Origin of the sequence: Bradyrhizobium jicamae (assembly GCF_018130695.1) — a bacterium.
Lineage (GTDB): Bacteria > Pseudomonadota > Alphaproteobacteria > Rhizobiales > Xanthobacteraceae > Bradyrhizobium > Bradyrhizobium jicamae_B.
The window spans coordinates 456,512-513,455 of the sequence record NZ_JAFCJX010000001.1 but is presented as its reverse complement, the minus strand read 5'-3'; the positions used below and the strand labels follow the sequence as shown (position 1 = coordinate 513,455).

The following is a 56,944-nucleotide window of genomic DNA, read 5'->3' as shown; positions in this document are numbered from 1 at the left end:
TGAACACCAACAGCGTCTACGGCGCACAGACCAGCCTGCCGGCCAGCGGTCAAAATGCCTACGACAACTACTACACCGCTCGTTCCCGCGAAGACTTCAACATCGATACGCGCACCGCGACCGAATACGGCGTGGTCCGCACCTTCTTCGATGCGACCTTCTCGTGGACCACCGGCGGCTATGCCGGCACCGGCTCCGCCACCGGCGGCACGCTGTACTCCGGCGCAGTCGGCCCTGCCGGCGGTTCGGTCAACGGTACCGACGGCAATCCGAACGCCGGTTCGCTTGGCGTGTACTACGCCTTCATCCAGTTCGCCGGCTTCACGATGGGTAAGGCCGTGTCGCAGTTCGACGCGCCCTGGAACAACTACCCGGCCAACAACTTCGACAGCCTCGTCGGCGGCGGCGGCACGGTCACTGGTGTCAACCAGTTCACCTACACCGCGCAGTTCGGCAACGGCGTGTCGCTGGCTCTGTCGGCCCAGGACCAGGTTGCCTACTATCAGTCGGGTCTGATCAACGTGTCCGGCATTACCGCGGCCGGCATCGCCGGCGGCGCGTACGGCACCAACGACATCGGTGGCACGCGTGCTCCGGACCTCGTTGCTTCGCTCCGCGTCGACCAGGCCTGGGGCCTGTTCCAGGCATCGTTCGCCGCGCATGACAACCACGCTGGCTACTACGGCGCCACCGAGTTGACCGGCCGTCCGGACGACAAGTGGGGCTGGGCTGCTCAGCTGGCCTTGTCGATCAAGAACATCCCGACTGGCGCGGGTGACACGATCAACGTGCAGGGCGTCTACACCGACGGCGCGACCCGGTACAACATCCAGGTTCTCGCACCGAACTCGTTCAGCATGTTCGGCGGCACGGGCCTCGCCGGTGCCTACCAGAGCATCGGCTTCGGCAGCGCTCCTGACACCGTCTACACGACCGGCGGTTCGCAGCAGAGCATCACGACCTGGGGCTTCCGCGGTGGCTACACCCACAACTGGGATCCCTACTGGAACACGGGCATCTACGGCGCGTATGCCGGCGTTCGCTTCAACGACGCCAGCAAGGCCATGATCTGCGGCAGCGCAGCCATGGGCGCTCTGCTGACCGCCGGTTCGACCTGTAACCCGGACTTCAACGTCGCGCAGGCGGGTGTCATCACCCGTTGGACTCCTGTGAAGAACCTGACCTTCTCGGGTGACTTCAGCTGGACCCGGCTCGATCAGAAGTACTCCGGCTCGGTTGCATTCCCGGGCGCTGCCGCTGGCGCCAAGCCGGCTGCGGTGTACGAGATCAAGGATCAGGACAGCTTCCAGCTGCTGCTCCGCGCTCAGCGCAACTGGTAATACCGGTTGATCTGATCCATATCTGACAGAGCCCCCGGCGGGAAACCGCCGGGGGTTTTGCTTTGCGGGTGACGCCCGGCGTGACCCATGCGCAGGCGGCCGCGATCTGCGCCCTGGTGTGACAAGGTTGCCGTTCCGGCGCCAGCGCAAGTGATTGCGCGCGACGGATCCGCAACACGCCGGACCGCGAACAGCGGCATCAGCACCGCGTAACCTTCCGAAAATTCACGTGACGTCATCGGCCGGGCTCGCGGCCAGCATCGATCTTTGCCGCGGCTGATTCCGCGGCAGTTCCGTTGGACATCTCGAACTTTTGTCGCATCGGTGCGGGTTCCCATGCTCCGCATGACCCCTTTCATCCTCCCGACACATATGTCATTGTAGAATTACAAATGATCAGAGGCGCCTTTCCGAGGGGGAGGGGCTGCCGCAGGGAGGGATCGCCATGAGGCAGAACACCGCGTTGCTCGCGCTTGTCGTCGCGATGCTGGCATTTGTGGCACCGGCACAGGCCGCGCGAATCGAGGTGCAGTGGTGGCACGCGATGAGCGGCGTGCTGGGCGACCGCCTCAACGAGGTCGTCGAGAAGTTCAACAAGTCGCAAGACAAATACACCGTCGTTGCCGTCGCAAAAGGCAATTACGACGAGGTGACCAACGGCGTGATCGCGGCCTACCGCGCCAAGCGGCCGCCGGAGATGGTGCAGATCGCCGAGCGCGGCTACATGACCATGCTGCTGTCGGAGGCCGTGGTTCCCGTGCAGGATCTCCTGGAGAAGCAGGGCTACAAGGTCGACTTCGCCGATTTCATCAAGCCGGTGGCGAGCTTCTGGAGCTACAAGGGGCGGATGTCGGCGCTGCCGTTCAACTCCTCGACGCCGATCTTCTGGTACAACAAGGATCACTTCCAGAAAGCCGGTTTCGATAAACCGGCCGACACCTGGCAGGAGCTGGAGAAGCAGCTCTACGCCATCAAGGCCAAGGGAATCAGCGAGTGCGGCACCGTGCTGCCCGGCGATTTCTACTGGAGCCTCCTGGAGAACTACAGCGCCATCAACAACCAGCCCTATGGCACGCTCGCCAACGGCTTTGACGGGCTCGGCACCGAGTTCGTCTACAACAAGACCAAGGTGGTCTCGCAGGTGGCGCGCCTGAAGAAATGGCTCGACGACGGCATCATGCAGATCGCCGGCCAGGGGCTCAGCCCGGAGCAGCTGTTCACCTCCGGCCGCTGCTCGACCTTTGTCAATTCGACTGCCTCGCACGGCAATATCGAGCGCAACGCCACGATCAACTGGAGCGCCACGTTCCTGCCGCATGAGAGCGACATCAATCCGCCGCTCAACAGCACGATCGGGGGCGGCGCGATCTGGGTGATGAAGGGCCACACGCCGGAGCGTTACGAGGCGGTGGCGGCGTTCCTCAATTTCGTCGCCCAACCGGAGACGCAGGTGTGGTGGCATGGCGCAACCGGCTATGTTCCCGCGACCAACCGCGCCTACGAGCTGGCGCGCGAGCGCGGCTACTACAAGGATCATCCGACGCGGGAGATCGCCGTGCTGCAGCTGTCGCGCGGAGTGCCCAACGAGAACTCGCGCGGCTTCCGCTTCGGCAATTTCGTGCAGACCATGCTGGCGCAGCGCCAGGAGGTCGAGGCGGTGTTCGCCGGCCAGAAGTCGCCGCAACAGGCGATGGATGATGCGGTCAAGCGCGGCAACGAGATCCTCCGGCAGTTCGAGAAGCTCAATGCCGGGAAGAACCTCGACGGCGATCGCTGACGGAGATGGCCGTGCGTTCGTCTGCGATCGGGCGTGACGTGGCTGTGCCGAGCGCTCAGCCACGTTCCGCTGCTGCATCGGTCTCGCATCGCGCGGCCGCGCGAAAGAAGGCGCGGCCCGCGCAGGAGGCCGGGCTGAAGCGGGCGAATTTCGGCGAAGGGCCGGGCCTGCCGACCTTGCTGCTGCTGCCGCAGCTTCTGATCCTGCTCTTCTTCTTCTTCATTCCCTCGCTGCGGGCGCTGACGCAGTCGGTGCTGCTGTCCGACCCGTTCGGCACCACCGTGCAGTTCGTCTGGTTCGACAATTTCAAGGCCCTGTTCGCCAATGGCGAGTATCGCCAGTCGATGTGGGTGACGCTCCTGTTCACCGTCGGGCAGAACGCGCTGACGCTCTCCGTCGCGCTGGTGCTGGCCTTTGCGACCGATCACATCATCAAGGGGCGCTCGGTCTACCGCACCATCATTCTGTTGCCTTACGCGATCGCGCCGGCGATTGCCGGCATCCTCTGGGCGTTCCTGTTCAATCCGGCGGTCGGCCCGCTCGCACATGTGCTGCACGGGCTCGGCATCGCCTGGGATCCGAACCTCAACCCGAACCACGCGCTGATCCTGGTGACGCTGGCGGCGTCATGGAAGCACATCTGCTACGACTACATCTTCCTGGTCGTCGGCCTGCTCGCGGTGCCGGTATCGCTGATGGAGGCGGCGGCGGTGGATGGCGCGGGGCCGATCCGGCGCTTCGTCTCGATCGGGCTGCCGATGCTGGGGCCGACCGTGTTCTTCCTCGCCGTGATGAATTTCATCTACGGCTTCTTCGAGACCTTCGCGATCATCGACGCCGTCACCAAGGGCGGGCCGGCCGGCGCCACCAACATCCTCGTCTACAAGGTCTATGTCGACGGCTTCGTCAATCTCGACCTCGGCTCGTCGGCCGCGCAATCGGTGCTGCTGATGAGTTTTGCGCTGCTCTGCACGCTGCTGCAGTTCCGCTATTTCGACCGCAAGGTCAATTACGGGGTCTGAGATGGTCGAGCGGGCACCGGTCCTCAATTTCGTCTGCCACGCGATCCTGATCGCCGGCGCGCTGGCCGTGTGCGTGCCGCTCTATTTTGCCTTCGTCGCGGGCTCGCTGACCATCGGCGAGGTGCAGAAGGTGCCGCTGCCGTGGCTGCCGGGCGATCAGTTCATCGCCAACCTGCAGGCGGCCTGGGTCAAGGCGAATTTCAGCCGCACCTTCCTCAATTCGGTCGTGGTGGCGCTCGGCATCACCGCCGGCAAGATCGCGGTGTCGCTATTGTCGGCGTTCGCGATCACTTACTTTCGCTTCCGCTACCGGATGCTGGCGTTCTGGCTGATCTTCGTCTCGCTGATGCTGCCGATCGAGGTGCGGATCGTGCCGACCTTCGAGGCGGTGGCCAATGCCGCGCTGCCGCTGCAATGGCTCGCCGATACGCTGCATCTGGCCGATCTCTTCGGCTGGATCAGCGGCCACCGCGTCGACATCGCGCTGGAATGGAACATGGTCAACACCTATCCCGGCCTGATCCTGCCGCTGATGGCCTCGGCCACCGCGACCTTCCTGTTTCGCCAGTTCTTCCTGACCGTGCCTGACGAGCTCTGCGAGGCGGCGCGGCTCGATGGCGCTTCGCCGCTGCGCTTCTTCTGGAGCATCCTGCTGCCGCTGTCGGTCCCGAACATGGTGGCGCTCGCGATCATCCTGTTCTTGTTCGGCTGGAACCAGTATCTTTGGCCGCTGCTGTTCACGACGGACAAGGACATGGCAACGGCCGTGATTGCCCTGAAGAACCTGATCCCGCGCTCGGACAGCGAGCCGGCCTGGAACGTCGCCATGAGCGGCGCGCTCCTGACCATGCTGCCGCCGACGCTCGTGATCCTGCTGCTGCAGCGCTGGTTCCTGAAGGGGCTCGTCGACAGCAGCAAGTGAGGAGAAACCATGGTTTTCATCGCCGGACATCGCGGCGCGCGCGACCTTTGGGCCGAGAACAGCATTCTCGGCTTCCGCAATCTGTGCGGCCTCGGCGTCGACGCGGTCGAGTTCGACGTACATCAGAGCGCGGACGGCGGCATCGTCGTGATCCACGATCCCTTGCTCGACCGCACCACGCATGACACCGGCCCGGTCGGCGAGCGCAGCCTGAACCGGCTGACCTCGACGCGGCTGCGCGAGGCCGGCGACGAGTGCATTCCGACGCTGTCACAGGTGCTCGACGTGTTCGCCGACACCGCGCTGGAGCTGCATATCGAGATCAAGACCGACGCCTTGGGCAACGCGTATCAGGGGCTGGAGGCGAAGCTGATCGAGGAGATCAAGCGGCGCGGGCTGGAGCGGCGGGCGATCATCACCTGCTTCGTGCCCGAGGTGATCGAGACGGTGCGGCGGCTGGCGCCGGATGCGCGGGTGCTGACCTCGCTCGATCGCCGCTCGGCCGAGATGATGGGCGGCATCGCGCCTGCGCTGGAGCGGCTGGCGAAAATCCGCGACTGCATCGTGGCGATCGAGAAGACGCTGCTGACGCCTGCGTTGCCGCTGGCGCTCGGCATCCTCGGTACCGCGCGGCTCGGTGCCTGGGTCACCAATACGCCGGAGGATATCAGCTACTGGCTGGCCCAGCCGGTGCGGCAGATCACGACGGACCGGCCGGATCTCGCCGTCGACATCCGCCGCAAGCGCGCGGCCGTGCCGGCATGACGGGAATTCCGCGCCGGCATTTTCTGGTTGCGTCGCTGGCGAGCGCCGCGCTCGCCGCGCCCTTCGGCATCGTGCGCGGTGCGCCTGTCGGCTTCAGCGCCGATCCCTATACGCTCGGCATCGCCTCCGGCTGTCCGCGTGCCGACAGCGTGATCCTGTGGACGCGGCTGGCGCCGCGGCCGCTCGAAGACGGCGGCATGACCGATGCGCCGGTCGAGGTCGAATGGCAGGTCGCCGAGGACGACAAATTTGCACGCATCGTGGCGCATGGCACCGAACGCGCGACCGCCGAGCTTGCGCATTCCGTGCACGCCGAGGCGAGGGGGCTGCAGCCCGATCGCGTCTACTGGTACCGCTTCCGTGCCGGGACGGCGGTGAGCCCGATCGGGCGCACGCGCACTGCGCCGGCCGGGCACAAGGCGCGGGTTCGGTTCGCCTTCGCCTCCTGCCAGCAATATGAGCAGGGCTGGTTCAGCGCCTATCGCGACATGGCCGCGCGCGACCTCGATCTGGTCGTGCATCTCGGCGACTACATCTACGAGCGATCCTGGGGCTCGCATCACGTGCGCGAGCACGGCGTCGGGATCCCGACCACGCTGCCCGAGTACCGCAACCGCTACGCGCTCTACAAGGGCGATGCCGATCTGCAGGCCGCGCACGCGGCGTTTCCGTGGTTGTCGATCTGGGACGACCACGAGGTCATGGACGACTACGCCAATGACCGCTCCTACACGGTGCGCGATCCCCAGTTATTCCTGAAGATCCGCGCCGCCGCCTATCAGGCTTATTACGAGCACATGCCGTTGCCATCATCGATGCGGCCGCGCGGGCCGGACGCGACGATCTACGAGCATTACCGGTTCGGCGACGTGATGGACGTGCTGCTGCTCGACGACCGGCAATTTCGCTCGGCCTCGGCCTGCGTCAATGGCGGGCGGCCGACCTGGATCGTGCCCTGCGCGGAGCGGCTCGACGAGGCGCGCACCATGCTGGGGGGCGCGCAGGAAAAATGGTTCGACGATCGCCTCGGCAACTGCCGCGCCCGCTGGACTGTCGTCGCGCAGCAGACCCTGATGGCGCAGGACCGCCGCGGCGCCGAGGACGGCGACCGTTACTGGATGGACGGCTGGGACGGCTATCCCAATGCCCGCCGCAGGCTGCTCGATGCACTTGCCGCGCACAAGACCCGAAATCCGATCGTGATCGGCGGCGATCGCCATGCCTTCCATGCCGCCAGCCTGAAACGCGATTTCACCAGGCACGACGAGCCGACCATTGCCACCGAGTTCGTCGGCACCTCCATCACTTCGGAGGGACCGGGCGAGACCACGACGCGAAAGGCGACGGCGGACAATCCGAATCTGGCTTTTGTGCGCGGCGACCGACGCGGCTATGCCACCGTCGAGCTCGATGCCAAAACCTGCACGGTCGGCTTCGAGGCCGTCGACGACGTCAAGGACATCAAGAGCGGCGTGAAGCGGCTGGCGACCTTCGTGGTCGAGGACGGCACGCGAGGACCGAAGGCGGCGTGAGATGGCGGGCGGTTTGACGATTCGCATCAGATCGCCTCAAATGGACGCCTTGCTCAATGCATTTGCGCCGATGCCGCGGGAGATTGCGTTTTGACCGACCAGACCATCCTGCGGGTCGCCTGGCTCTATTACATGGAGAATCTGACCCAGGCCGAGATCGGCGAGCGGCTCGGCCTGACCCGGGCGCGCGTCAACCGCATGCTGTCGGATGCGCGGCAGAGCGGGGTGGTCTCGATCCGCCTCAACTCGTCCTTTGCGAGCTGCACCGAGCTGGAGCACCGGCTGCGCGAGCAATGCGGGCTGCAGGACGCCGTGGTGATCCCGAGCCCGGAAAATCCCGAGCTGACCGCGAGCCTGATCGGCATGGCGGCGGGCGCTTATCTTACGAAATACCTGGAGCAGAAGCGCCCGCGCATCATCGGCATCGGCTGGGGCGCCACCTTGCGCGAGACCATCCGCTACGTGACACCGGCCGAATATCCCGACATCTCGATCGTCTCGATGATGGGCGGGCTGTCGCGCGGGCTCGAGCTCAACACCTTCGAGATCGCCGGCGAGCTGGCGCACCGGCTGCACGCCGAGTGCAGCTATCTCGCCGCGCCGATCTATGCCTCCAGCCGCCGCTCGCGCGACACCTTCATGGCGCAGGAGGTCTATCAGGACGTGCTCGACAGCGTCGCGCGGATCGATCTCGCGCTGCTCAGCATGGGCGACCTGACGCCGCGTTCGCTGCTGGTCCGGCACGGCCTGCCGCCCGACGTGAAGATCGACGACCTTCGCGCTGCCGGCGCCGTCGGCGACGTGCTCGGCCAGTTCCTCGACAGGAACGGCCGGCAGATCGACCACGGCATCAACGCGCGCGCGATCGCGATGCAGCTGGATAAACTGGCGCAGGTGCCGACCTCGATGCTGATCGCCGGCGGCACCAACAAGGCGCCGATCATCGCCGCGGTGCTGCAGAGCCGGCTCGGCAAGGTGCTGGTGACCGACGAGAAGGCCGCCCAGGGCGCGCTGAAGCTGATCGGGAAGCTGAAGTAAAGTTTCGCTTCACGGGCAATTCTATCCCCTCATCCTGAAGCCTGACCCCTCATCCTGAGGAGCGCGTAGCGCGTCTCGAAGGACGAGGTCCGAGACGGGCCCATGGTTCGAGACGCCCGCTGCGCGGGCTCCTCACCATGAGGGGAGGCAGCATCTGTGCCAAAAATCATTTGTAATCATAAAATGACAAATGTACGATCACGTCCAGCTCGCAGCAAATAAAGGAACAAGCGCCCATGCGCGCGGCGGTACTGCAGGACATCAGGAACATCCGCGTCACAGAGATCCCGACGCCGACGCCCAAGGCCGATGACGACGTGATCGTGCGGGTGAAGGCGGTCGGGGTCTGCGGCAGCGACCTGCATTCCTATCTCGAAGGCGGCACCACCGGGCCGACGCGGATCAATGATCCCTTCGTGCTCGGTCATGAATTCTCCGGCAACCTGATTCCCGAGTCCGCGCGCAAGCTCGGTTTGTCGGCGGATGCGCTGGTCGCAGTCGATCCCGCAATCCCCTGCGGCCATTGCGAGTGGTGCCATCGCGGCCACACCAATCTCTGCCCGAACGTGCGCTTCCTCGGCTACGCCCCGCACAACGGCGCGATGGCCGAGTTCGTCTGCGTGCCGCAATCGGCGGTGCATGTCGTGCCCGAGACGATCGATCCCGCGGGCGCCGCGATCCTGGAAACGCTCGGTGTTGCGATCCACGCCACCGATCTCGCGCGTCCGCGCTTGCTGGAGTCCGTTGCCGTGCTTGGATGCGGGCCGGTCGGCCTGCTGCTGGTGCAACTGGCGCGGCTGTGCGGCGTCGGCAACATCATCGCGATCGATCCGGTGGTGGCGCGCGGGCAGCTCGCCTGCGACCTCGGCGCCGACATCGCGTGCCGCAGTTTTGCGGAGGTCCCTGAGGTTACGGACGGACGGGGCGTCGATCTCGTGATCGAAGCCACGGATTCCTCGCACGGCTTCGAGCACGCGGCGCGCTGTGCCCGGATCGGCGGCCGCGCGGTGATCGTCGGCATCCCCGAGAACAACGAATACGTCCTGAGCGGCGCGGAATCGCGTCGCAAAGGGCTGTCGGTGAAATTCTCGCGGCGGATGCCCGAGGTCTATCCGCGCGCGATCGCGCTGGCGCAGAGCGGGCGGGTGAAGCTGTCGCCGCTGGCAACGCACAGCTTCTCGCTCGATCAGGCGCCTGCCGCCTTCGCGCAGCAGGTGGCGCGCGAGAACGGGATCATCAAGGCGATTATCTATCCCTAGCGGCTTGCCGTGAGTTGCTGGCGATAGCGCTCGGCGTCCCAGTTCAGGAGGCGCTGCTCGTTCTCGGCCGAGAGGTAGACGATCTCGGCATTGAGCGGCAGGCGGCTGGTGACGAGCGCAAGACAGCTCAGCATCGGCTCGGCGCCGGCGCTGGCATCCTTGCGAATGAGGCTACCGATGCCGTGAACCAGCAGCGCGACAGGCGGCGGCAGTCCTTCGCTCTTTGTGCGCGCGATCATGTCCTGCAGGCGTTCGTCTTGGTCGAGGATCGGCAGGCCCGGGCCGAGGAAGACGACGTGGTCGGGATAGAGCGAGCCGCTGGTCGCAATAGCCCGGCAATAGCGGTCGGTGGCGATGCCGTGACAGCGCGGGTCGCCCGGCAGGCGATAGTCGGTGTTTTCGCAGATCCCAGCGAGCGCCTTTTCGTTGCCCGGCGGCGCGGTCCGCAAGGGAAGGGCAAGTCGTTCCTCGACCTCGGACACCAGCGCTTCCGCCTCCGCACAGGTCTCCGCGCCCACGACAAGGCCGTGATTGCCGAGGATCAGCACATCGACGGGCGATTGCGCGATCGCAGCGCTCACCGCCTGCGCCAGCGGCAGGCCGGGATGGTGATAGCCAAGCCGGTGCCACGACAAGCCTTGTAAACGGCGTGCGAAGTCTTCGCCGGCATCGGTGCGTGCCGCCCAGGCGATGGTGTTGACGGAGTGGACGTGCAGCACGACCCGGTGCGGCATCAGCGCATGCAGCGCGGTTTCGATCGAGCCACGCAATGTCGTGGTGGCGCCAGGTGCGAGCGGGACGCGCTCGTCGCCCCGGGCAAGCGCAGCGCGCGCGGCCGACAATGCGACGGGCACAAAAATGTCCTTGTGCTCGGCGTCGGCGAGCCAGGTGCCCGATGCCTTGACCCAGAGCACGTCGCCGTCCTTGAGCGAGGAATTGCCGCCGGCGCCTTGCACCAGCAGGATGTTCTTGCCGACGCGCGCCGACATGGCGCGCAGCTCGTCGAGGATCTTGGGCTGTTGCATCACGCGCGTTCCTCACCAGCTGAGATGCTGCATGGTCCAGTGCGGCATTCGCGCCTCCGCACCGGCCACGCTCCGGATTGCCTGCGCGACATCGGCCGTGTCGGCCAGCGTTTGCCGATGCGCGCCGGCACCGATCAGCAGGGTCAGCATGCCCGCGGCGCGGCCGCCGGCGATGTCGTGATCCAGCGAATCGCCGATCACCAGGATGCGCTCCGGCGAAGGATGGCCGAGCCGTTCGAGCGCGGCGGAAAACATCGGCGTATGCGGCTTGCCAACAAAACTCACGGTGCCGCCCAGCGACTGATAGAAGGCCGCCAACGCGCCCGGCGCCGGGATCAGGCCGGTGACGCCGAACATCACGAGATCGGGGTTGGCGCACAGCATCGGCAGGCCGCTCAGCGCGGCTTCGCGCAGACGTTCGCGCCATTGCTCCGGCTCGGCGGCGGCATCGTCGAGGCCGGCAAGCAGGATGAAATCGGCGTCGCTGATGTCGGAGGCGACGGTGAGCTTCAATCCGTCGATGATCGAGCGGTCGCCGTCGCGCGAGATCAGGAAGCAGGCGCTGCCGAGATCGGCAAAGGGCGGCTGGGTTGCCGCGTGCAGGCCGCGCCAGGTGACTTCGCCCGACGACAGCACGCCGTCATAGATATCGGCGGGCAGGCCGAGCGCGGTGAGACGGCGCTGGTTGCTGCTGGCGCGTTTTCCCGAATTGGACAGGATCAGGATGTGCTTGCCGGCCTCGCGCAGCCGCGTCACGCAATCGAGGGCGGCAGGAAACACCGCCATGCCCTCGTGCAGCGTGCCCCATTGATCGAGCAGCACGTGATCGAAGCGGTCGGCGATGATGCTGAGGCCGGAGATGGTCGCGGTCATGGCGGGCCGCCATTCAGTGCGAGCAGTGCGGCGCCAAAGCTCGCTTCGGTCTGTTCGGCAACGCTGACGGGGACGCCAAGCGTGCGGTGGCGGATTGCGGTCCATTTGTCGTTCCGCGCGCCGCCGCCGATGCTGACCACCCGCCTCAAGGGAGGCGCGCCGAGACTGGCAAGCTGCCGATAGGCGAGCGCCTCGACGGAAGCGATGCCTTCGAGCAGGCCCTGGAAGAAGCGATGATCCTCCGTCGGCCGCGGTGTGATCCGTGCCGCGAGCGTGGGATCGGCAATCGGAAAGCGTTCGCCGGGTTTTGGCAGGGGATAGTAGTCGAGCCCGGTCGGCTGCTCCGGCACGAGCTGCGGCGTCAGGCGCTCCATGTCGTCGGCGGAGAAATGCATCAAGAGTGCCGCGCCGCCGGAATTGGAGGCGCCGCCGGCGAGCCAGCGCTCGCCGAGCCGGTGCGAATAGACGCCCTGATTGGCGGCGAAGATCGGCTGCGTCGCCAGCAGCTTCACCACCAACGTGGTGCCGAGCGAGGTGACGGCATCGCCAGGCGTATCCGCGCGGGTCGCGATGAAGGCGGCGACGCCGTCGGTGGTGCCGGCCGCGATCTTCGCCCGCGGCGACAGGCCGAGCATTTGCGCGACGTTGCGATCGATGTCGGCGAACGGCGTTCCCGGGATCTTGATCTCAGGCAGCAGGGCGCGGGGTACGCCCAGCTGATCGAGCCAGCCGGGCCAGTTGCGCGTCACCGGATCGTAGCCGAGCTTCAACGCATTGTTCTCGTCGCTGATACCGTGGCGATCGGCGAGGCGGCCGGCGATCCAGTCGGCCTGGTGCACGGCATGGCGTGCGTTCCTTGCATCGTTACGGGCGAGGAGATGCAGCAGCTTTGCGAGCGCGCTGCTGGCGCCATGCGCGCCGCTGTCGGCCGGCGCCACCGCAGCTATGCGCGCGGCTTCGGCCTTGGCGCGGGCATCGTTGTACATCAGGCCCGGCGTCAACGGCCGGCCGGCATCGTCGATCAGGAGCAGCGTGCCCGACGTGCCGTCGACGACGATGCGCGCGATGCTGCCGAGATCGACGCGCTCGCCGAGCTTGCGCAACGCCGACAGCGCCGCCTGCCACCACAACTCGGGCTCCTGGTCGACCGCATCGCCATGGACGCGCGGCGGCGGCAGCGCGGCCGACGCCTGGCCCCGGATGCCGGCCTGCGCGTCGATCGCGCAGGCACGCACCCCGCCGGTGCCGACATCGATGCCGAGGAACATCTCAGCCATTCAATTCACCATCGCTTCGCAACCGGCCTTGAAGCCTGATGCGCCTGATCTTTTCGCCGCGCGCCGCACGCGCAAGGGACGTCTCGATTGCACTGCAGCACGTTTGGGGGATTGACGCCCCGTTCGACCTCTGCAATTTTTTGCAAGCCGTGAAGAAATTTGCAAGTGGGCTTTTCCGCGCGTGGCTGCAGTTCCAGACAGAATGTCAGTGATCGATGGCGAGGCGTCGCTCGCGACGCGCGCCGCGTGGCTCTATTTCGCGGCCGGGCTGACCCAGTCCGAGGTCGCCGATCGGCTCAACATCCAGAGCACGAAAGCGCACCGGTTGATCGCCCGCGCCAGCCGCGAAGGCATGATCCGGGTCTTCGTCGAGGGCCCGGTCGCCGAATGCGTGGCGCTGGAAAACACCTTAGCCGAACGCTACGGCCTGTCGTTCTGTCGCGTCGCGCCCGATCTTGGCGAGGGCGATCTGCCGTTGAAGGCGCTGGCGCTGGAGGGCGCGAGCTTCCTGCGCCAGATCCTGGAGCGCGGCGATCACAAGGTGATCGGCGTCGGCCACGGCCGCACGCTTGCCGCGATGGTCGAGCAATTGCCGCAGACGCCGGCGCGCGACGTGCAGTTCGTTTCGCTGCTCGGCGGGTTGACGCGCAAATTCGCCGCCAATCCGTTCGACGTCATCCATCGCCTCGCCGAGCGCACCGGCGCGGAGGCCTATCTGCTGCCGGTGCCGGTGTTCGCCAATTCCGTGGCGGACCGCGCCGTGCTGATGCAGCAGTTCGGCATCGCTGACGTGTTTGCGCTGGCGCGCAAGGCCTCGCTGCTGTTCGTCGGCATCGGCCAGATCCACAGCGATGGTTTCCTGGTGTCGAGCGGCATGATCCGCCCCGACGAGGTCACCGAACTGAAGCGGGAAGGGGCCTGCGCCGATCTGCTCGGCCATTTCTTCAGCGCCGACGGTGCGCTGCTCGACATCGATCTTTCCGCGCGCGCCACCTCGATGAATCCCGAGGACCTCAGGAAACACCGCATCGTCGCGGTCGCCGGCGGTCTCGCCAAGGTGACGGCGCTGCGCGCGGTGCTGAAAAGCGGCCTGCTTCACGGCCTCATCATCGATGAGGTGACCGCGGCCGCACTCGCAACCGACAAGCCGGAGGCCACATCCGGCAAGACCAAAAACAAGGGTCGGAAGGAAAAGTAAGCTTCAAACAGGGAGGTTTAAGTGTTCGATCGAGAGAAGAATCTATTCGACTCCTACGCCACCAAACGCATCAGCCGGCGCGATCTGCTGGATGGTGCCGCCAAGCTCGGCATCGCCGGCGCCGCTGCAAACGCCGGCTTTGCATCCTCGATGTCGCGCGCGCTCGCCGCGGATTTCAACTGGAAATCCCAGAGCGGCAAGACGGTGAAACTGCTGCTCAACAAGCATCCCTACGTCGACGCCATGATCGGCGACATCGAGGCGTTCAAGTCCCTGACGGGCATGAACCTGACCTACGATATCTTCCCGGAGGACGTCTATTTCGACAAGGTGACGGCGGCGCTGTCGTCGAAGTCGGACCAGTACGACGCCTTCATGACCGGCGCCTACATGACCTGGACCTACGGTCCGGCCGGCTGGATCGAGGACCTCAACACCTACATCAAGGATCCCGCCAAGACCAACCCGGCCTTCGCCTGGGATGACGTGCTGCCGGGCCTGCGCGCCTCGACGGCATGGGACGGCGTCGCCGGCTCCGAGCTCGGCTCGGGCAAGGCCAAGCAATGGTGCATCCCCTGGGGCTATGAGCTCAACAACATTGCCTACAACCGCAACATCTTCGACAAGGTCGGCGTCAAGCCGCCGAAGAATCTCGACGAGATGCTCGAGGTCTCCGCCAAGATCACCAAGGACGCCGGCGGTCCCTACGGCATCGGCGTGCGCGGCTCGCGCTCCTGGGCGACCATCCATCCCGGCTTCCTCTCGGCCTATTCGAACTTCGGCCAGAAGGACTTCGTGATGGAGGGCGGCAAGCTGAAGGCCGCGATGAACACCAAGGCCTCGAAGGATTTCCACGAGAAGTGGGTCAAGATGATCCAGGGCTCGGGACCGAAGAACTGGTCGACCTACACCTGGTACCAGGTCGGCACCGATCTCGGCGCCGGCGCTTCCGGCATGATCTTCGACGCCGACATCCTCGGCTACTTCATGAACGGCGGCGAGAACAAGGAGCGGGGCCATCTCGGCTACGCGCCGTTCGCGGCGAACCCCGCGGCGAAAGCGCCGACGCCGAACGTCTGGATCTGGTCGCTCGCAATGTCGAGCTTCTCCAAGCAGAAGGACGCGGCATGGCTGTTCATGCAATGGGCGACCTCGACCGAGCACGATCTGTTCGGCGCGCGGAAGATGGACTTTGTCAACCCGGTGCGGGCGTCGGTGTGGAAGGACGCCGAATTCCGCGACCGGATCGGCAAGTCCTATCCGGGCTATCTCGAGCAGCATGACGTCTCGGCGCCCGGCGCCAAGATCTACTTCACGGCCCAGCCGCTGTTCTTCGACCTGACCACGGAGTGGGCGGCGTCGCTTCAGAAGATGGTCGCCAAGGAGGTCAGCGTCGACGAGGGGCTCGACAAGCTCGCCGACAGCATCAACCGCCAGCTCAAACAGGCGGGGCTCGGCTGACCAACGCGTGATGGCGGTTCCTCCGCACCACGCCAACTCGCCGGTTCGGATCGAGACCCGGTCCGAACCGGCGGTGTTCACGCGAGCCTTTGATCCTGTATCATCATGAGCATGGCCCAACTCCTTCAGACCGATACGACCGCGCGCCCCAAGCCCAGGCCCAGGCCGCGCGGACGCTGGCTGCCATATTTGCTGAGCCTGCCGGCCCTGCTGGTCTGCATCGCCATCCTGGTGCCGTTCGTGACCGCCGCGGTGTATTCGCTGCAGCGCTACCGGCTGAACCTGCCATACCTGCGCGGCTTCATCGGCGTCGACAATTACATCGACTTCCTCACCGACCCTGCGTTCTGGAACACGCTGAAGATATCGCTGGTCTACACCGCGGTGACCGTGATCGCGGAGCTGCTGCTCGGCCTCGGCATCGCCTTGCTGCTGCGGCGGCCGACGCGCTTCCACAACGCCGTGTCGATCATGCTGCTGCTGCCGTTGATGACGGCGCCGGCGATCGCCGCGCTGATGTGGAAGCTGATGACCAATCCCGGCTTCGGCATCCTGTCCTATCTGGTCAGCCTGCTCGGCGTCCACGATTTCAAATGGGCCTCGGATCCCTCGACCGCACTGTTCACGGTGGTGCTGGTCGACGTCTGGGTCTACACGCCCTTCATCATGATCCTGCTGCTGGCGGGCCTGCGCTCGCTGCCGCGCCAGCCGTTCGAGGCGGCGGCGCTCGACGGCGTGCCGGCGAGCTTCGTGTTCTTCCGCATCACGCTGCCGATGCTCGCGCCCTATATCATCACGGCCTCGCTGTTTCGCCTCCTGGATTCGATCCAGCAGTTCGACATCATCTATGCGATGACGCAGGGCGGGCCCGGTGACCGGCTGATGGTGTTCCAGGTGCAGGCCTATCTGGAATTCTTCCAGTACACCAATGTCGGCCGCTCGGCGGCGCTGTTGATGATCCTCTGGCTGATCACCAACATCCTCTCCAACATCTTCATCAAGAACTGGCTGCGGCTGCGCGAGCGCGCGCACGGCCACGCCTGAAGGACGCCGTTGATGGAACACAGCAGTCTTGCAGGTCGGATTTTTCGAGGCGTGGCGCTTACGCTGGTGCTCGTCTTCTTCATGTTTCCGATCGTCTGGATCTTCCTGATGTCGTTCCAGAGCAACGAGCAGATCCTGCGGATTCCGCCGAGCATTCTGTTCGAGCCGACATTGTCCAATTATCAGGCGCTGATCTCGGGCCAACTGCGCACCACGGCCGGCAATATCGACATTCCCTTCATGCGCAACCTCATGAACAGTTTTGTGCTGTCGAGCGCGGCGGTGCTGCTGGCGTTATTGCTGGGTGTGCCGGCGGCCTATGCCTTTGCGCGGTTCAAGTTCAAGCTCGGCGAAACCATCGCGTTCACGCTGCTGTCGTTCCGCTTCGCGCCGCCCTTGCTGGTGCTGCTGCCGCTGTCGCTCTACTACCAGCAGCTCGGCCTCAGCGACACCTATTTCGGCATCGTCTGGGTCTACCAGCTGATCGCGCTGCCGCTGATCCTGTGGATCGTGCGCGGCTATTTTGAGGATATCAGCCCCGACATCGAGCACGCCTATCGGCTCGCCGGCCATTCCTGGCGCGAGGCGTTTACGCGGATCGCGGTGCCGCTGGCAGGGCCGGGGATCGCGGCCGCGGGGCTGCTGTCCTTCATCTTCTGCTGGAATAACTTTGTGTTCGCGCTGATCCTGGCGTCCGCCGACAAGCAGCCGGTGACGGTTGGTGCGCTCGCCTTCGTGACCGCGTCGGGCATCCAGTACGGCCAGATCGCGGCGGCGATCGTGCTGTCGGTGACGCCGACCTTGCTGCTCGCGCTCTACGCGCAACGCTATCTGGTCGAGGGCCTGTCGCTCGGCGCGGTGAAGGGTTGAAGCATGGCGCGTCTCGAACTCTCCTCCGTCGGCAAGGCATTCGGCTCCGTCCGTTGCGCGGACAATCTCTCGCTCGCGGTCGAGTCCGGCGAGATCGTTGCCGTGTTCGGGCCATCTGGCAGCGGCAAGACCGTGCTGCTGCGCATGATCGCCGGCATGTTCGAACCCGACGAGGGCGACATCCTGGTCGGCGGCCAGTCGATCGTCGGCGCGCCGCCGGAGCGGCGCGGCATCGGCATGGCGTTCCAGAACTTTGCGCTGTTCCCGCACATGAGCGCGCGCGACAATATCGCCAGCGGCTTGCGGGCGAAGGGCGCGGGCGGCGATATCGCCGCAAAGGTTGCGTCGATCAGCAGCCTCCTCAAGATCGGCCACGTGCTCGATCACCGGCCGCGCGAATTGTCGAACGGGCAGAAGCAGCGCACGGCGCTGGCGCGCGCGCTGATCGGCAATCCGGAGGTGCTGCTGCTCGACGATCCCCTGCGCAACGTCGACGCAAAACTGCGCTATGAGATGCGGCTGGAGCTGCCGAGCCTGCTGCGGCGCGGCTCGGCCTCGGTGCTCTACGTGACCCAGGATTACCGCGAGGCGATGGCGATCGCCGATCGCATCGCGGTGCTGATCGAGGGCCGCCTGGTGCAGGTCGCGCGTCCCGAGGAGATTTATGCAAAGCCGGCATCGGTTGCGGTGGCGCGGCTGTTCGGCGATCCCAGCATCAACCTCGCCGAGGTCACGCCGGTCGCCGAGCACGGCGCGCTGTTCGCTGACATCGCGGGGACGCGGGTGCGGCTCGATACCGGCGACCGTGAGCCGATCGACCTCGGTGCCTGCTGGGTCGGCGTGCGGCCCGACGATCTCGTGATTTCGCATGCGCCCGGCGATGACGCGATCCCGGCGCGGGTCGTTGCGGTGACGCCGATGCACGAGAAGGCGGTGCTGCTGCTGCGCTTCAGCGACGGCGCCGAATGGCTGGCGGCGCTGCCGTCGACTACGACGGTGGCCGACGCCGACGACAACGTCTTCGTCCGCTTCGCAGCCGAAGCGTCACTGCTGTTCGACCGCGCGACCGGCGTCCGGATCGGGCTGCCGCACCGGCGGCAGGCGGCATAGGAGCGACCATGGGCATGCTCGAGCTGCAGAATGTCGACAAGGTCTACCGCAGCCGCGGCAAACCGCCGGTGCATGCGGTGCGCGCGCTCGACATGACGGTGAAGCAGGGCGAGATCGTCGCCTTGCTCGGCTCCTCCGGCTGCGGCAAGACCTCGACCTTGCGCATGATCGCAGGCTTCGAGGATGTCACGTCAGGCTCGATCGCGCTCGACAAGCGGCGGATCGAGGCGCTGCCGCCGGCGCGGCGCAAGGTGGCGATGGCGTTCGAGGGCTATTCGCTCTATCCGCCGCTCACGGTGCGCGAGAACATCGCCTTTGCGCTGAAGGCGCAGCAGCTGTCGCGCGGCGAGGTGACCCGCCGGGTCGACGCGATCGCGCGGCTGGTCGAGATCGAGGATATCCTCGACGCCTATCCGCGCGCGATCTCGGGCGGTCAGCAGCAGCGGGTGTCACTGGCGCGGGCGCTGGTGCGCGATGCCGATCTATACCTGCTCGACGAGCCGATGGGGCAACTCGAACCGCAATTGCGGGCCGTGCTGCGCGGGCGGATCAAGGGGCTGCTCGCCGAGCGCGGCATGACCGCGATCTTCGTCACCCACGACCAGACCGAGGCGAGCGCGCTCGCCGATCGGATCGCCGTGATGGAAGACGGCATCCTGCAGCAATTTGCCAGCGAGAAGGAGCTGAAGAGCCGGCCCGCCAACCTGTTCGTCGCCAGCTTCATCGGCGAGCCGCCGATGAACCTTTTGGAGACCGAGCTGGCGCGGGCCGATGGCGGCTACCGGCTGTCGATCGGATCAGACATGGCGTTCCACATTCCTGGTGGCGCGATCGATGCCGTCGCTCGCACCATGCTGGACGAGATGCGGCATGTGCGGGTCGGCATCCGGCCGCAGAAGGTTGCGGTCGGCACCGGCGACGTGCGCGTGCGCGTCGTCTCCAATCAATGGCTCGGCGATCAGTCGCATGTCGCGGGCGAGTGCGCCGGACGTCTCTTGATCGCGGTGACGCCGAGCAAGGTCGCGGCGCGGCCGGGCGACACCATCTCTTTCGGCCTGGCGCCGCGCCATCTGCACATCTTCGGCGCTGATGGCAACTGCATCCGCCATGCGGAGGTGTCGTAACGATGCTCAACCCGCAACGCCGTGACGTGATTGTCGGCATCGATGCCGGCACTTCCCTGATCAAGACCGTGGCGTTCACGCGGGACGGCAAGCAGTTGGCTGAGTCCTCGCTGCCGAACAGCTATGTGACCTTGCCCGGCGGGCGGGTCGAGCAGGACATGGCGCGGACCTGGACCGATACGGTCGCAGCGCTGCGCGGGCTGGTCGCAACGGTGCCCGATCTTGCCTCTCGCGTCGCGGCGATTGCGGTGACGGGGCAGGGTGACGGCACCTGGCTGATCGACGCTGACGGCCAGCCGGTGGCGCCGGCATCGCTGTGGCTGGACTCTCGTGCGGCATTGATCGTGGACGAGGTCCGCGCCAGCGAGCGCAATGCGGTGCTGTACCGGCGGACCGGCTCGGGCCTCAACGCCTGCCAGCAGGGACCGCAGCTGGCGTGGCTGCAGACGCATGCGCCCGACGTGCTGTCGCGCGCAGCGACGGCGTTCCATTGCAAGGACTGGCTCTACTACAAGCTCACCGGCGAGCGCGCCACCGATCCGTCGGAGGCGACGTTCTCCTGCGGCGAATTCCACAAGCGCCGGTTTGACGCGGAGACCGCACGACTGATCGGCATCTCCGACTGCATGCGGCTGTTTCCCGAGGTCGTCGACGGCGTGACCACGACGCATCCGCTCGGCGCGTGCGCGGCGGCGGCGACGGGCTTGCCTGCCGACGTGCCGGTTTCGCTCGGCTATGTCGACGTGATCTGCAACGCGCTCGGCGCCGGTCTCTACGATCCGACGCCGGATGTCGGCTGCACCATCATCGGCTCGACCGGCATGCATATGCGGCTGGCCTCCAGCGCCGGTGCGGTGACACTGAATGCCGAGGCGACCGGCTACACCATGGCATTCCCTGTGCCATGTCACTACGCGCAGATGCAGTCCAACATGGCGGCGACGCTGAACATCGACTGGCTGCTCGATCTCGCGCGCGACCTGCTCGCAGCTGAGGGCGTGGCGCGAACGCGCGCCGACCTGATCCGCCGGCTCGACGATCGCGTGCTGGATGCGAAACCCGGCGAGCTGCTGTTCCATCCTTTCATCTCCGATGCCGGCGAGCGTGGTCCGTTCATTGCGCATGAGGCTTGCGCGCAGTTCCTCGGCCTGCGTTCGCGCCATGGCTATTGGGACCTGATGCGGGCGGTGATGGAGGGGCTCGCCTTCGCGGCGCGTGACTGCTACGCCGCGATGGGCAGCCTGCCGCGCGATGTGCGGATCACCGGCGGCGCGGCACGCAGCCGCGCGCTGGGAACGATCCTGGGATCTGCGCTCGAATGTAACGTGCGGGTCTGCAGCCGTGGCGAGGCCGGCGCTGCGGGGGCGGCGATGATCGCGGCCGTCGCCACCGGGCTTTATTCCGATATGACCGTTTGTGCCGAGGATTGGGTGAGACCTTATTTGAACGAACCGCAGACGCCTGACGCGGCATTGGCCACGCGCTATGCCAAGATGTTCCCGGCCTATCTCGATGCGAGGCTGGCCGCGCGGCCGGTGTGGAAGCAGCTCGCAGCGCTGCGCGCGGGGGCGGCGCATGGCTAAGTCCATTGCCGTGATCGGCGACCGCTTCATGCTTCCGTCGATCTTCGTCGAGAAGATCAATGCGGCTTGCGGAAATGGCATCGACGTCCGCACGCTCGAACAGCCCTGGCCGGACGAGCCGATGGAACACGGCTATGCCGGCTCGAAACTCGACGGGCTGAAGGAGTTCATGGGCGATCCCGAGGAGGTCGTAGACTTCATCGGTGATGCGTCGCTGCTGGTCACCCATCTGGCGCCAATCTCGCGGGCGATGCTGGAGAAATTGCCGAATCTCAAATTCATCGCGGTGTCGCGCGGCGGCCCGGTCAACATCGACATGCAGGCGGCGCGCGACCACAAGGTGCTGGTCGTCAACACGCCCGGCCGCAATGCCGGCGCAGTCGCCGAGTTCACCATCGGTGCGATCCTGGCCGAGACGCGGCTGATCCGCAGCGGCCATGAATCGCTGCGCGGCGGCGAGTGGCGTGGCGATCTCTATCGCGCCGACAGCACTGGCCGCGAGCTCGGCGAGATGACGGTCGGCATCGTCGGTTATGGCGCGATCGGCAGCCGCGTGGTGAAGCTGCTCAAGGCGTTCGGCTGCAGGATCCTGGTCGCCGATCCCTATGTGCAGATCACTGCGCAGGATCGCAATGACGGCGTCGAGCATGTCGCGCTCGCCGATCTCCTGAAGCGCGCCGACGTCGTCACGTTGCACGCGCGGGTGACGGCGGAGACGACGGGCTTCATCGGCCGCGACGCGCTGGCGGCGATGAAGAAGGACGCCTACCTCATCAACACGGCGCGCGGTCCGCTGGTCGACTACCAGGCGCTCTACGAAACGCTGTCCGCGGGGCATCTGGCCGGCGCGATGCTCGACACTTTTGCGGTCGAGCCGGTGCCGCCGGACTGGCCGCTGCTGCAACTGCCCAATGTCACGTTGACGCCGCACATCGCCGGCGCCTCCGTGCGCACCGTGACCATTGCCGCTGACCAGGCGGCCGAGGAGGTCCGCCGCTATCTCGCCGGCGAGCCGCCGCTCAACCCATGCTGATGATAGAAGGTGATATGAGATGACCCGTGAGGAGCGCCAATTACGCGAAGCGATCATTGCCAAGTGCCGCTGGATGAACGCATCCGGGCTCAACCAGGGCACCTCGGGCAATATCTCCGCGCGCTACAAGGACGTCATGCTGATCACGCCGTCGGCGACGCCCTATGATGCGATGAAACCGGAGATGATCGCCGCGATGTCGCTGGAGGGCGAGTATGGCTCGTGGACCGGGCCGCTGCAGCCGTCGACCGAATGGCGCTTCCATCTCGACATCATGCGCGGCCGTCCCGATGTCGGCGGCGTCGTGCATACGCACTCGACCTACGCCACGGTGCTCGCGATCGCGCGCAAGTCGATCCCGGCCTGCCACTACATGATGGCGGCGTTCGGCGGCCAGGACATCCGCTGCGCCGGCTATGCGCGCTACGGCACCGCCGAATTGTCGGAGCTGGCGCTCGCGGCGCTGGAGGGACGCAACGGCTGCCTGCTCGCCAATCACGGCATGATCGCGATCGGCGCCAACCTCGACAAGGCAATGTGGCTCGCGGTCGAGCTCGAGACCATCGCGCGGCAATATTATCTGTCGCTCGCGCTCGGCCAGCCGCACATCCTGAGCGAGGCCGAGATCGCCGACACCGCCAGGGGATTCTCGACCTACGGCCTGCAGACGCCCAAGGAAAAACCTGCCAAGGCCAAGCCTGCCAAGGCGACGAAGGCGGCGGCGCGACAAAACGTCGAGACCAAGCGCAGCCGCAAGTGATGTCAGCGACGCCGGGCAGGGATCACGGGCTGGTCGATCTCGCCATCATCGGCGGCGGCATCAACGGCGCCGGGATTGCGCGCGACGCGGCCGGGCGCGGGCTGAAGGTGCTGCTCTGCGAGAAGGGCGATTTTGCCGAGGGCACCTCGTCGCGCTCCGGCAAGCTGGTACATGGCGGCCTGCGCTATCTCGAATATTACGAGTTCCGGCTGGTGCGCGAGGCGCTGATCGAGCGCGAGGTGCTGCTGGCGTCCGCACCGCACATCATCTGGCCGATGCGTTTCGTGCTGCCGCATTCGCCCGAGCAGCGGCCGGCCTGGCTGGTTCGTACCGGGCTGTTCTTCTACGACCATCTCGGCGGCCGCAAGCGGCTGCCGGCCAGCCGGGGTCTGGACTTTGCGAAGGCGCCGGAAGGCGAGCCGCTGAAATCCGAGTTCCGGCGCGGCTTTGAATATTCCGATTGCTGGGTCGATGATGCGCGGCTGGTGATCCTGAATCTGATCGGTGCTGCGGAGCAGGGCGCCGCGATCCTGCCGCGAACACGTGCGGTGTCTGCGCGACGCGAGGGCGAAGGCTGGCTCCTGGAAATGGTCGGCGAAGACGGCCGTCCGCAGGTGGTGCGCGCGCGTGCGCTGGTCAATGCGGCCGGGCCCTGGGTGCAGGATGTCGTGCAAGGCGTCACCCGCCTCAACTCGTCGCATAATGTACGGCTGGTGAAGGGCAGCCACATCGTGGTGCCGAAATTCTGGAGCGGGCCGCAGGCCTATTTGCTGCAGAACAGCGATCGCCGCGTTATCTTCGTCAATCCCTATGAGGATGATCTGGCGCTGATCGGCACCACTGATATTCCCTACGAGGGACGGGCCGAGGACGTCGCGATCGACGGCGGCGAGATTGCGTATCTGCTCGGCGTGCTGGCACGCTACTTCCGCAACGCGCCGACTGCGGGCGATGTCGTGCATGCCTTCTCCGGCGTGCGGCCGCTCTACGACGACAATGCCGAAAATCCTTCGGCGGTGACGCGCGACTATGTGTTCGAAGTGCACGGCACGGCGGCGGAGCCGCCGCTGCTGTCGATCTTCGGCGGCAAGATCACGACGTATCGACGGCTGGCCGAGCAGGCGCTGGAGCGGCTGCAGCCGTGGTTTCCGAACATGTCGGCGGCATGGACCGCCGGGCAGACGCTGCCCGGCGGCGACGTTGGCGCGTCCTTCGAGGAGTTTGTCACCGCACTTGCGGTCGACCATCCCGGCCTGCCACGCGATCTGGTGCAGCACTATGCGCGCCTTTATGGCACGCGGGCGCGCGACCTGCTGCGTGCGGCGCGCAGCCCGTCCGATCTCGGGCGTCATTTCGGCGGGCAACTTTTCGAGCGCGAAGTGGCCTACCTCAGGGAGACCGAATGGGCCATGACAACAGCCGACATCCTGGAGCGGCGCACCAAGCACGGTCTGCACCTGACGGCAGCACAGCGCGCGGCGTTTGAGGATTTCATCGGAGGGCGCGAGACACGCGCAGGTCCGCGCATCGCCTGAGGCGTTGCGCGGACGAGCAGGGTGATTAGATCACCAGGTGGCCGTAAAGGCTTTCTGCATGTCGCCCGGCGCCGTCATGCCGTTTGCGATCAGGAGCTGGGTGAGGACGCGCGCCTTCTGCGGATTGAGATCCTCGGAGACGACAAAGCCATTCTTGTCGTCATCGACCTCGACGTTCCGGGTGACGAAGCCGGATCGCACCCGCGTGGCGCGGACCACGACGATGCCCTTCTTCGCTGCCGCCTCCAGTGCATCGATCGCCGATTTCGAGCTGTTGCCATCGCCGACGCCGGCCAGCACGATGCCCTTGGCGCCGTGGGAGATCGCGTCCTCGATCGGGATGGCGTCCATGTTGGCGTGGGAATAGACGATCGCAACCCGCGGCAGTTGGTCGCCCGAGGGCAGCGCATAGTTGCCGCGCTTCAAGCCCGTCGTCTGCGCCATGAAGCGGACGCCGCCGGCGGTGTCGACATATCCGATCGGGCCGCTGATCGGCGAGTTGAAGGTCTCCAGGCTCGTGGTGTTGGTCTTGGTCACCGCACGTGCGCCCTCGATCTTGTCATTCAGCACGGCCATGACGCCGCGCCCACGCGAGCGCGGATCGGCGGCAACCTGCACGGCCTCGTAGATGTTGCTTGGACCGTCGGCGCTGACGGCGGTGGCCGGCCGCATCGAGCCGACGATGACCACGGGCTTGTCGCCCTTGATGACATTGTCGAGGAAGAACGCGGTCTCCTCAAGCGTGTCGGTGCCGTGGGTGATGACGACGCCGTCGGCCTCATCCTTGTCGAACGCCTGCTGGATGCGACGCGCCAGCGCGAACCAGACCTTGTCGTTCATGTCCTGCGAGCCGATCGACGAGATCTGCTCGGCGTTGAGTTTTGCCAGCTGCCCGAGGCCCGGCACGGAGGCGACCAGCTGCTCGCCGGTGATCTGCCCGGACTTGTAGGCTCCGGTGGCGCGCGGATCGGCCTGGCCGGCGATCGTGCCGCCGGTCGCGAGCACCAGGATGCGCGGTGGATCGGCGGCCTTTGCGGCAAAGTTGATCGGAGATGAACAGAGCGCGAGGCCGATCGCTGCGAGCGTGACATTCCTGAGACGCGCTGATCGGAAGGTGGGCGGATTCATCGTGGTGCCTCCTGCTTGCCTGGGCATCGTTGCCCGGGATCGTGCCCATCGTTGCGCGCGGTTGTGGCCGACATTGCGACACAGCCAGCAACATTCGTCGCGTCAACGGCGGATTGTTCGCTCACATGGAACAACTTGGTCCGGCATCGCGCGGATTGTCAATCTGCTTGCAGCAGCCTGACCCGGAAAAGCCGAGAGACGCTGATGCAAAAAAATCATGATCTATGCATAGATCGCATTTAGATTGTCTTATGCGGTCGCCAGCACGCGCGCATTGCTGCGGATCGAGGCTTCGCTGACGGTGATGCCGAGGCCCGGGCCGTCGGGGACAACGACATGGCCGGCGCGGTTCGCGACGCGCTGTTCCAACACGTCCTCGGTCAGCACGTGATGCGGCATGTAGAACTCGCAGCCGAGCGAGATGCCCGGCGTCGCCGCGATCAGCTGCGTGCCGGCGGCGAGCCCGATGCCACCTTCCCACAGCGTGCCGCCATAGCCGGGGAGACCCGCGATGTCTGATATCGCCATGATCGCCTGTGCTTCGAACAGGCCGCCGGCCTTCATCAGCTTGATCGAGACGGCATCGGCGGCCTGGCGGCGCACCACCTCCATCATGTCGCGGCGATCAAAACAGCTTTCGTCGGCGAGCACCGGCGTTTCCAGCGCCGCGGTGAGCTGCGCCATGACGTCGAGATATTTGCGCGGCACCGGCTGCTCGATGAAGGTCGGTGCGAACTGCTCGACGTCGCGCAGGATTTTTATCGCACCAAACGGCGCCAGCGCCTGGTTGTAGTCGACGCGCAGGTCGACGGCGTCGCCGAATTCCTTGCGGATGGCGGCGAGGTGGTCGAGATCCTCGCGATGCGGCTTCACGCCGGTCTTGACCTTGTAGATGACGTTGCCGTCGGGCACCATCTTTCGCATGCGCTCGAGATCGGCGGCGAAATCAGGGTCGGCGATCGAGAAGGACAGCGGGATGGTGTCGCGCACGCGCCCGCCGAGCAGATCGGCGACCGACAGGCCCGACGATTTGCCGACGATGTCGAGCAGGGCCATTTCGATCGCGACCTTGGCCTCGGCGTGGCCGACCAGCGCGCGGTCGAGCTCCGCCATCAGCGCGCGGATGCGGCGCACCGGCTTGCCTGACACGATCGGGCGCAGATAGATGTCGAGCGCGGCAAATGCCGCCTCCGGCGTGCCCGTGAACACCTCCCATGGCGCGGCTTCGCCCCAGCCGACGACACCGTCACTTGCGGTGAGCTCGACCAGCACGCGCTTGACCGTGCCCTTGACGTTGCCAACGCCCTGCAGCCGCGCCATCTTGATCGGGCTTTCGATCAGGAACAGCCTGATGCGTTCGACGGTTGCGCCGGTCATGTGAGGCCTCCATTGACGTGCCAGACCTGGCCGGTGACATAAGACGCGGCTGATGAGGCGAGGAAAGCGATGACAGCGGCGACTTCGTCCGGCCGTCCGCGACGGCGAAGCGGAATCATCGCCTCGGTGCGGGCGATCTGCTCGGGCGAGAGCTTGCCTTCGCTCGGTTTATCCTTTGCGATCAGGCCGGGCGCGACGGCGTTGACGGTGATGCCGTCGCCGGCAAGCTCGACGGCCATCAGCCGCACCATCGCTTCCAGTGCCGCGCGGCTCGCCGCGGTTGCCGCGAACGGCGCGAGCTCGGGACGAATCGCGTGCGCGACAAAGGACGAGACTGCGACGATCCGTGGGTCGGTTGCCGCACGCAGCAGGGGCAGCGCGGCTTCCGTCAACCGCGGGAGGGCGAGGGCGGATTCGTCCATCGCCTGATGGAATTGCTGCGGCGAGACGCCGATGGCGCTGCCGCGGCGGGCTGAGCCGCCGACCAGGATCAGTGCATCAAGCCGGCCGAAGTTGCGCTGTGCGGTCGCGACCGCATCAGAGGTGACGGCTTCGTCGGCGAGATCGCCGAGACATTTTGCAACGACGGCGCCTTGTGCTTCCGCATCCGCGGCCGTTGCATCGAGTCCGGCAGCATTGGCGCGGGTGTGCAGGAGCAGCGCCGTGCCGGAGCTTGCGAGCAGTTTTGCCGTGGCGCGGCCGATGCCGCTGGCGGCGCCGGTGACGAGATAGGCGCGGTTGATGTCGGGCATCACGATGCTGCGTTGGCCGGCGGCAGGGCGCCGGTGCGGTGGAAATGGCTGAGGAAGGCGCGCGTTGCAGCCTCGCGCGGCGTGTCGATCACCTGCCGCGCCGGGCCTTCCTCGACCACGACGCCGTCGCGCATGAAGACGACGCGGTCAGCGACCTCACGGGCGAAGGCGATCTCGTGGGTGACGATCACCATCGTCATGCCTTCCGAGGCCAGCTGCTGGATCACGTTGAGGACTTCGCCGACCAGTTCCGGGTCGAGCGCCGAGGTGGCCTCGTCGAACAGCATCACGTCAGGCTCCATCGCGAGCGCGCGGGCGATGGCGACGCGCTGCTTCTGGCCGCCGGAGAGCGTCGCCGGATATTGATCGGCCTTCTCGGCGAGGCCGACCTTTGCGAGTTGCGTGCGTGCGAGCTTTTCGGCGTCGGCTTTCGCCATCCGCCGGACCGTGATCGGTCCCTCCATCACGTTCTGCAACGTCGTCATGTGCGGGAACAGATTGAAGTGCTGGAACACCATGCCTGTGGTGGCGCGAAAGCGCGCCAGTGTTTTCACATCAGGCAGCTTCGTGCCCTCGCCGAACGCAAAGCGCGTGTCGCCGACGCGCACGCTGCCGCCGTCGGGGACGACCAGCAGATTGATGCAGCGGAGCAGGGTGGACTTGCCCGAGCCCGACGGCCCGATCAGCGCGACCACGCCGCCCTTGGCGACGTCGAGGCCGATGCCCTTCAAAACCTCGTTGCTGCCAAAACTCTTGCGCAGCGAACGGACCTCGATCTTGGCGGTCTCGCTCATTCGCTCACCGCCATTCGCTTCTCGCCGCGGCGGACGAGAATGGTGAGAGGGATCAGGATCGCGGCATAGGCGAGCGCCACCGCCGTGTAGGTTTCCAGCGGCCGGTAGCTGTCATGGGCGGCGACCTGGCTCTGATAGACCAGGTCCGGCACCGCGAGCACCGAGACCAGCGAGGTGTTCTTGAACTGGATGATCGACTGATTCATCAGCGCCGGGATCATCCGCTTGATCGCCTGCGGCAGCACGATGCGCGTCATGGTCTGCCGCGGCGTCATGCCGAGGGCTGCGCCAGCCTCCGACTGGCCGCGATCGATCGAGACGATGCCGCCGCGGATGATCTCCGAATAGAACGAGCCGCCATAGAGCGAGAGCGCCAGGGCCGAGGCCGTGATTGGCGTCATCTCGACGCCGGCCAGGATCGGCAGCGCGTAGTAGAACCAGATCAGCTGCACCAGGATCGGCGTGCAGCGGAAGGCTTCGATGAAGACGAGGGCGACCGCGCGCACCCAGGCAAAGCGCGACAGCATGCCGAAAGCGGCGATGAGGCCGCAGAGCAGGCCGCAGACCACGATGACGACGGTGAAGCCGACAGTGACGCCGAGCCCGTTCAGGAAGAGCCAGCGATAGCCCCAGAGGATGCCGAAATCCCAATGATACATGCGTGCTTTCTTGTTTCACCTCCCCCGCTTGCGGGGAGGTCGCATCGCATCGAAGATGCGGTGCGGGTGAGGGCTCTTTCCTCTTGGGGAGTCTCGTTTGTGGAGACACCCCCACCCCAACCCTCCCCCGCAAGCGGGAGAGGGGGCGCAACGGAGCAAGCGGATCCAGCTCGTCTCAACGCGTCACATCTTACAATGACACGCCCGGCGGAATATCCGCCTCCGTCACGCCGACCAGCTCCATGTTGGTGATGATGGCGTTGCGGATGAAGCCGAGGCCCTTGTTGAAGTCGATCCAGGTGTTGACGTAGTCGCGCCAGGTCTTGTCGTTCTCGCGGCGGAAGCCGGCATTGGAGGTGGTGGCGAAGATCGGCGTCGGCAGCACGAACTGGCCGAGCGAGGGATTCTTCTTCAGCACGGTCAGCGACAGCATGGTGATCAGGCACTGCGCGTCGACGCGGCCGGTCTGCAGCGCGGCGGTGGCATCATCGGCGGTCTTCAGCCGCGAGATCTGCGCCTTCGGCGTCAGGCGGCTGACCACCTGGTCGTGCGAGGAGCCCTGGTCGACGGCGATCTTGACGTCGGGCGAGTTCAATTCGGCCCAGCTCTTCGGCTTGAAGTCCTTCTTGCAGAGGATGCCAAAGGCGTTGTTGAACACCGGCACCGAGAAATCGACCACCAGCGCGCGCTTCGGTGTCGGGTTGAGGCCGAAGAAGATGTCGATCTTGTTCGACTGCAGGTCGAGCACCGAATTGCCCCAGGTGGTCTCGGTGATCTCGAGTTCGGCCTCCATGTCGTCGGCGAGGCCCTTGGCGATGTCGATGTAGAATCCCTTCCACTGGCCGCTCGAGAGATCCTTCATGTAATAGGGCGCGCCGCCACCGACCGCGCCGATCCGCATCTTCTTGGTGCGGCGGATGCGGGCGAAGGTGGATTCGTTGGGATCGGCCGCCTGCGCCGCGGCCTGCGAGACCGCCCCGGCTGCCGTCGCAGCGGCGACCGCGCCCAGTCCCAAAATCGATGCCATTTCGCGGCGGTTGACCATGATGTCCGTCCTCTTCAGCTGTCGGCCTTTCAAGGCCTCATCGTATGACAAATCGGAAAGGCCGGGCAACTTGTCTGGTGTGCTTCCCTGTTGGCCTTTTGGCGGGGACGGGACGAACGCCGGGATTGTGGCAGAGACTGCGCACTCGCCTTGAATGATGACGGCCATCAACGGCAGCGCGGTTTGCCGCATTAACGGGCTGCGACTGCCGTCGGCTCAAGCAGTGGCGCAGCCGAGGACTCGCGGATCGCGAGCTCGCATTGAAACAGATCGGGCTTGCCGACCTCCGGCATGTCGCGCCGCCCCAGCAGCGAGGAGATCGCGGCCTCCGCAATCTGCGCCATCGGCTGCACGATCGTGGTCAGGCGCGGCGTGATCAGGTTCGAGAGCGGGATGCCGTCGAAGCCGACCACCGAAAGTCCCGCCGGAATCGGAATGCCCAGGTCATTGGCCGCGCGCAGGCAGCCGATCGCCTGCTGATCGGAGCTGGCGAAGATCGCGGTCGGCCGCTCGTCGCGCGGCCGGGCCAGCAGGAAGGCGCCCGCGGCGCGCCCGCTCTCATAGTCGAACGCCGCGTTGACGAAGAGCGGTTCAATTTTCGCGCGGCCCTGCGGCAGCGTGGTCATGACGTCGAGGTAGCCCTGCAGCCGATCCTCTGCCGGGCGCGAGCCGGCAGGGCCCGCGATGCAGGCGATGCGGCGGTGGCCGAGCTTGGCGAGATAATCCACCGCAATGCGCGCACCGCCGCGATTGTCTGCGGCAACACCGGGATGATCCGCCAGCAGGCGATCGACCGTGATCAGCGGCAGGCCCTTCGGCGCCTTGATGGAGTGGGGGCTGTTGCAGGGAACGATGATGATGCCGTCGACCTTGCGCCCGGCCAGTTGCGCCAGCCGATCGGCTTCCTTCACGGCATCGTCGAACGAGCTCATGAAGATGACGTTGTGGCTGTGATCGGCGGCGGCGCGCTCGGCACACTGCACGAGCTCGGCGAAGAACGGGTTGGTCAGATCGGGGATGACGATCCCGATCAGCCGGCTGACCTTGCTGCGCATGCTGCGCGCAAACGGATCCGGCCGATAGCCGAGCTCGGCGATCACGGCCTTGACCCGCGCCCGCACGTCCGCGTTCACGGATGGATGCTCGTTCAAGACGCGCGAGACGGTGCCCACGGCGACGCCGGCGCGCTGCGCAACATCCTTGATTCCACGCTTTGTCATCAGGCCTCAGTCAATAGCGCGACGGAAAGATGACCAGCAACTGGCGGCGACGACCGCCGTGCTTCGGACGAGACAGCTAGGTCAGTCTCTCTGTCCATTTGGAAACGGTTCATAACTATAGCCGGTAACCGCCAGACGGCAACTAGGGGCGGAAAGGCGAGTTGTCGATCCAATTCTAGGAATTATCCGTAAAACACAGAGGAAAATGATGCGTGGTCTAGGCATGGGGTGTGATGACTTGAAACCCGCCGGTACTTCTGGTACGTCCGAATCTGGAAACGTTTCATCAAGCCGGGGCATCGGGTCCGGCACACGAAAACGTTCACAGAGGGAGGTGGAAATGACGAAGTCGACGCATCGTACGTCCAAGCCGGGATTGAGCCGCCGTCACATCGTGTGGGCCGGCGCCGCGGGCACCATCAGCATCATGGCGGGCCTTCGCCCGACCTTTGCCGCCGGCAAGCCGAAGGTCGGCTTGGTGATGAAGTCGCTCTCCAACGAATTCTTCAAGCAGATGCAGGCCGGCGCGGATAAATACGCCGCCGCGAACAAGGACAAGTTCGACTTCAAGGCGGTCGGCATGAAGGACGAGCGCGACTTCGCTGCGCAGGTCGACGCCGTCGAGAACTTCATCACCCAGAAATACGACATCATCGTCGTCGCGCCCGCGGACTCCAAGGCGATGGCGACGCCGCTCGCCAAGGCCGTCAAGGCCGGCATCACCGTCGTCAATATCGACGTGCCGCTCGACGCCGGCGCCAAGAAGGCCGCGGGCATCGATCTCGCGTTCTTCGGTCCCGACAACCAGGCCGGCGCCAAGCTCGCCGGTGACGCGCTCGCCAAGGACCTCGGCGCGGGCGGCAAGGTCGTCATCCTCGAAGGCAACCCCGAGGCCGACAATGGCAAGCAGCGCAAGCAGGGCTTCATGGACTCGATTGCCGAGGGCAAGCTGCAGCTGCTCGACAGCAAGACGGCGCATTGGGAGACCGAGGAAGCCAACACGCTGATGACCAACTTCCTGACCAAGTATCAGGACATCCAGGGCGTGATGGCCGCCAACGACTCGATGGCGCTCGGCGTCGTCAAGGCGCTCGATGCCACCGGCAAGAGCGGCAAGATCAAGGTGGTCGGCTTCGACAACATTCCGCCGGTGCAGCCCTTGATCAAGAGCGGCAAGATGCTGGCGACCGTCGAGCAGTTCGGCGCCGACATGGCGGTGAACGGCGTCAAGTACGGCCTGCGTCAGCTGGGCGGCGAGAAGTTCACCGGCTGGATCAAGACCGACGTCAAGCTGGTCCAGGCCAAGGATCTGTCATAACGGCCCCCGATCCGGTCTTCGCGATCATCGTGACGCCGATGGCTTGTCGGCGTCACGATTCTGACGAAGATGATCCGCGTCGATGTCCGTTCGCCGGTTGGCGCAACGCGGGGAGCGCTCCCTCAGATGCATGGCGATGAAGTGAGCCGTCCGCGCGCGGAGACCGCAGCGACGACCGAGCAGCCGATCCTCAGGCTGCAATCGGTCGGCAAGCGCTTTCCCGGCGTCGTCGCGTTGCGCGACGTGTCCTTTGAGATCGCACGCGGCTCCGGCCATGTGCTGCTCGGCGAGAACGGCGCCGGCAAATCGACCCTGATCAATCTGCTCGGCGGCGTGCTGCAGCCGGACGATGGCGAGATCTGGTTCGCCGGCGCGCGCTATCAGCCGGCGTCGCCGCTCGAGGCCTTCAAGGCCGGGATCCGCGTCGTGCACCAGGAATTGCATCTGCTGTCGAACCTGTCGGTGGCGGAGAATCTGCTGTTCGAGCAGGTGCCGAGCCGCTGGGGCCTGGTCAATTACCGCGAGATGAACCGCCGCGCGGCGGAGCTGCTCGCCGAAGTCGGGCTCGATGTTGCGCCGACCACGGAGGTCGGCCGGCTCGGCGTCGCGCAGATGCAGCTGGTCGAGATTGCCAAGGCACTATGCCACGAGAGCAAGCTGCTGGTGCTTGACGAGCCGACCGCCACGCTGACCGCGCGCGAGGTCGATCGCCTGTTCGCGATCCTGCATCGGCTGAAGGCAAAGGGCGTCACTACGCTCTACATCTCGCATCGGCTTGAGGAAATCTTTGAGGTCGGCGATGAGGTGACCGTGCTGCGCGACGGCCAGCATGTGACGACCCGCGCGCTCGATGGCCTCAGCATCCCCAACATCGTCGAACTCATGGTCGGCCGCACCATCGCCGATCATGGTGCAATCGGCACGGCTGCACCTGATGGCGAGGAAGCGCTCGGGGTGAGCGGTTTGAAGCTTGCGGCCGACAGTCCCGAAATTTCGTTCTCGGTCGGCAAGGGCGAGATCGTCGGCATCGCCGGCCTCGTCGGCTCCGGTCGCACCGAAGTGGTCCGCGCGCTGTTCGGCGCCGACCCCAAGGCCGGCGGCACGATCCGGATCGAGGGCCAGGAGGTCGAGATCGCTTCGCCGAAGGATGCGGTGGCGCACGGGCTGTGCCTCGCGACCGAGGATCGCAAGGGGCAGGGGCTGCTGCTCGAGATGAGCTGCGCCGAGAACATGACCATCACGGATCTGACGCGGGTGTCGCGGCGCGGGCTGCTGCAGCGCAAGGACGAGAACGACGCTGCGGCGCGGCTGGTCAGGGGATTGCGGGTCAAGACGCCGTCGATCCATCAGGCGGTGCGAACCTTCTCCGGCGGCAACCAGCAGAAGGTCGTGATCGCGAAATGGCTGTTCCGCGGGCCGAAGACTCTGATCTTCGACGAGCCGACGCGCGGAATCGATGTCGGCGCCAAGGCCGAGATCTATGAGCTGCTCGGTAATCTCGCGGCCGAGGGCAAGGGCATCCTGGTCGTGTCCTCCGATCTTCCGGAATTGATGGCGATCTGCCATCGGATCCTGGTGTTCTCGAAGGGGCGGATATCAGGCGAAGTACCGCGCGCCGAATTCGACGAGCACCGCATCCTCTCTCTCGCCTATCAGGAGTACGGACGTGTCCGAGCAAGTTGACGGCGCAGCCACGCAGAAGTCGGGCGCGACCTGGGACAATCTCTTGCGCATCTCGATGCGCGAGGCCGGCGTTGCGGTCGCGCTGGTCTTGATCGTGCTGTTCTTCTCCGCGACCGCGCCTTACTTCGCGACGACAGGAAATTTCCTGAAAATCTTCGTCCAGATCGCGATCAACACCGTGCTTGCGGCCGGCATGACGTTTGTCATTCTGACCGGCGGCATCGACTTGTCGGTCGGCTCAGTGCTCGCATTGTGTACTGTCGTCGGCGCCACCATCATGACCGACGAGCGGCTGTCGGCGGGGACCTCGATCACGCTGGCGTTCTTCGCCTGTCTCGGCACCGGCGCGATCTGCGGCGCCATCAATGGCTGGGTGTGCGAGAAGTGGAAGCTGCCGTCCTTCATCGTCACCCTGGGCATGCTGAACATCGCGAGCGGCTTGGCGCGCGTGGTGTCCAACAACTCCACCATCAGCGGCCTGCCGCAGCCCTTCGTCGAGTTCGGCAACCTGATCTTCTGGGGCGTCTTCCCGTCGATCTTCCTGATCGCGGTCGGCGTCGTGCTGGTCGGCTGGTTCATCCTGCGCTTCACGGTGTTCGGCCGCTTCACCTTCGCGATCGGCACCAATGAAGAGGCGGTACGGCTGTCCGGCCACAATCCGCGCGCGATCAAGATCGCGGCATTCACGATCTCCGGCCTCACCGCGGGGATCGCCGCGATGGTCTATCTGCTTCGCCTCAATGTCGGCAGCCCGATCGCCGGCATCGGCTATGAGCTCAACGCGATTGCGGCCGTGATCATCGGCGGCACCAGCCTGTCCGGCGGCAAGGGCTCGATCATCGGCACGCTGGTCGGCGCCTGCATTTTGCAGGTGCTGTCGACCGGCCTGCAGTTGCTCGGTGCGGAAGACAATGTGAAGCCGATCGTGATCGGTGCCGTCATCGTGCTCGCCGTGATCCTCGATACCTATCGCAACAAGATTTTGCGATTGATGGAGAGCCGTCAGCGCTAGATGTGAATCGCGTGCCCCAGCGATTTCAGCGCGGCTTCGTGGAGGCCTTCGCCGAGCGTTGGATGTGCATGGATGGTCAGCGCGATGTCTTCCAGGCGTGCACCCATCTCCAGCGCCAGGCTGAAGGCCGCTGACAGTTCGGCGAGGCCGACGCCCACGCCCTGGATGCCGAGCAGGGCGTGATTGTCGGCCCGCGCGACGGTACGGACAAAACCGTCGTCGCGATCGAGCGTCAGCGCACGGCCGTTGGCCTTGAACGGGAACAGATCGGTCTTGATCTCAAACCCCTTGTCGCGCGCCTCGCCCGGCGACAGGCCGACGGTGACGATTTCAGGATCGGTGAAGCAGATCGCGGGGATGGCGACATGATCCCAGGCGCGGCGGTGGCCGGCGATGATCTCGGCCGCCATCTCGCCCTGCGCCATCGCGCGGTGCGCCAGCATCGGCTCGCCCGTGACGTCGCCGATCGCGAAGACGCCGCGCATCGAGGTCCGGCATCGATCGTCGATGCGGATGAAGGGGCCGTTCATGTCGAGATCGAGCAGCTCGAGGCCAAAGCCTGAGGTCGCAGGTTTGCGGCCGACGGTGACGAGGATCTTGTCGGCTTCGATCGTCGTCTGCCCGCCGTCGGCGGTCTCGACGACAAGTGCGGTGCCGTCAGCGTTCAGGCCCATCGCCCTCGCGCTTGTCAGAACAGTCACACCCAGCGTGCGAAGCCGCTTCGCAACAGGCTCGCTCAGCTCGCCGTCATATTGTGGCAGGATGCGCGGCGCGGCTTCGACCACGGTGACATCTGCGCCGAGCTTGGCGAAGGCCGTGCCGAGCTCGAGGCCGATATAACCGCCGCCGACCACGACCAGCCCGTTCGGCACCTCGGCCAACGCCAGGGCCTCTGTCGATGAGATGACGCGGCCGCCGAAGGGAAGGGAGGAAAGTTCGATCGGCACCGAGCCTGTGGCGATCACGATCGTTTCGGCATGGATCAGCTGGACGCCGTTGGTGGTCTCGACTGCGACTGTCTTGCCGTCGTGAAAGCTCGCGCGTCCGGCGACGGACCTGACGCCGGCGCGCTTCAACAGCCCGCTCACGCCGCCATTGAGGCGGCGCACGATGTCGTCTTTCCAGGCGATTGTCTTGGCGAAATCGAGGGAAGGCTTTGCGGTGGAGATGCCGAGTGCCGCGTTGCCGTCGGCCGCCCGCGCCACCGTCTCGTAGGCCTCGGCCGCATGGATCAGGGCCTTTGAGGGGATGCAGCCGATGTTGAGGCAGGTTCCTCCCGGTCTGTCCGCTTCGACGATCACGGCGTCGATGCCGAGCTGTCCGGCGCGGATCGCGCAGGTGTAGCCGCCGGGACCGGCGCCGATGACCAGTAGTTTGCAGGTGATGTCGGCCATGGCGTTATGCGTCAATGAAGATCATCGCGGGCGTTTCGAGCTGCGTCTTGATCCGCTGCACGAATTGCGCGGCGTCAAAACCGTCGATCACGCGGTGATCGAAGCTCGACGACAGGTTCATCATCTTGCGCGGCACGAAGGCCGCGCCGTCCCAGTGCGGACGGATGGCGATTCGGTTGACGCCGACGATCGCGACCTCGGGATGATTGATGATCGGCGTCGTCGCGAGCCCGCCGAGCGCTCCCAGCGAGGTGATCGTGATGGTCGAGCCGGTGAGCTCGTCGCGGGTGGCCGTGCCGCTCCGTGCGGTCTCGGTGACGCGGATCATTTCGGCCGCGCAATCGAAGAGATCGCGTGCCTCGGTGTGGCGGACGACGGGCACCACCAGGCCAGGCCCGGTTTGGGTCGCGATCCCCATATGGACCGCAGCGTGCTGGTGAATGACGCCGGCTTCGTCGTCGAAATGGGCGTTGAGCTCGGGCTGGGCGGCGACCGCGCGCACGATGGCGCGCATCAGGAACGGCAACAGCGTCAGCTTGGGTCGGTCGGCACGCTTCTGCTCGTTGAGCTTGGCGCGCAGATCCTCAAGCGCGGTGACGTCGACCTCTTCGACATAGGTGATGTGCGGGATCCGCGCATTCGCGACCGACATTTTTTCGGCGATCTTGCGGCGCAGGCCGACGATCTTGATGTCGGTGACGGCGGTCTTCGCTTGATGCTGCGTGACCGTCGTGCCGCCTGCGAGATAGAGGTCGAGATCGTCATGCGTGATCCGTCCCGCCGGGCCGGAACCACGCAGCTGCCGCAGATCGATCCCGGCCTCACGTGCGCGAAGCCGAACGGCGGGAGCGGCCAGCGGACGCTCGCCTTCGCGGCGCGGTGGTGTTGCCGCGGGTTGCAAGGACGGAGCGATATGCTTGGGTGCAGAGGACGGTGAAGGCACCACGCTCGCTACGGGCGCCGCCTTCTGAATGGATGGTGCGTTTGCGGTTTGCGTGGCTGGTGCCGTCGTTGCACTCGACGCCTCGCTCTTGCCGTCCACGTCCAGCCGGACGAAGTCGGAGCCAATCGCGAGGACGTCACCGACCTTGCCGGCGAGCCAGACCACACGCCCCTCGGCCGGCGAAGGAATCTCGACGGTCGCCTTGTCGGTCATGACGGCGCCGAGCACGGTGTCCTCGCGCACGAGATCGCCGACCTTGACCTGCCATTCCACCAGCTCGGCCTCGGCGATGCCTTCGCCGACGTCGGGCAATCTCACGACGCGCTCGGCCATCTCAGGCCTCCAGCGTTTCGGTCAGCGCGCGGCTGACGCGCGCCGGACCCGGGAAGTAGTCCCATTCCTGTGCATGCGGGTAGGGTGTGTCCCAACCGGCGACGCGCACGATCGGCACTTCCAGGTGATAGAAGCAACGTGTCTGCACCAGCGCGCACAGCTCGGCGCCGAAGCCGGACGTCAAGGTCGCCTCATGCACGATCACGCAGCGGCCGGTCTTCTTGACTGACGTCTCGATGGTGTCGAGATCGAGCGGCAGCAGGGTACGAAGATCGATGATCTCGGCATCGATGCCCGTTTCGGCAACAGCGCTTTCCGCGACATGGACCATCGTGCCGTAGGCAAGGATGGTGACGGCTTCGCCGGGCCTGCGGATCGCGGCGCGGCCGAGCGGTACGGTGTAATGCCCCTCGGCGACGTCGCCGAGGTCGTGCTTCGACCATGGCGTCACGGGCCGATCATGATGGCCGTCGAACGGGCCGTTGTAGAGCCGCTTCGGCTCGAGGAAGATCACGGGGTCGGGATCCTCGATCGCCGCGATCAAGAGTCCCTTGGCGTCGCTCGGATTCGACGGCACCACGGTCTTGATGCCGCAGACATGGGTGAACAGCGCTTCCGGACTCTGGCTGTGGGTCTGTCCGCCGAAAATGCCGCCGCCGGTCGGCATGCGCAGCACCAGCGGGCAGGTGAACTGGCCGTTCGAGCGATAGCGCAGCCGCGCCGCCTCGGAGACGATCTGGTCGTAGGCCGGATACATGTAGTCGGCGAACTGGATCTCGACGCAGGGTTTCAAGCCGTAAGCAGCCATGCCGACCGCGGCGCCGACGATGCCGAGCTCGCTGATCGGCGTGTCGAAGCAGCGGCTCTTGCCATACTTCGCCTGCAACCCCTGGCTCGCGCGAAACACGCCGCCGAAATAGCCGACGTCCTCGCCGAACACGACGACGTCGTCATCGCGTGACATCATCACGTCCATGGCGTCGCGGATCGCCTCGATCATGGTTTTGCGCGGCATGGCCTAGACTCCCGCCTCCTGGCGCTGCCGGCGCAGATGCGGCGGCATCTCTGAGAACACGCCCTCGAACATGTCGCGCGCCGAGGCGTGCTGAAGAGAATTCAGCGTACCGTGGCTCTCGGCCTCCTTCTGCGCCGCGATCACGGTGTCCATGATCTCGGCCTCGGTCTGCCTGTGGCGCTCTTCCGACCAGGCGCCGCGCACGATCAGATGATTCTTCAACCGGATCACGGGATCTCCCAGCGGCCACGCCTCGGATTCCGTCTTGGGCCGATAGCCCGCGGGATCGTCCGAGGTGGAATGCGCGCCGACGCGATAGGTGACGTGCTCGATCAGGGTCGGGCCGAGATTGCGGCGCGCCCGCTCGCAGGCCCATTTCGCCACCGCATGCACCGCGAGGTAATCATTCCCGTCGACGCGCAGCGCGGGAATGCCGAAGCCAAGGCCGCGCGCCGCGAAGGTGCCGGATCCGCCGCGCGCGATGCCCTGGAAGGTCGAGATCGCCCATTGATTGTTGACGATGTTGAGCACGACGGGCGCGCGATAGGTCGAGGCGAACACCAGCGCGGCATGGAAGTCGGATTCCGCGGTGGCGCCGTCGCCGATCCAGCCGACCGCGATCTTCGTGTCGTTCTTGATCGCAGATGCCATCGCCCAGCCGACTGCCTGGATGTACTGGGTGGCGAGATTGCCCGAGATCGAGAAGAAGCCGTGCTCCCTCGAGGAGTACATCACTGGCAGCTGGCGGCCCTTCAGGGGGTCATGCGTGTTGGAGTAGATCTGGCAGGCCATCTCGACCAGCGAATAGCCGCCGGCGATCAGCAGTCCGGCTTGCCGATAGGTGGGAAAATTCATGTCGCCCGGCGACAGCGCCTTGCGGAAGGCGCAGCTCACGGCTTCCTCGCCCATGTGCTGCATATAGAAGGAGGTCTTGCCCTGGCGCTGCGCCATCTGCATGCGGGCATCGAAGGCGCGCAGCGTCATCATGTGGCGCAGGCCTTCGAGCAATTCGTCATCGGAGAGCGAACCGGCCCAGGGACCGACCGCTTCGCCGTCGCGATTGAGCACGCGGATCACGGAGAAGGCGAGATCGCGGATCGCCTCGGCATCGACGTCGACCGCGGGACGGGCGACCTGGCCGGCGCGCGGGATGCGGATGTTGGAGAAATCGGGCCGGCCGCCCGGGCGCACGGCCGGCTCGGGGACGTGAAGGGAAAGTGGAGGGTGGTCGGTCATGAGCGTGACCTCACTTTCAGGTGGCGCAAATCACGGCGCTGCCACTTGCATCGCGGCGTCGCATTCGCGTCGCACTTCGACGGCGCCGATGCAGAAGATGGTGCCGACACGGCGCGCGAACCGCTCGACCACATCGCGATCGTCGATATCGATGGACGCCGAGATCCGGCATTCGTCGGCGACCGCACGGGCGCTGACGGCGGTCAGTCGAAGACCTGCGACACGCGCCTGGTCGAGCAGGCGGCCGAGCGCGGCGTGCATGTCGCGGGAATGGAGTTCGAGATGAAACACGGGCCGGACCTCTTTTTCCAGCATATTCGTACTGGTAATATCCGGGATTGTTGTTCCTTTTATCTGGGTAGTTCGGCCATATGTAGTGTAATAATTCTGGTAGATTCGCCCACAAATAGAATGGAGTTCTGGATATGGCGAAGGTCAGGCGTGCTGCGCGGCCTGCCAAGGCGCCGCGGAAGGATTCGCTTCGCCTCGATGAGATCGATCGCAAGATCCTGCGCGCGCTGCAGCAGGATGCGCGGCTGACGACGGCGCAGCTGGCCGACAAGATCGGGCTCTCCACCACGCCGTGCTGGAACCGGCTGAAGCGGCTCGAAACCCAGGGCTATATCGACGGCTATGTCGCGCTGCTCAACCAGGAGAAGCTCGGCCTCCCCGAAACCGTCATCATCGAGGTGACGCTGGATCATCACGACGAAGCCGTGCTGGCGCGGTTCGGGCAATTGCTGACGGATTTGCCCGAGGTGATCGAAGCCTATCTCACCACCGGCGACTACGACTACATCGTGAAGGTGGCGGTCGAGAGCACCACGGGCTATGAGCGCTTCCTGCGCGAAAAGCTCTACCGCATCCCCGGCATCCGCCACAGCCGTTCGTCGTTTGCCTTGCGCTGCTTGAAGAAGCTGACGTCGGTGCAGGTTTGATGGGCGGGCTCCATCCCCATCGTCGTCCTGGCTTTCGCCAGGCTTTCGCCAGGACGACATCGAGATTCTTGCGCGACTATACGTTACTTCTCGCGCCCTTCGCTCCAGACATGCCGTGACCGCTCCAGATGTCGCTGCATCAGGGCGACGGCGCCGGGCTCGTCGCGTTTTGCGATGAAATCGAGCAGCTTGAAATGCTCGGCGGCGGAGTGGGCGATGTATTCGCGGCTCTTGCCGCTCTTGAAGCCGTGCAGCCGCACGCGATCGCGCAAGCTCTCGACGAGGTCGGCGAGCGGCTTGTTGCCGAGGATCGCGATCAGCGCGACGTGAAACTTGCGGTCGGATTCGAGAAACTCGATCAGATTGCCGGCGTCGGCCGCGCGCTTGGTGACATCGGCGAGCGCACGCAATTGCTTCAGTTGTGCCGGCGATAGACCGGCACGGGCGATCTCCGCGATGCTGGGCACTTCGAGCATGGTGCGGATCGCGTAGATGTCCTTTAGCTCGTTTGAAGAGAGGGCGACCACGCGAAATCCGCGATTGCGCACCGGCTCGAGCAGGCCCTCGCGCGCGAGATCCAAGAGCGCCTCGCGCACCGGCGTGGCGGAGACGCCGAGCTCGGTCGCAAGCCGCGGCACCGAGTAGAGCTGATCGGCCTGCATCTGCCCGGTGATGATCTGGCCGCGGATCACCGTGCGCGCCTGCTCGCGCAGGCTCGGACCCGACATCAGGCTGAGCGCGCCACTCTCTTTCATGTCCATCGCCATGCTCTATCCAAGATTCTCATCTGCGTAAATGTCATGTGTAACATATTACTCATTGACGGCTGCAGCGTGATGTGTGATATTTTACTCCAACGACAGAAAACAGGGAGGTTGCCGTGGTTGACCGCATTCTCATGATCGTGTCCGACACCGTCCGGTGGGACCTGCTCGGCTACAATGGCGGACATGTGAGAACGCCGAACCTCGACCGGCTCGCCGCCAAGTCGATGGTGTTCGACCGCTACTATGCGTCGAGCTTCCCGACGGTCCCCGCGCGCTACGATTATCTCACCGGCAAGCCCGCCTTCGCCGGCGTCGGCTGGGGCGCCTTGCCGCGCGCCGATCGCTCGATCGCAACCGCGTTGACGGAGGTCGGTTACACCACGCTCGGCGTGGTCGACACGCCGTTCTATCAGGTCAACGGTTATTCCTACGATCGCGGCTTCAACTTCTTCTACGACATGAAGTCCCAGCTCCTGGGCACGCCGCACTACTCTTCCTATAGCGCGCCGAACAAGACCAAGCGCCAGGGCGAAGGCAAGCTGCCGCAATGGCCGATCACCGGCAAGGTGAAGCCTGATCCGCGCACCGGCGAGATGGATTGCCCGGCACCGCTCACCATGGTGCAGGCGGCGAAGAGCCTGGAGCAGATCTACGAGGACAAGTTCTTCGCGCTGGTCGACACCTGGGATCCGCATGAGCCCTGGGATCCGCCGGCGTACTACACGCGTCACTATCTTCCGGATTATGCCGGCGAGCGCGTGCATCCGCCCTATGGCGACTGCAAGAAGCACGGCATGACCGATCGCGACATCGCGGTGGCGCGCGCGCTCTATAGCGGCGAGCTCGAGTTGGTCGATCGCTGGATCGGCCATCTGCTCGATCAGGTCGCCTATCTCGGCATCGAGGATTCCACCGCCATCATCTTCGCCTCCGACCACGGCTTCCTGCTCGGCGAGCACGGCATGATGGGCAAGATGGTGCGCCGTGCGCCGGGCGAAGCGACCTGGATGCGCTCCCCGCTCTATGAGGAGATTGCGCGCGTGCCGCTGCTGATCCACGTGCCCGGCGCCAAGCCCGGCCGCACCGGCAAGCTCGCCTGCGCGCTCGATATCGCGCCGACGATCTGCGACATGGCCGGCCTGCAGAAACTCCCCGAGATGCAGGGGCACTCGCTGTTGCCCGGCGTGCTCGGCCAGAAGTTCGAGGGACGCGACCATGTGCTGACGGCGCTGCCGCTTGCCAATCCCGGCGACACCGTCGAGGTCGTCGACGATCTGATGCGCACCGTGGTCGAGTGGCAGCCCGTCACCATCACGACCGAGCGATGGTCGCTGCTCTATGCGACGCCGACCGAACCGGTCGAGCTGTTCGATCTCAACGCCGATCCGAAGCAGACCACCAATGTCGCGGCGAAGCATCCCGACGTGATCCGGTCGTTGCTGAAGCTCTATGCGGAAGATCTCCGTCGCGCCGGCGTGACGCCAAAATACGCCGACCCGCGTCTCGCCGGATTGCTCGAACCCGCATCCTGAGTGTTCGGCGCTGCGCGTATCCAGCGCAGCGCCGAAATCCTGCGTCGATTGAATCGGTGGAGGGCGGCATGACGGCTGACATCACGCGACGGCGGTTCCTCGGCTCCACGGGCGTGGGGCTGATCGGACTGGGCTATGCTGCGGGCCTTCCGGCTGCGGCAGGAGACGAGACGCCGACGCCGAAGCGCGGCGGCGTGCTCGCCATCGGCCATGACGAGAACCCGATCGGGCTCGATCCGCACAAGACGGCGGCGTTCTCGACCACCAACATCGCCGAGCACATGTTCAGCTGCTTGCTCCGGTGGGATGCGACGGTGAGCCGTGTCGAGCCTGATCTTGCCACCGCCTGGGAAAATCCGGATCCGCTGACCTTCGTCTTCCATCTGCGCGAGGGCGTGAAATTCCACAATGGCGATGTTCTCACGAGCGAAGATGTCAAGTTCACCTTCCAGCGCCTGGTCGATCCCGCGACGCGCTCGCCCTGGGCGTCGATCTTCTCGGTGATATCAGCGATCGAGACGCCCGACCCCAAGACGGTCGTGTTCCGTCTCGCTCATCCGTTCTCGCCGTTCCTCAACTATCTCGCTTCGGTCAGATACACCGCGATCGTCAGCCGCGAGGACGTCAAGCAACGCGGCGACCTCATCAAGGGTGGCGTCGGCACCGGGCCGTTCATGCTGGACGATTTCCGGCCGAACTCGCTGATCCGGCTGAAGCGCAACCCTCATTACTATGAGCCCGGATTACCGTATCTCGACGGCCTCGACTTCCGTATCATTCCCGATGAGGGCAGCCGCATGGCGGCGCTGCGCGCAGGGACCGTGCAGATGACCTGGTTGAGCCGGCCGGACTCGGCGGCGCAGATGGGCGATGTGCCCGACATTGTGGCGCCTGAGCCTGAAGCGTTCTCGCGGCTGCTGCTGCTCGAATTCGATCAGCGCAAGCCGCCCTTCAACGACGTGCGCGTTCGCCGCGCCTTCAGCCTGGCGCTGAACCGCGAGCTGATCGTCAAGGTGGTCTGGCGCGGCAAGGCGGGCCTGGCGGCCGCGCTGCCGCCGATGCAGGCGCCGTTCGCTGTTCCGAGCGGCGAGGTGTCCGGCTTGCCGTATGCCAACGAAGACGTCGCGGCGGCGAAAGCGTTGATGACAGAGGCGGGCTACGCCGCAGGCTTCGAGACCATTTTCGCCGTTTCGCCCGCGAACTATGGCGACGTTCAGATTGCCCAGATCGTGCAGCAAATGGTCGGGCGGATCGGCATCAAGATCAAGATCCTGCAGAAAGAGTGGAGCCAGCTCGTCACCGACTTCCAGTCGACGGAATCGCCGATCTCGATGGCTGGCCTCGTCTGGGGACCCGATCCCGACACCAACATCTCGATCCGGCTCGACTCGAAATCGACAGTCAATCCCGGCAAGACGGCCGATCCCGTGCTGGACGACCTGCTCGCGAAGGCACGCCAGAGCTACGATCCGGCGGAACGAACCAGCCTCTATCGCGCGGTGCAGCAGCGCGTCGCCGACATGGCCTATGTCATCACGCCCTGCGCGGCGGCGCTGCGATGGGAGATGTGGTCGAGCAAGCTGCAGGGCTACCGCGCCTTGCCGTCGGCGCAGCGCGTCTACCTGCGACAGGCCTGGTTGCAGTAGCGGGCGAGGGCGCTGAGGGAGATTTCGATGCTCAGATATGCAGCCACTCGCATCGTTTTTGCCGTGCCCGTGCTGGTCGGCGTCTCCTTGATGAGCTTTGCGATCATTCATCTGATCCCCGGCGATATCGTGAGCGTCCTGGCCGGTCCGACCGTGGCGCTCGATTCCGAAGCCGCGCAGAATATCCGCCGCGCGCTTCATCTCGATCAGCCGCTGCCGGTGCAATATGGAATCTGGCTGAGCGGCGCGCTGCACGGCGATTTCGGCAACTCGCTGGTGATGGGGCTGCCGGTCGGCCCGCAGATCGCCTCGCATCTGCCGGTGACGTTGCTGCTGACCGCGCTGTCGCTTGTGTTCGCGCTTCTGATCGGATTGCCCGGCGGCGTGGTGGCGGCGACCACGCGCGGGCGCTGGCCCGACCTCGCGATCCGCGGCGTCGGGCTGCTCGGCCTCTCGACGCCGCCATTCTTCGTCGGCGTCGCCGCGGTGCTGCTGCTGTCGATCTACTGGCCGTCGTTCAAGACGCTCGGCGTCGTCGATCTGCATCGCGATCTCGTCGGAAGCCTGCAGACCCTGCTGCTGCCGGCCTTCGTGCTGTCGCTGGCGGCAGCCACCACGATCATGCGCTACACCCGCGCCGCCATGCTGGAGGTGCTGGCGGAGCCGTTCATGGCGACCGCGCGTGCCAAGGGCGCCGGCCGCCTGCGCGTGCTGATCCGGCACGGCCTGCGCAATGCGCTGCTGCCTGTCGTGACCGCAGTCGGCGTCACGGCCGCGCATCTCGTTGCGGGCGCCGTCGTGGTCGAGCAGGTCTTCGGCCTGCCCGGCATCGGACAGCTGATGCTCAACGCCATCTATCATCGCGACTACACGCAGGTGCAGGCGACGGTGCTCGTTGTCACCACGCTGGTGGTGCTGATCAACATCGTGGTCGATCTCAGCTATTACCTGCTAGATCCAAGGATCCAGCAACATGGTTGACGCGCATCCGACCATGATCGAGGTGCCGGAGCGACCGGAGGTGCAGGCCGCAGCCCCGGTCCGCTTCTTCCATCGCTCGCGGCTGCGCTGGAACCTGCCGCTCGCCATTGGTGCGGCGATGGTGCTGCTGTCGCTCGCGCTGGCGCTCGCCGCACCGTGGCTCACCTCGCATGATCCGCTCGAGATCGCCGACGCGTCGCTCTCGCCGCCGTCGAGTGAATTTCTGCTGGGGACAGATCAACTGGGGCGCGATGTGCTGACGCGCATTCTCCATGCAGCGCGCAGCTCGCTGGCGGTGGCCTGCCTGAGCGCGGCGCTGGCCTTCGTCTCCGGCACCCTGATCGGTCTTGTCGCCGGCTATTCGTCAGGCGCGATCGATGCCTGCCTGATGCGTCTGCTCGACATCCTGCAGGCCTTCCCGGCGTTGCTGCTGGCGATTGCGCTGGTCGCTGCACTGGGGCCGAACCTGCCCAATCTCGTGCTCACCATGGGTCTGCTGTTCATGCCGCGCTTCGCCCGCGTCGCACGCGCATCGACATTGTCGGTGCGGGAGCGCGACTACATCACCGCGGCGATCGGGCTCGGCGTGTCGCGCGCGCGCACGATGCTCCGGCACGTGCTGCCGAACATTGCGGCGCCGCTGATCGTCGAGGCGTCGCTGACCGTGACGATCGCGATCCTGACCGAGGCCTCGCTGTCGTTTCTCGGGCTCGGCGTGCAGCCGCCCGATCCGACCTGGGGCGGCATGATCGCCGAGTCCACCTCCGTGATGGCGCTGGCGCCGTGGCTCGCGCTCAGCCCGGGCTTCGCCATGGTGTTCGTCGTGATCGGCTTCACGCTGATGGGCGATGGCTTGCGCGATGCGCTGGATCCGAGAGGGTGATCATGCTTGGCAAGACAAAGACCGCGGGAGTGATCGATCTGCCGACGGACATCCATTGGGCAGCGGCCTGGCAGATCCGCGATGCCATCGTTGCCGGGCAGGTGTCCGCAACAGAAGTTACCAAGCACTTTATCGCGCGGATCGCACGTCTCGACCAGCGCATTCATTCCTTCATCACGCTGGCGGCCGATGAGGCGCTGGCGCAGGCGGAGGAGATCGATCGCCGCATCCATCGTGGCGAAACCGTCGGGCCGCTCGCGGGCGTGCCGGTCTCGATCAAGGACCAGTTCTGGACCAAGGGAATCCGCACCACCGGCGGCTCCCTCATCTATGCCGATCACGTGCCGGATCAGGACTCGCTGCATGTCACGCGCATCAAGGCGGCCGATGGCGTGATCATCGGCAAGACCGCCACACCTGAATTTGGGACGTTCTGGCGCACGACCGGCCGTGTCGCGCCCGAATGTGTCAATCCCTGGGACGCAAGACGCACGGCTGGAGGATCGAGCGGAGGGGCTGCGGCGAGCCTCGCCGCCGGCCTGGGGCCGCTGGCGCTCGGCAGCGATTCAGGCGGGTCGATCCGGCTGCCCTCGGCGATGTGCGGGGTGCTCGGCGTGTTGCCGAGCAGCACCCGGGTGCCGGAGCACGGCTCGCTCGGATCCACATTGTTTCTTTGCAGTGCAGGTCCTATCAGCCGCGACGTGCGCGATGCGGCGACGCTGCTGCAGCTCCTGGCGCAACCGTCCATCGATGACCCCCTGTGCCGGATGGACGCGCCGCCCGACTACCTCGCCAAACTCGACCGTGGCGTCGGCGGGCTGCGACTTGGGTGGTGGGAAGACCGGGCCGTTTCCGCTCAGGTCGATGCCGGCGTGATCGCCGCGATCAGGAAAGCCGCGTTCGGCTTCGCCTCGCTCGGCGCTCACTTTGTCGATGATGCCGTGACGTTCGACACGGAGGGCGTGGACGAAGCCTGGCGGGTGCTCGACTTCGTCGATCGTTACGCCTCGCTCGGCGAGAAGCTCTATGGCGACGTCGCCGCGCGGCGCAAACTGACGCCGTATGCGCGGGAGCGGTTTGCCTGGGCCAAGCGCATCAGCGGCGCGGATTATTCGCGCAGCGTACGACGGCGAGCCGAATTCATCCGCTCGTTCCAGGCCGGCTTCCGCAATTGCGATCTCGTGCTCTCGCCGACGCTGGGCTTCACCGCGCCTGCGATCTCTTCGGTCGGTCCCGCCCAGCGCATTCCGGCGCTGGTCGCCCATACGCTCGCCGTCAATTTCGCCGGCTGCACGGCGGTCTCGATTCCCTGCGGATTCGTCGACGGAATGCCGATCGGCCTGCAGGTGATCGCACCACCCAATCGGGAGGCGCTCGTGCTGCGCGCTGCGCGTGCCTTCGAGCAGGCCTGGCCGTGGACCAACCGTAAACCCGTGCTCTGAGGGGGCACCATGTCGCTGCTTCAGGTCGAGAATCTGCGAACCTATTTTCACACCCGGATGGGCGTGATGAAGGCCGTCGATGGCGTCGACCTGGAGGTGGGCGAGGGCCGTACGCTCGGAATCGTCGGCGAGTCCGGCAGCGGCAAGAGTGTCACCGCGCTCTCGATCATGCGCCTGATCGAGCGCCCCGGCCGCGTCGCCGAGGGCAGCCGCATCCTGTTCGATGGCCGCGATCTCGCCGCGCTACCGGAAGCGCAGATGCAGGCGGTCCGCGGCAACGCGATCTCGATGATCTTCCAGGAGCCGATGACCTCGCTGAACCCGGTCTATACCGTCGGCAATCAGATCGTCGAAGCCATCCGGCTGCATCGCAGGATCAGCGCGCAACAGGCGCGCACGCGAGCGATCGCGCTGCTGGAGCTGGTCGGCATTCCCTCGCCGGAAGCCAGGTTCTCGGCCTATCCGCATCAATTGTCGGGCGGCATGCGGCAGCGGGTGATGATCGCGATGGCGCTCGCCTGCGAGCCGCGCCTGTTGATTGCGGACGAGCCGACCACCGCGCTCGACGTGACCATCCAGGCCCAGATCCTCGAACTGCTGCGCGAGCTTCGCGAGCGGCTCGGCATGTCCATCGTCCTGATCACCCACGACCTCGGCGTGGTGGCCGAGATGTGCGACGACGTCGCCGTGATGTATGCCGGACGGGTGGTCGAGCGCGGCCCCGTCCATGCAATCTTCCGGAGTCCACAGCATCCCTACACCGAAGCGCTGCTGCGCTCGATCCCGCGGCTCGGCATGACGCAGGCAGTGCCGCTTCACGTCATTCCCGGCAAGGTGCCGAGCGCGCTGCAGCGGCCGCCGGGCTGCCAGTTTGCGGCGCGTTGCGACTACGTGGTCGAACGCTGCCGCCGCGAGGAGCCGCTTCTATCCGCGGCGGGCGAGGGACGGGCGGCGTGCTGGCTGCGCGAGCCGCAAACGCAATCGGCAGGAGCGCTTCATGCCTGAGCCGCTGCTGCGCGCCCGTGAGATCGCGAGGCATTTTCCGGTACGTCGCGGCCTGCTGCAGCGTGTGACGGGGCAACTGCGCGCGGTCGATCGCATCAACCTCGATATCTATCCCGGCGAGACGCTCGGCGTGGTCGGCGAATCCGGCTGCGGCAAATCGACCCTCGGCCGCATGCTGGCCGGTCTGCTGCCCGCGACATCGGGCGATCTGTCATTCGACGGCAGGGACATGGCGTCGCAACGTGGCGCGGCGCTGAAGCGTCTGCGGCGCGACATGCAATTCATCTTCCAGGATCCGACCAGCTCGCTCGATCCGCGGATGACGGTGCGCGACATCGTCGCCGAAGGGCTCGACGCGCAGGGCATCGCGACCGGCCGCGCCCGGGACATGCTGGTCGCCGATATCCTCGATCGGGTCGGGATGCAGCAGGATGCGCTGCAGCGCTACCCGCACGAATTCTCGGGCGGTCAACGTCAGCGCATCGGGATCGCCCGGGCACTGGTGCTGCGGCCAAAGCTGGTGGTTGCCGACGAACCGGTGTCGGCGCTCGACGTCTCCGTGCAGTCGCAGGTGCTGAACCTTCTCGTCGCGCTGAAGCGGGAGTTCCAGCTCACCTATGTCTTCGTCGCGCATAATCTTGCCGTCGTCAGCTATATCAGCGACCGGATCGCGGTGATGTATCTCGGCAAGATCGTCGAGATCGGCGAGGCGGCGAGCCTCTATCGCAATCCGCGTCATCCCTACACCAGGGCTCTGTTGTCGGCGATGCCGCAACCCGATCCTGACAGCAAGTCTGAGCGAATCGTGCTGCGCGGCGACGTGCCGTCGCCGATCGATCCGCCATCGGGATGCCGATTCCGCACGCGCTGCCCGGTCGCGCAGGCGAGCTGTGCGACGAGCGAGCCGTTGCTCGAACGCAAGAGAGGCGAGGCAGGCCAGCATCTGGTCGCCTGCCACTTCGCCTGACGGTCCAATCGCTTGCTCTACGACTGCGGCGCCAACTGCTCACCGAGCTCGCGCGCGGCAATGCCCATGTCGCGGGCCAGCGCGAGCGAGCTCGCGCGATCGAGCTGGCTGCCAAGGCCGACGGCGGCAATGGTATGCGAGATGATGCCGCGACCGTTCAGCACCGGGACGGCTACGATCGTGACGCCGGCGATGTAGTTGCCGCGATCGATGCTAAAACCCTGGCGGCGCACCTGATCGACTTCCTTCCGCCAGGCGTCGTAGGTCGGCCCATTATGCCAGCGCAGCAGGCGAAAGCGCTTCTCGATCTCCTTCACCGGCTGGTCAGTGAAGGCCGCGACACAGCGGCCGGTGGCGCTGATCAGCGCCGGAAACCGGCTGCCGACATCGACATGCAGCCGCACCGGCGCCTGGCTGCGCGCCAGCGCGAGGACGATCATGTGATCGAGATCGGGCACCTCGACCCCGATCGCCATCACGCCGTAGCGATGTGAGAGCTCCTCGAGCTTTGGCCGGACCAGGCTCGGAAAGTCGGCATGTTCGAGCACCGCGCGCGCCAGCGGCAGCATGCCGGTGCCGAGCTGGTAGCGCTTGGTCTGCGGATCGACCTGCAGCAAATCCTCCGCCACCAGCGCGCGCACGATGTGCAGCGCTGTGCTGGGCACCAGCTCGAGACTCTCGGCAATCGTCTTCAGCCCGAGCGGCGTGCGGCTGCGGCTCAGCAGGCGGAGGATGGCGACGGCGCGGGTGACGGCAGGGACGGCGCGAACGCGGGGCGATTTGGGATTCGGCATGATTGTATCGGTACAACAACGGCCGCGATGCAACAACGGGACAAGCCGACGATGCACAGCGAGCGCGGTACTCGATCTCCCTTGTGAATGCATGCGCGGCGATGCCGAGCGATCGATTGTTGGATAATTGTACATATACAATTAATAACGCTATTTGACAATTAGCGCGCCGTGAGTATCGTGCTGGCCATGAGCAAGCTGACCGACTACACGAGCTACGCCGACGCGCAGGCGAACTTCTCTCCGGAGAAGCTGTGGGACTTGTTCGATGGCGACCGCGCGCGGCTCAACATCGCGCATGAATGCATCGACCGGCATGCCGGTCGCGCCGAGCCTGCGGTGATCGTCGTCCACGCCGATGGACCCGACGAGGTGCTCGGCTTCGGCGAACTCGCGGAAGCGTCCTCGCGCTTCGCGCATGATCTCGTGAGCCGCGGAATCCGGGCCGGCGATCGCGTCGCGATCATGCTCGAGCCGTCGCGGGCGTTCTATGTCGCCGTGTTCGGCACGATGAAAGCGGGCGCCATCGCGGTGCCGCTGTTCACGCTGTTCGGCCCCGACGGCGTCAAGCTGCGCGTCGATGACTGCAAGCCGCGGCTGCTGGTGACCAATGCCGAGAAGGCGCGGCTGCTCGCGGGCATCGGCCCTGATGTCGTTGTGGCCGACGATGCCTTCCTGGCCGGCCTGCAGCGCTTCGCGCCGACCTTCACGGCGGATACGGCGGCCGACGCGATGGCGCTGTTCCAGTACACGTCGGGGACGACGCGTGAGCTGCCTGAGGCGGTCAAGCACACCCATCGTGCGATCGTGACGCTGATGGTGGCGGCGCTCTACGGCACGGGCCTGCGTCCCGGCGATCGCTTCATCTGCCCGTCATCGCCGGCATGGGGACATGGGCTGTGGCACGGCACGCTCGCGCCGCTGGCGCTCGGCATCACGATCGGCGCCTATGCCGGCAAGTTCAATCCGGAGCGGCTCTTGGCGGCGCTGGAGCGGCACCGCTTCACCAACATCTCGGCCGCGGCGACGCACTACCGCATGATGCGCAATTCCGGTGCGGCGCCGCGCTATCACTATGCGCTGGACAAGCTCTCGTTCACTGGCGAGCCGATCGACAGCGAGACTGCAGCTTTCGTCAAGCAGACGTTCGGGCGCGAGGTCTGCAGCATGTACGGCACGACCGAGATCGGCGTGATCCTGGTGAGCTATCCCGGCGCCGCCGATTTCATCGTCAAGCCGGGCTCGCTCGGCAAGCCGATCCCCAGTGGTCGCGTCGAGGTTCACGATGCCGACGGCCGGCCGTGCGCGCCTGACGTCACCGGCGAGCTGAAGGTGTGGCGCCGCGGGCAGTGGATCGCGACCAAGGATCTCGGGCGCACCGACGCGGACGGCTATTTCTACCACGGCGGCCGTGCCGACGATGTCATCATCTCCGCCGGCTGGACCATGAGCGCGGTCGAGATCGAGGATGCGATCCTGAAGCATCCGGAAGTGCGCGAGGCTGCCGCGATCGGCGTGCCCGATCCGCTGCGCGGGCAGGTGGTGAAGGCCTTCGTGGTCACGGACCGGCCGGGCGATGCGTCCTTCGAGCACGAGATCCAGGACGTCGTGCGCCAGCGCCTCAGCCATCACGAATATCCGCGACTCCTGAGCTTCGTGACCGAACTGCCCAAGACGCCGGCCGGCAAGGTCAACCGCAAGGTGCTGCGCGACCGCGAGCGAGCCATCACATCATCACAAACAACGAATTAGAGGAAGGAACGTCACATGCTGGACAAAACCGAAAGCCGGTTTCCGAAGATCACCGAAGAGGGGCTCGACGATTTGCGCAAGCGGATCGGCGTCAGCATCGGCGTCACCGCCGAGCCGTGGTGCTATGAGGCGACCCGCGACAACATCCGCCACTACGCGCATGGCATCGGCGACGACAATCCGCTGTGGTGCGATCCCGACTATGCCGCGAAGTCGAGCCTGGGCGGCATCGTCGCGCTGCCGAGCTTCCTGTTTGCGACCAGCCGCATCATTTCCGGCTATGTCGGCGGGATGCCTGGCGTCCACGCCATGTGGTCGGGTGCCGACTGGACCTGGCACAAGCATATCCGCCGCAACGACGTGATCTCGACGGAAGCGCATCTGAAGGACATCATCGAGCATCAGACCAAGTTCGCCGGCCGTGCGATCCAGCAGATCTATCATGTCGATTTCTTCAATCAGCAGGGCGATCTCGTCGCCGGCGCCGACAGCTGGTGCTTCCGCACTGAGCGCGACCATGCGCGCGAACAGGGCACCAAGTATCGCGAGGTCAAGGCGCGCGCGCCGCGCCGTTACAGCCAGGAAGAGCTGGCTGCCGCGTACAAGCATTACGCCGACGAGCGCATCCAGGGTGCCAAGCCGCGCTACTGGCAGGACGTCACCGAAGGCGAGGCGCTGCCGGTCATGATGAAGGGACCGATGACGGTGACCGGCTTCATCGCCTATGCGCAGGGCTGGGGCGGGCTCTACATCCGTGCCAACAAGCTCGCCTGGAAGCAGATCGACGCGCATCGCGGGCTCGGCATCCCCAATCGCTTCGGCATTCCGGACTGTCCGGAGCGCGTGCACTGGGAAGAGGAGTTCGCGCTCGAGGTCGGCGCGCCCGGCGCGTATGATTACGGTCCGGAGCGCTGTTCCTGGCTGACCCACCAGCTCACCAACTGGATGGGCGACGACGGTTTCCTGCGCCGCGCGACATCGAAGATCCGCCGGCACAATCCGGAAGGCGATATGCTGTTCATCAAGGGCAAGGTGAAACGGAAGTTCGTCGAGAACGGCCGGCACCTCGTCGAGATCGAGCAGGAGGCGCACAACCAGGACAACGAATTGTCGGTGCTCGGCACCGGCATCGTGGAACTGCCGAGCCGTACCTGACGAACGGGCGGATGACCATGCCCACACCCGATCTCACGCGCGGAGCGATGACCGGCCTCAAGGTCGTCGATCTCTCGCGCGTGCTGGCGGGACCGCTGTGCACGCAGATGCTGGCCGATCATGGTGCCGATGTCATCAAGATCGAGCCACCATCAGGGGACGAGACGCGCGGCCTCGGTCCGCCCTTCGATGAGAACGGGCAGGCGGCGTATTTCGGCGCCGTCAATCGCGGCAAGCGCGGCATGGCGCTCGACCTGTCGCGCGCCGAAGGGCGCGCGGTGCTGGAGGCGCTGCTGAAGGATGCCGACGTGCTGGTGGAGAATTTCCTGCCGGGCACGATGGAACGCTGGGGGCTTGGTTACGAGGCTGATCTCTCCGCACGGTTTCCGCGGCTGATCTATTGCTCCATCTCGGGCTTCGGCGCCGACGGGCCGCTCGGCGGATTGCCGGGCTACGACGCCGTGCTGCAGGCGATGTGCGGGCTGATGAGCATCAACGGCACGCAGGATTCCGGCGCCACCCGCGTCGGCGTTCCCATCGTCGACTACGTCACCGGCTACAATGCACTCACCGGCGTTTTGCTCGCACTCGCCGCACGCGAGCGCAGTGGACGGGGACAGCGCGTCGAGGTGACGCTGTTCGACACGGCGCTCGCCCTGCTGGTGCGGCATGCCGCGAACTGGATCTGCTCGGGAAATGCGCCCGGCCGGCTCGGCAGCGCGCATCCCAACATCGCGCCCTATGACAAGTTCGCCGCGGCTGACGGCGAGATCTTTCTCGGCATTCTCAATGATGGCCAGTTTCGCCGCTTCTGCCAGAAGGTCGGGCGCGGCGACCTGCTCGACGATCCCCGCTTTCGCAGCAATGCCGATCGGCTCCGTCATGTCGCAGCGCTGCGCGCCGAACTGGAGCGGACGCTTGCCGCGTTCAAGTCGGACGATCTCTGTCGCGACCTGATGCGGGCCGGCGTGCCTGCGGGCGCCGTCAACACGGTGCCGCAGGCATTTGCGCAGGCACACGTCGCGCATCGCGATATGCTGATCGAGCGCGATGGCCATCGCGCGCCGGGCCTTCCCGTCAAGCTCGCGCAGACGCCTGGCGATGCCACACGCCGGCCGCCGCGCTTCGGCGAGCATGCGCAGGAGATTCTGACGGAAGCTGGCTTTGATCAAGCCGCGATCGATGGCCTCATTGCAGCGGGGATCATCACGTCGCAAAAGTAAGACAACGCATAACGAAGAAGACCAACAACGGTCAAAGACACCAGGGAGGAATGAGCATGCTGAGATCGGTGAAATGGGCCGTGGGATGGTTGGCCCTGCTGTGGAGTTGCGCGTGCCTCGCGCAGGCCTATCCGACCCGGCCGGTGAAGATCATCGTTCCCTATCAGGCGGGGCAGGGCACCGACGTGGTGGCGCGGTACCTCGCCGACCATTTGTCGCGGACGCTCGGCCAGCGCTTCTACATCGAGAACAAGCCGGGCGCCGGCGGCAACATCGGCACCGAGCAGGTCGCGCATTCCGACGCCGACGGCTACACGCTGCTGATGGGCACCAACGCCACCCAGACCATGAACGAATTCATGTATCCGTCGCTGGGGTTCGTGCCGGACAAGGATTTTGCACCGATCATCCTGGTCGGCAAGCTCCCGCTGGTGATTTCGGCCGCTCCGTCCTTTGCCGGCAATTCGGTCGCTGACCTCGTGACCGCCGCCAAGGCAAAACCCGACAAGATCGACATCGCGCTGCCGAGCACCACGGCCCGCGTGATCTTCGAATTCCTCAGGGAGAAGACCGGCGCGCCGATGTATGGCGTTCCCTACAAGGGATCGGCCACCGCGATGACGGACGTGCTCGGCGGGCAGGTGCCCTTGATCATCGATACTGTCACGGCGGTGCGCAGCCAGATCGACGACGGCAAGCTGAAGGCGCTCGGCATCACCGTGCTGAAACCGAGCGCGCTGTTGCCGGGCGTGAAGACGGTGGCCGAGCAGGGCGTGCCTGAGTTCGAGATGGCCGGATGGAACGCGTTCTATGCGCCGCGCGGCACGCCGCAGGCGATCATCGATCTCCTCAACAGCGAATTCGCCAAGGCGCTGGCGCAACCGGAGACGCGGAAGCGCATGCACGAATTGGGGTTAGATCCCGCAGGCGGAACCCCGGCGGACCTCGCCAAATTCGAGACGCAGGAGCGGGCGAAGTGGGGACCCGTGATCAAGGCGACGGGCTTGCAGGGCGGTTGATCTCTATGCGCGCCGTGTTGCTGCGCACAACAGCAAGGTCCGAAGGTTTGACGGCAGGCGGCTTGACAGGCGAAACGCTCCGCGCTCATTCTTACACTAAGTAAGAATTGAGACAGGGACGGAAATGTCGGAGCAGCCGCGAAGTCGGCGGCAGACGCGTGCGGCCATTCTGGGGCATCTGCTCCGGTCCGGCGGCATGTTTCGGCCACCTCTGGCCAGGGCGGTGCGCCTCTCCGAGGCGAGCCTGTCGCGCATCCTGTTCGACCTGAAAGCCGAAGGCCTGATCGAGGAGGTGCGGCGCCCCGCGCCTTATGTCGGTGGGCCGACCGGTCTCGTCTCGCTCGATCCCTCCGTCGCGCTCGCAGCTCTCGAACTGACCGGGC

Annotated in this window: 52 protein-coding genes (2 of these 52 cut by a window edge); 34 read left to right on the top strand and 18 right to left on the bottom strand. The window is 65.7% G+C overall.

Annotation, left to right across the window (positions count from 1 at the left end; all coding sequences use genetic code 11):
• Positions 1-1,340 carry the 3' portion of a porin gene (locus JQ604_RS02385; RefSeq protein WP_212352562.1) on the top strand. Its footprint begins 202 nt before the window's first position, so the window shows 1,340 of its 1,542 coding nt (coding positions 203-1,542); its start codon lies beyond the left edge, outside the window; it ends in the stop codon at positions 1,338-1,340.
• Here the strand turns inward: JQ604_RS02385 and JQ604_RS02380 are convergent.
• Positions 1,325-1,579: a hypothetical protein gene (locus tag JQ604_RS02380; RefSeq protein ID WP_212352560.1), complete on the bottom strand. Its 255-nt coding sequence runs from the start codon at positions 1,577-1,579 to the stop codon at positions 1,325-1,327. The two genes, JQ604_RS02385 and JQ604_RS02380, sit on opposite strands and share 16 nt — an antisense overlap.
• Before the next feature lie 206 nt (positions 1,580-1,785).
• Between JQ604_RS02380 and JQ604_RS02375 the strand changes: the two genes are divergently transcribed.
• From JQ604_RS02375 to JQ604_RS02345, 7 genes are all read left to right on the top strand, one after another.
• Positions 1,786-3,117: an extracellular solute-binding protein gene (locus JQ604_RS02375; protein WP_212352558.1), complete on the top strand. Its 1,332-nt coding sequence runs from the start codon at positions 1,786-1,788 to the stop codon at positions 3,115-3,117.
• Between the two features lie 134 nt (positions 3,118-3,251).
• Entirely contained in the window at positions 3,252-4,139 is an 888-nt protein-coding gene (locus JQ604_RS02370; protein WP_249157956.1) for an ABC transporter permease subunit, read from the top strand.
• A gap of 1 nt (position 4,140) precedes the next feature.
• Entirely contained in the window at positions 4,141-5,061 is a 921-nt protein-coding gene (locus JQ604_RS02365) for an ABC transporter permease subunit (RefSeq protein WP_212352554.1), read from the top strand.
• 9 nt (positions 5,062-5,070) lie between these two features.
• Positions 5,071-5,826, top strand: a complete 756-nt coding sequence (locus tag JQ604_RS02360; RefSeq protein ID WP_212352552.1) for a glycerophosphodiester phosphodiesterase family protein — start codon at positions 5,071-5,073, stop codon at positions 5,824-5,826.
• Entirely contained in the window at positions 5,823-7,358 is a 1,536-nt protein-coding gene (locus tag JQ604_RS02355; protein WP_212352550.1) for an alkaline phosphatase D family protein, read from the top strand. The genes JQ604_RS02360 and JQ604_RS02355 overlap by 4 nt, the downstream gene beginning before the upstream one ends.
• 90 nt (positions 7,359-7,448) lie before the next feature.
• Positions 7,449-8,396 (top strand): sugar-binding transcriptional regulator, encoded by a 948-nt coding sequence (locus JQ604_RS02350; RefSeq protein WP_212352542.1) that lies wholly within the window; start codon positions 7,449-7,451, stop codon positions 8,394-8,396.
• Between the two features lie 236 nt (positions 8,397-8,632).
• On the top strand, positions 8,633-9,655 hold the full coding sequence (locus JQ604_RS02345) for a zinc-dependent alcohol dehydrogenase (protein WP_212352540.1): 1,023 nt from the start codon (positions 8,633-8,635) through the stop codon (positions 9,653-9,655).
• Here JQ604_RS02345 and JQ604_RS02340 read toward each other — a convergent pair.
• The 3 genes from JQ604_RS02340 to JQ604_RS02330 are packed head-to-tail and all read right to left on the bottom strand — an operon-like array spanning position 9,652 to position 12,830.
• Positions 9,652-10,680, bottom strand: a complete 1,029-nt coding sequence (locus tag JQ604_RS02340) for a class II aldolase/adducin family protein (protein ID WP_212352538.1) — start codon at positions 10,678-10,680, stop codon at positions 9,652-9,654. The genes JQ604_RS02345 and JQ604_RS02340 overlap by 4 nt on opposite strands.
• Positions 10,681-10,692: 12 nt before the next feature.
• Positions 10,693-11,553, bottom strand: coding sequence for a TIGR01459 family HAD-type hydrolase (locus tag JQ604_RS02335; protein ID WP_212352536.1), 861 nt, complete (start codon positions 11,551-11,553; stop codon positions 10,693-10,695).
• Positions 11,550-12,830, bottom strand: coding sequence for an FGGY-family carbohydrate kinase (locus JQ604_RS02330; protein WP_212352534.1), 1,281 nt, complete (start codon positions 12,828-12,830; stop codon positions 11,550-11,552). Before JQ604_RS02330 ends, JQ604_RS02335 begins: the two co-directional genes overlap by 4 nt.
• 202 nt (positions 12,831-13,032) lie before the next feature.
• Here JQ604_RS02330 and JQ604_RS02325 point away from each other — a divergent pair, with 202 nt between their 5' ends.
• The 10 genes from JQ604_RS02325 to JQ604_RS02280 all read left to right on the top strand — a co-directional run bounded on the left by JQ604_RS02325 (position 13,033) and on the right by JQ604_RS02280 (position 24,548).
• On the top strand, positions 13,033-14,028 hold the full coding sequence (locus JQ604_RS02325) for a sugar-binding transcriptional regulator (RefSeq protein ID WP_212352531.1): 996 nt from the start codon (positions 13,033-13,035) through the stop codon (positions 14,026-14,028).
• Between the two features lie 21 nt (positions 14,029-14,049).
• The gene (locus JQ604_RS02320) at positions 14,050-15,489 is read left to right on the top strand and encodes an extracellular solute-binding protein (protein ID WP_212352530.1); all 1,440 of its coding nucleotides are present in this window, start codon (positions 14,050-14,052) and stop codon (positions 15,487-15,489) included.
• 105 nt (positions 15,490-15,594) lie between these two features.
• Positions 15,595-16,533 (top strand): carbohydrate ABC transporter permease, encoded by a 939-nt coding sequence (locus JQ604_RS02315; protein ID WP_212352529.1) that lies wholly within the window; start codon positions 15,595-15,597, stop codon positions 16,531-16,533.
• 12 nt (positions 16,534-16,545) lie between these two features.
• Positions 16,546-17,403 carry a carbohydrate ABC transporter permease gene (locus tag JQ604_RS02310; RefSeq protein WP_212352527.1) on the top strand — a complete coding sequence of 286 codons (858 nt, stop codon included), beginning with the start codon at positions 16,546-16,548 and terminating at the stop codon, positions 17,401-17,403.
• Between the two features lie 3 nt (positions 17,404-17,406).
• A complete protein-coding gene (locus JQ604_RS02305) occupies positions 17,407-18,513 on the top strand; it encodes an ABC transporter ATP-binding protein (RefSeq protein ID WP_212352525.1) in 1,107 nt (368 codons plus the stop codon).
• 14 nt (positions 18,514-18,527) lie between these two features.
• Complete coding sequence (locus JQ604_RS02300; RefSeq protein WP_212352752.1) at positions 18,528-19,637, top strand: ABC transporter ATP-binding protein; 1,110 nt, start codon at positions 18,528-18,530, stop codon at positions 19,635-19,637.
• Between the two features lie 2 nt (positions 19,638-19,639).
• Positions 19,640-21,220: an FGGY-family carbohydrate kinase gene (locus JQ604_RS02295; RefSeq protein ID WP_212352523.1), complete on the top strand. Its 1,581-nt coding sequence runs from the start codon at positions 19,640-19,642 to the stop codon at positions 21,218-21,220.
• Positions 21,213-22,253, top strand: coding sequence for a 2-hydroxyacid dehydrogenase (locus JQ604_RS02290; RefSeq protein WP_212352521.1), 1,041 nt, complete (start codon positions 21,213-21,215; stop codon positions 22,251-22,253). Before JQ604_RS02295 ends, JQ604_RS02290 begins: the two co-directional genes overlap by 8 nt.
• Positions 22,254-22,272: 19 nt before the next feature.
• Positions 22,273-23,013, top strand: a complete 741-nt coding sequence (locus JQ604_RS02285) for a class II aldolase/adducin family protein (protein ID WP_212352519.1) — start codon at positions 22,273-22,275, stop codon at positions 23,011-23,013.
• Entirely contained in the window at positions 23,013-24,548 is a 1,536-nt protein-coding gene (locus JQ604_RS02280) for a glycerol-3-phosphate dehydrogenase (RefSeq protein WP_212352518.1), read from the top strand. Before JQ604_RS02285 ends, JQ604_RS02280 begins: the two co-directional genes overlap by 1 nt.
• Before the next feature lie 30 nt (positions 24,549-24,578).
• Here JQ604_RS02280 and JQ604_RS02275 read toward each other — a convergent pair whose 3' ends face one another.
• The 7 genes from JQ604_RS02275 to JQ604_RS02245 all read right to left on the bottom strand — a co-directional run bounded on the left by JQ604_RS02275 (position 24,579) and on the right by JQ604_RS02245 (position 31,523).
• Positions 24,579-25,676 (bottom strand): asparaginase, encoded by a 1,098-nt coding sequence (locus tag JQ604_RS02275; RefSeq protein ID WP_212352516.1) that lies wholly within the window; start codon positions 25,674-25,676, stop codon positions 24,579-24,581.
• A 249-nt stretch (positions 25,677-25,925) separates the two neighbouring features.
• Positions 25,926-27,053 carry a muconate cycloisomerase family protein gene (locus JQ604_RS02270; protein ID WP_212352514.1) on the bottom strand — a complete coding sequence of 376 codons (1,128 nt, stop codon included), beginning with the start codon at positions 27,051-27,053 and terminating at the stop codon, positions 25,926-25,928.
• Positions 27,050-27,805 carry an SDR family NAD(P)-dependent oxidoreductase gene (locus JQ604_RS02265; protein WP_212352512.1) on the bottom strand — a complete coding sequence of 252 codons (756 nt, stop codon included), beginning with the start codon at positions 27,803-27,805 and terminating at the stop codon, positions 27,050-27,052. Before JQ604_RS02265 ends, JQ604_RS02270 begins: the two co-directional genes overlap by 4 nt.
• The gene (locus JQ604_RS02260) at positions 27,805-28,599 is read right to left on the bottom strand and encodes an amino acid ABC transporter ATP-binding protein (RefSeq protein WP_212352510.1); all 795 of its coding nucleotides are present in this window, start codon (positions 28,597-28,599) and stop codon (positions 27,805-27,807) included. Before JQ604_RS02260 ends, JQ604_RS02265 begins: the two co-directional genes overlap by 1 nt.
• On the bottom strand, positions 28,596-29,258 hold the full coding sequence (locus JQ604_RS02255; RefSeq protein ID WP_212352508.1) for an amino acid ABC transporter permease: 663 nt from the start codon (positions 29,256-29,258) through the stop codon (positions 28,596-28,598). Before JQ604_RS02255 ends, JQ604_RS02260 begins: the two co-directional genes overlap by 4 nt.
• Positions 29,259-29,448: 190 nt before the next feature.
• Positions 29,449-30,303, bottom strand: a complete 855-nt coding sequence (locus JQ604_RS02250; RefSeq protein ID WP_212352506.1) for a transporter substrate-binding domain-containing protein — start codon at positions 30,301-30,303, stop codon at positions 29,449-29,451.
• A 191-nt stretch (positions 30,304-30,494) separates the two neighbouring features.
• Positions 30,495-31,523: a LacI family DNA-binding transcriptional regulator gene (locus tag JQ604_RS02245; RefSeq protein ID WP_212352504.1), complete on the bottom strand. Its 1,029-nt coding sequence runs from the start codon at positions 31,521-31,523 to the stop codon at positions 30,495-30,497.
• A 340-nt stretch (positions 31,524-31,863) separates the two neighbouring features.
• Between JQ604_RS02245 and JQ604_RS02240 the strand changes: the two genes are divergently transcribed.
• From JQ604_RS02240 to JQ604_RS02230, 3 genes are all read left to right on the top strand, one after another.
• Positions 31,864-32,841, top strand: coding sequence for a sugar ABC transporter substrate-binding protein (locus JQ604_RS02240; protein WP_212352502.1), 978 nt, complete (start codon positions 31,864-31,866; stop codon positions 32,839-32,841).
• Between the two features lie 126 nt (positions 32,842-32,967).
• Positions 32,968-34,524, top strand: coding sequence for a sugar ABC transporter ATP-binding protein (locus tag JQ604_RS02235; RefSeq protein WP_212352500.1), 1,557 nt, complete (start codon positions 32,968-32,970; stop codon positions 34,522-34,524).
• A gap of 55 nt (positions 34,525-34,579) precedes the next feature.
• The gene (locus JQ604_RS02230; RefSeq protein WP_212352750.1) at positions 34,580-35,536 is read left to right on the top strand and encodes an ABC transporter permease; all 957 of its coding nucleotides are present in this window, start codon (positions 34,580-34,582) and stop codon (positions 35,534-35,536) included.
• Here the strand turns inward: JQ604_RS02230 and lpdA are convergent.
• The 5 genes from lpdA to JQ604_RS02205 are packed head-to-tail and all read right to left on the bottom strand — an operon-like array spanning position 35,533 to position 40,748.
• Entirely contained in the window at positions 35,533-36,930 is a 1,398-nt protein-coding gene (gene lpdA, locus JQ604_RS02225; RefSeq protein WP_212352498.1) for a dihydrolipoyl dehydrogenase, read from the bottom strand. The genes JQ604_RS02230 and lpdA overlap by 4 nt on opposite strands.
• Before the next feature lie 4 nt (positions 36,931-36,934).
• Positions 36,935-38,206, bottom strand: coding sequence for a dihydrolipoamide acetyltransferase family protein (locus tag JQ604_RS02220; RefSeq protein ID WP_212352496.1), 1,272 nt, complete (start codon positions 38,204-38,206; stop codon positions 36,935-36,937).
• 1 nt (position 38,207) lies between these two features.
• Entirely contained in the window at positions 38,208-39,221 is a 1,014-nt protein-coding gene (locus tag JQ604_RS02215) for an alpha-ketoacid dehydrogenase subunit beta (RefSeq protein WP_212352495.1), read from the bottom strand.
• 3 nt (positions 39,222-39,224) lie between these two features.
• The gene (locus tag JQ604_RS02210) at positions 39,225-40,457 is read right to left on the bottom strand and encodes a 3-methyl-2-oxobutanoate dehydrogenase (2-methylpropanoyl-transferring) subunit alpha (protein ID WP_212352494.1); all 1,233 of its coding nucleotides are present in this window, start codon (positions 40,455-40,457) and stop codon (positions 39,225-39,227) included.
• Positions 40,458-40,487: 30 nt separating this feature from the next.
• Positions 40,488-40,748: a hypothetical protein gene (locus JQ604_RS02205; protein WP_212352493.1), complete on the bottom strand. Its 261-nt coding sequence runs from the start codon at positions 40,746-40,748 to the stop codon at positions 40,488-40,490.
• 134 nt (positions 40,749-40,882) lie between these two features.
• Between JQ604_RS02205 and JQ604_RS02200 the strand changes: the two genes are divergently transcribed.
• On the top strand, positions 40,883-41,395 hold the full coding sequence (locus JQ604_RS02200; RefSeq protein ID WP_212352492.1) for an Lrp/AsnC family transcriptional regulator: 513 nt from the start codon (positions 40,883-40,885) through the stop codon (positions 41,393-41,395).
• 83 nt (positions 41,396-41,478) lie between these two features.
• Here the strand turns inward: JQ604_RS02200 and JQ604_RS02195 are convergent, their stop codons facing one another.
• Positions 41,479-42,162, bottom strand: coding sequence for a GntR family transcriptional regulator (locus JQ604_RS02195; RefSeq protein WP_212352491.1), 684 nt, complete (start codon positions 42,160-42,162; stop codon positions 41,479-41,481).
• A gap of 113 nt (positions 42,163-42,275) precedes the next feature.
• On the opposite strand from JQ604_RS02195, the gene JQ604_RS02190 reads away from it, so the two are divergent.
• From JQ604_RS02190 to JQ604_RS02160, 7 genes are all read left to right on the top strand, one after another.
• Positions 42,276-43,694 carry a sulfatase family protein gene (locus JQ604_RS02190; RefSeq protein WP_212352490.1) on the top strand — a complete coding sequence of 473 codons (1,419 nt, stop codon included), beginning with the start codon at positions 42,276-42,278 and terminating at the stop codon, positions 43,692-43,694.
• A 68-nt stretch (positions 43,695-43,762) separates the two neighbouring features.
• Complete coding sequence (locus JQ604_RS02185) at positions 43,763-45,340, top strand: ABC transporter substrate-binding protein (protein ID WP_212352489.1); 1,578 nt, start codon at positions 43,763-43,765, stop codon at positions 45,338-45,340.
• A 27-nt stretch (positions 45,341-45,367) separates the two neighbouring features.
• Positions 45,368-46,321 (top strand): ABC transporter permease, encoded by a 954-nt coding sequence (locus JQ604_RS02180; RefSeq protein ID WP_212352488.1) that lies wholly within the window; start codon positions 45,368-45,370, stop codon positions 46,319-46,321.
• Positions 46,314-47,204, top strand: coding sequence for an ABC transporter permease (locus JQ604_RS02175; RefSeq protein ID WP_212352486.1), 891 nt, complete (start codon positions 46,314-46,316; stop codon positions 47,202-47,204). Before JQ604_RS02180 ends, JQ604_RS02175 begins: the two co-directional genes overlap by 8 nt.
• 2 nt (positions 47,205-47,206) lie before the next feature.
• The gene (locus JQ604_RS02170) at positions 47,207-48,646 is read left to right on the top strand and encodes an amidase (protein ID WP_212352484.1); all 1,440 of its coding nucleotides are present in this window, start codon (positions 47,207-47,209) and stop codon (positions 48,644-48,646) included.
• A gap of 9 nt (positions 48,647-48,655) precedes the next feature.
• The gene (locus JQ604_RS02165; protein WP_212352483.1) at positions 48,656-49,651 is read left to right on the top strand and encodes an ABC transporter ATP-binding protein; all 996 of its coding nucleotides are present in this window, start codon (positions 48,656-48,658) and stop codon (positions 49,649-49,651) included.
• On the top strand, positions 49,644-50,618 hold the full coding sequence (locus tag JQ604_RS02160; protein ID WP_212352481.1) for an ABC transporter ATP-binding protein: 975 nt from the start codon (positions 49,644-49,646) through the stop codon (positions 50,616-50,618). The genes JQ604_RS02165 and JQ604_RS02160 overlap by 8 nt, the downstream gene beginning before the upstream one ends.
• A gap of 17 nt (positions 50,619-50,635) precedes the next feature.
• Here JQ604_RS02160 and JQ604_RS02155 read toward each other — a convergent pair whose 3' ends face one another.
• A complete protein-coding gene (locus JQ604_RS02155; protein ID WP_212352479.1) occupies positions 50,636-51,412 on the bottom strand; it encodes an IclR family transcriptional regulator in 777 nt (258 codons plus the stop codon).
• Positions 51,413-51,601: 189 nt separating this feature from the next.
• Here JQ604_RS02155 and JQ604_RS02150 point away from each other — a divergent pair, with 189 nt between their 5' ends.
• The 5 genes from JQ604_RS02150 to JQ604_RS02130 form a co-directional block, all read left to right on the top strand.
• The gene (locus JQ604_RS02150) at positions 51,602-53,164 is read left to right on the top strand and encodes an acyl-CoA synthetase (RefSeq protein ID WP_212352477.1); all 1,563 of its coding nucleotides are present in this window, start codon (positions 51,602-51,604) and stop codon (positions 53,162-53,164) included.
• 15 nt (positions 53,165-53,179) lie between these two features.
• Positions 53,180-54,319 carry an FAS1-like dehydratase domain-containing protein gene (locus tag JQ604_RS02145; protein ID WP_212352475.1) on the top strand — a complete coding sequence of 380 codons (1,140 nt, stop codon included), beginning with the start codon at positions 53,180-53,182 and terminating at the stop codon, positions 54,317-54,319.
• An 11-nt stretch (positions 54,320-54,330) separates the two neighbouring features.
• Positions 54,331-55,542 (top strand): CaiB/BaiF CoA transferase family protein, encoded by a 1,212-nt coding sequence (locus JQ604_RS02140; protein WP_349631037.1) that lies wholly within the window; start codon positions 54,331-54,333, stop codon positions 55,540-55,542.
• Between the two features lie 56 nt (positions 55,543-55,598).
• Positions 55,599-56,561 carry a Bug family tripartite tricarboxylate transporter substrate binding protein gene (locus tag JQ604_RS02135; RefSeq protein WP_212352473.1) on the top strand — a complete coding sequence of 321 codons (963 nt, stop codon included), beginning with the start codon at positions 55,599-55,601 and terminating at the stop codon, positions 56,559-56,561.
• Between the two features lie 124 nt (positions 56,562-56,685).
• A protein-coding gene (locus JQ604_RS02130; RefSeq protein ID WP_212352471.1) for an ROK family transcriptional regulator crosses the window boundary here: on the top strand, positions 56,686-56,944 show its start. The gene runs 914 nt beyond the window's last position; 259 of the gene's 1,173 nt are visible here — the first part of the coding sequence; it begins with the start codon at positions 56,686-56,688; the stop codon falls past the right edge of the window.

Coding starts and splice junctions, on each gene's coding strand:
- JQ604_RS02380 (WP_212352560.1), bottom strand. CDS start 1,579: ATGACGTCACGTGAATTTTCGGAAGGTTACGCGGTGCTGATGCCGCTG.
- JQ604_RS02375 (WP_212352558.1), top strand. CDS start 1,786: ATGAGGCAGAACACCGCGTTGCTCGCGCTTGTCGTCGCGATGCTGGCA.
- JQ604_RS02365 (WP_212352554.1), top strand. CDS start 4,141: ATGGTCGAGCGGGCACCGGTCCTCAATTTCGTCTGCCACGCGATCCTG.
- JQ604_RS02360 (WP_212352552.1), top strand. CDS start 5,071: ATGGTTTTCATCGCCGGACATCGCGGCGCGCGCGACCTTTGGGCCGAG.
- JQ604_RS02355 (WP_212352550.1), top strand. CDS start 5,823: ATGACGGGAATTCCGCGCCGGCATTTTCTGGTTGCGTCGCTGGCGAGC.
- JQ604_RS02345 (WP_212352540.1), top strand. CDS start 8,633: ATGCGCGCGGCGGTACTGCAGGACATCAGGAACATCCGCGTCACAGAG.
- JQ604_RS02340 (WP_212352538.1), bottom strand. CDS start 10,680: ATGCAACAGCCCAAGATCCTCGACGAGCTGCGCGCCATGTCGGCGCGC.
- JQ604_RS02335 (WP_212352536.1), bottom strand. CDS start 11,553: ATGACCGCGACCATCTCCGGCCTCAGCATCATCGCCGACCGCTTCGAT.
- JQ604_RS02330 (WP_212352534.1), bottom strand. CDS start 12,830: ATGGCTGAGATGTTCCTCGGCATCGATGTCGGCACCGGCGGGGTGCGT.
- JQ604_RS02325 (WP_212352531.1), top strand. CDS start 13,033: ATGTCAGTGATCGATGGCGAGGCGTCGCTCGCGACGCGCGCCGCGTGG.
- JQ604_RS02315 (WP_212352529.1), top strand. CDS start 15,595: ATGAGCATGGCCCAACTCCTTCAGACCGATACGACCGCGCGCCCCAAG.
- JQ604_RS02310 (WP_212352527.1), top strand. CDS start 16,546: ATGGAACACAGCAGTCTTGCAGGTCGGATTTTTCGAGGCGTGGCGCTT.
- JQ604_RS02305 (WP_212352525.1), top strand. CDS start 17,407: ATGGCGCGTCTCGAACTCTCCTCCGTCGGCAAGGCATTCGGCTCCGTC.
- JQ604_RS02300 (WP_212352752.1), top strand. CDS start 18,528: ATGCTCGAGCTGCAGAATGTCGACAAGGTCTACCGCAGCCGCGGCAAA.
- JQ604_RS02295 (WP_212352523.1), top strand. CDS start 19,640: ATGCTCAACCCGCAACGCCGTGACGTGATTGTCGGCATCGATGCCGGC.
- JQ604_RS02290 (WP_212352521.1), top strand. CDS start 21,213: ATGGCTAAGTCCATTGCCGTGATCGGCGACCGCTTCATGCTTCCGTCG.
- JQ604_RS02285 (WP_212352519.1), top strand. CDS start 22,273: ATGACCCGTGAGGAGCGCCAATTACGCGAAGCGATCATTGCCAAGTGC.
- JQ604_RS02280 (WP_212352518.1), top strand. CDS start 23,013: ATGTCAGCGACGCCGGGCAGGGATCACGGGCTGGTCGATCTCGCCATC.
- JQ604_RS02275 (WP_212352516.1), bottom strand. CDS start 25,676: ATGAATCCGCCCACCTTCCGATCAGCGCGTCTCAGGAATGTCACGCTC.
- JQ604_RS02270 (WP_212352514.1), bottom strand. CDS start 27,053: ATGACCGGCGCAACCGTCGAACGCATCAGGCTGTTCCTGATCGAAAGC.
- JQ604_RS02265 (WP_212352512.1), bottom strand. CDS start 27,805: ATGCCCGACATCAACCGCGCCTATCTCGTCACCGGCGCCGCCAGCGGC.
- JQ604_RS02260 (WP_212352510.1), bottom strand. CDS start 28,599: ATGAGCGAGACCGCCAAGATCGAGGTCCGTTCGCTGCGCAAGAGTTTT.
- JQ604_RS02255 (WP_212352508.1), bottom strand. CDS start 29,258: ATGTATCATTGGGATTTCGGCATCCTCTGGGGCTATCGCTGGCTCTTC.
- JQ604_RS02250 (WP_212352506.1), bottom strand. CDS start 30,303: ATGGTCAACCGCCGCGAAATGGCATCGATTTTGGGACTGGGCGCGGTC.
- JQ604_RS02245 (WP_212352504.1), bottom strand. CDS start 31,523: ATGACAAAGCGTGGAATCAAGGATGTTGCGCAGCGCGCCGGCGTCGCC.
- JQ604_RS02240 (WP_212352502.1), top strand. CDS start 31,864: ATGACGAAGTCGACGCATCGTACGTCCAAGCCGGGATTGAGCCGCCGT.
- JQ604_RS02235 (WP_212352500.1), top strand. CDS start 32,968: ATGCATGGCGATGAAGTGAGCCGTCCGCGCGCGGAGACCGCAGCGACG.
- JQ604_RS02230 (WP_212352750.1), top strand. CDS start 34,580: ATGCGCGAGGCCGGCGTTGCGGTCGCGCTGGTCTTGATCGTGCTGTTC.
- lpdA (WP_212352498.1), bottom strand. CDS start 36,930: ATGGCCGACATCACCTGCAAACTACTGGTCATCGGCGCCGGTCCCGGC.
- JQ604_RS02220 (WP_212352496.1), bottom strand. CDS start 38,206: ATGGCCGAGCGCGTCGTGAGATTGCCCGACGTCGGCGAAGGCATCGCC.
- JQ604_RS02215 (WP_212352495.1), bottom strand. CDS start 39,221: ATGCCGCGCAAAACCATGATCGAGGCGATCCGCGACGCCATGGACGTG.
- JQ604_RS02210 (WP_212352494.1), bottom strand. CDS start 40,457: ATGACCGACCACCCTCCACTTTCCCTTCACGTCCCCGAGCCGGCCGTG.
- JQ604_RS02200 (WP_212352492.1), top strand. CDS start 40,883: ATGGCGAAGGTCAGGCGTGCTGCGCGGCCTGCCAAGGCGCCGCGGAAG.
- JQ604_RS02195 (WP_212352491.1), bottom strand. CDS start 42,162: ATGGCGATGGACATGAAAGAGAGTGGCGCGCTCAGCCTGATGTCGGGT.
- JQ604_RS02185 (WP_212352489.1), top strand. CDS start 43,763: ATGACGGCTGACATCACGCGACGGCGGTTCCTCGGCTCCACGGGCGTG.
- JQ604_RS02180 (WP_212352488.1), top strand. CDS start 45,368: ATGCTCAGATATGCAGCCACTCGCATCGTTTTTGCCGTGCCCGTGCTG.
- JQ604_RS02175 (WP_212352486.1), top strand. CDS start 46,314: ATGGTTGACGCGCATCCGACCATGATCGAGGTGCCGGAGCGACCGGAG.
- JQ604_RS02170 (WP_212352484.1), top strand. CDS start 47,207: ATGCTTGGCAAGACAAAGACCGCGGGAGTGATCGATCTGCCGACGGAC.
- JQ604_RS02165 (WP_212352483.1), top strand. CDS start 48,656: ATGTCGCTGCTTCAGGTCGAGAATCTGCGAACCTATTTTCACACCCGG.
- JQ604_RS02160 (WP_212352481.1), top strand. CDS start 49,644: ATGCCTGAGCCGCTGCTGCGCGCCCGTGAGATCGCGAGGCATTTTCCG.
- JQ604_RS02155 (WP_212352479.1), bottom strand. CDS start 51,412: ATGCCGAATCCCAAATCGCCCCGCGTTCGCGCCGTCCCTGCCGTCACC.
- JQ604_RS02150 (WP_212352477.1), top strand. CDS start 51,602: ATGAGCAAGCTGACCGACTACACGAGCTACGCCGACGCGCAGGCGAAC.
- JQ604_RS02145 (WP_212352475.1), top strand. CDS start 53,180: ATGCTGGACAAAACCGAAAGCCGGTTTCCGAAGATCACCGAAGAGGGG.
- JQ604_RS02140 (WP_349631037.1), top strand. CDS start 54,331: ATGACCATGCCCACACCCGATCTCACGCGCGGAGCGATGACCGGCCTC.
- JQ604_RS02135 (WP_212352473.1), top strand. CDS start 55,599: ATGCTGAGATCGGTGAAATGGGCCGTGGGATGGTTGGCCCTGCTGTGG.